We start from the raw sequence: 57671 nt of genomic DNA on the forward strand, positions 1-57671 counted from the left end.
CATCCACAGCCTGTCCGCCGCCTTCGGTAGCCAGGTTGTGGCCGGCCGCACCGGCATCCTGCTCAATAACCGCGCCGGGCGCGGCTTCACGCTGGAGGAGGGACATCCCAACGTCATCGCTCCGGGCAAACGGACGATGCACACGCTCAACTGCTGGCTGATCACCCAGGGCGACCGCCTGCGGTGGGTCGGCGGCACACCTGGCGGCGACCAGCAGCCGCAGTGGAACCTGCAGGTGATCGTCAATTTGATCGATTTCGGGATGGATCCGCAGCGAGCGGTCGAGCACCCGCGCTGGTACAGCTTCCCGGGAACTGACCCGATCAACTTGCCTAACGACTTCGTCCTGCGGATCGAAGACCGGTACGGCGAGGCAGTGCTGGCCGAGCTGGAGCGCCGGGGCCACCGAGTGCAGCGGCTCGGCGATTGGGGCTCGGGCGGGGCGGCCCAGGTCATCGCGGTCGACCCCGAAACTGGTGTGCTTACCGCTGGCTCTGACCCACGAGTGGAGGGCCTGGCGCTCGGGTTTTGAGGGTGTGCAGACCGTCCCCCGCTTCCGGGATTCCGAGTCTGTCATTCACCGTATCCGGCAGGGGGCCGGTCCTATTCCTCCTCGCCGGCTAGCCGGGAGACGGCCTGCATGGCTCCGAGGCTGCCGTGCCTCAAGCACATCGGGAGGGGACGGCGCTGGGACCCAGAGGCTCGGCACACCTCGTGATGACATAACGGCTGCGCCGCTGAGCTGGCCCCCGGCGGCGCCTGGTGCACCCGAGTACGGCTGCAAAAGAGTAGACCCCGCGAGACGGAATCTCCTCGGTCCGGGGATAGTGGTGGCCACTTACGGCTTCAAAAGAGAAAACCCCGCCGGGCACGAGGCCGGCGGGGCTGTACCGGTGGCGCATACGGGATTCGAACCCGTGATCTCCGCCTTGAGAGGGCGGTGTCCTAGGCCGCTAGACGAATGCGCCCCGTAAGGCCGCCCGAATTTATACCACACGGCGCTGTCACCCGTCCACCGGATGTGTATCCCCTCGCGCAACTGGACCAGAGAGCTCGAGCTCGAGCCTGGAGCGCACGGCGTCGCACAGGCGCTGCGGTTCATCGACAGCGACATGCACCGTATCGACGGGGGGTGACTGCCCGAAAGCGGTGCGGAAGGGTGCGGGGTGCCGCAAGGTGATCGTCACGTCGGTGCGCCCGCCGACGGGCAGGTACGCTGCCCGCTCTCCCTCGACGACGCGCAGTTCATCGCGGCCCTCCGGAACCTTCCGGGGAGCGTGCTCGATGCCGGCAATCTCCGGAAAGGGGATGAACGCCTCGTTGAGGAGGCCATAGCGGATCCAGAGCCCGTCATCAGTTACGCGATGTGGCAGCACTACCAGCGAGGCATAGAGACCGATGATCCAGATGATGCCGTAGATGGTCAATGCGAGCAGTACCCAGCGTAGCCAGGCCCAGGGGATCAGGAGCTCGAGGATCAGGATCTCGACGGGTGCTGTCAGGATCACGAGGATGACCAGAGCGCCTACGATCGACCGTTTGCGGTAGGAGAAGTCGCGCTCATCCGGCCGGTAACGGCGCAAGAGCCACCGGCCCAGGCAGATCCAGAGACGTAGCTCCAGTGCGACCAGCCGGGCGAGTCGCTGGGGCATCATCACCGTCAACGCGTCCTCGAACGCCTCGACCCCGCTCTGGCCTTGTGACCGCTGATGCCGGAACCGGCGCACGGCGCGGATCGCCTGGAGGCCGGCAACCAGAGTCAGCGCGCCTTCGACGATGACGACGACCGCGACAGCCTGTCCGAACGAGAGCCAGCCGGCTCGCACCAACACGATCTCGATCACGATGAGGATCGGGAGCGACCACTTGAGCGCGCGTTGAAGCACGAGCAAGGCTCTTCCGCTAACGTACATCCTCAGATAGGCAGGTCACTAGCCGAAAATCAGGGCAATCCTAATGCGTCTGCTCTCGTTCTTCAACAAGGCTTCGCCCCGCAATTTGACTCTCCCTCGACGCGTGGCGTATACTGCGGTGACCTGGCCGAGGGGAGAATTAGGCGAAGTGGTCGCGTCACGCGAGCCAGTAAATTGACGAAGTCGCGAACCCCGAGGTCGGAGTACGGTGCGGTTGTCAAGTGCATATATTTGGCTGCGCTCGCGTCCGGTGTCCCACGATGGGAGTACCGGGTGCATGGTCTCGCTTGCGGAGAGCTCGCCGGGAGGCGCGGCTAGTCATCGAGCGCTGCGCGCGGGGCGAACCAGAGGCGAGGCCAGAGCGCGCGAGAAGGACGACCGGTGAGTAACCTGGCAGAGCGCCTGTTGAATGACCTGCAGGAGGCAGTCCGCGCTGGAGACGTGAACCGGCGCGAGACACTCCGTTTCCTGCGAGCTGATATCAAGAACGTCGAGATCGAGCGGGGAAGGCCGCTCACCGACGACGAGATCGTCGAGGTGATCCGGCGGCAGATCCGCCTGCGCCGTGACGCCATCGAGCAGTTCGCGCACGGCGGCCGCCAGGACCTGGTCGAGCGCGAGCAGGCGCAGATCTCCGTGCTCGAGGAGTACCTGCCGCCGCAACTCTCGGCCGACGAGTTGCTCCAGTTCGCCCGCGAGGTCGCCCGCGAGGTCGGCGCGAGCAGTCCCCGAGATATGGGCCGGGTGATGCCGGTGCTGCGCGAGCGTGTCGGATCGCGGGCTGAGGGCCGGGCGATCGCCGAGGCAGCCCGGCAGGCGCTGGCCGAACTGGGTGGTGGGGCAGGATCGCTGATGAATGATTCGAGCGCCAGGTAGAGTGCAGCAGTCCTCATTCCCGTCAAGGCTTCGGGCCACGAGGGAACTCGATCGATGCCTCGCCGCAGTCGCATAACCCGAGTCCCGGTGATTGCCCGCTTGGGAGCGACTCTCCGCCTTCATCCCTGGGTCGACCCCTTGATCGGCATCGTGGGGTTCTTCGCGCTCGTTACCCTGGCGCTGGCCACCATGCTCTACGCGACCTGGGAATCGGACGCGCTCAACCTGCGCGCCGGCCAGATCGCCGACCGCACCATCAAGGCCCCTCGGACCGCGACGTTCGAGAGCAAGCTCCTCACGGAACGAGCGCGCAAGGAAGCCTACGACGACGCGCGCAACGTGGTTCTGGTCCATGATCCGCTGATCGCGACCGCACAGCTCGAGGCGTTGAACCGGTTGCTGGCGCAGGTCGAAACGATCCGCGCCGAGCGTGGCCAAGATCTCGCCGCAGCGACCCAGAAGGCACAGGCCGCACTGGAGGGGTTGAGCGCCGAGGATGCCCAGCTTCTCGTCAGTGTCAGCGATGAATCCTGGGGTAGGATCGAGACCGAGTCTCGCCGCCTGCTAATGGCCGTGATGAACGGCGAAGTCCGCCCGGAGAACGTGGCCGCTGCCAAGGAGTCGCTCTTCGGCCTGGCCAACCCCTCCTTGAACTCGACGGAGCGCCAGCTCGCGATCACTCTGGCGCGCCCGTTCATCCGCGCCAATGTCCAGGTGGACGAGGAGCGGACCAAGGCGGCCCGGGAGGCGGCCGCCGAGCAGGTCGAGCCAGTCCTGGTCACCGTCCAGGTCGGGCAGGTCATCGTGCGCGATGGCGACGTGGTGACTCCGGAAGTCGTCGAGAAGCTCGAGTACTTCGGCCTCTTGGCGCCCCAGCAGTCTTGGCAGCAATTTATCGGCCTGCTCGGCATCCTGGTGCTGATCACCGCCGGGCTGACGATCTCACTTCACCGCTTCCTCCGCCACACGCGGCAGATGCGCCAGCTTCTCCTCATCGCCGTCATGGTCGTCATCCCGGTCGTCCTAGGCCGGTTAGTGTTGCCGCATCCAGACCTGCGCTACATGTTTCCGATCGCCAGCGCGATCATGCTGCTCGCGATACTGCTCGATTTCCGGGTCGCTGCAATTACCGCCGCGTTCACCAGCCTGTACCTCGGTGCCGTCGCCGGACTGTCGTACGAGATCACCCTCTTCGCCTTTCTCAGCAGCCTCGCCGGTGCGATGGTCATCTGGCGGGCCGAACGGACGATGACCTTCCTCTGGAGCGGGCTGGCCGTGGCCGCAGCGACCGGCGGTACAGCTCTGCTCTTCGAGCTGGTCGACAACCGGTTCGATCTGGCTCGAGCGGCGACGCTCTTAGTCCACGCCGGGGTGAACGGGGCGCTCTCGGCGAGCCTCTGCTTCCTGTCCTTTAGCTTGCTCGGCCGGCTGCTCGGGATTACCACGCACTTGCAGCTCCTCGAGCTCGCCCATCCCAACCAGCCGCTGCTGGCCCGGCTCGCCCGCGAGGCGCCGGGTACGTACCATCACAGCCTGGTGGTGAGCAATCTGGCCGAGGCGGCAGCGGAGGTGGTGGGTGGCGACCCGCTCCTGACCCGTGTCGCGGTGCTCTACCACGACATCGGCAAGGTGATCCGCCCCAGCTTCTTCGTCGAGAACCAGGCTAACCGCGCGAACGTCCACGATACGCTCGACCCGCGCACGAGCGTGCAGCTCATCAAGGAGCACGTCACCGACGGCGTGCGGCTGGCGCGCAAGGCTCGCCTACCGAAGCCGATCATCGACGTGATCCAGCAGCATCATGGAACCTCTCTGATCCGGTACTTCTACTCCAAAGCGCTGGCGAGCGGCGAGCCGGTGGACGAGGCCGAGTTCCGCTACCCCGGCCCCAAGCCGCAGACCAAGGAGGCGGGTGTGATCCTCCTGGCCGACAGCGTGGAGGCGACGGTCAGATCGGCAGCCCAGTCCGGGAAGCTCTACGAGGATTCGGCCGATGGCGAGCATTCCCGTCCCGGCAGCAAGCTGGAGGAGATCGTGGATCGAGTCATCCGCGAGCGGCTCGAGGAGGGCCAGCTCGACGAGTGCGACCTGACCTTGCGCCAGATCGGCGAGATCCGGCGCGTATTCCTGAGCATCCTCGAGGGGATCTATCACCCGCGCATCGAGTACCCGGAGCTCGCGCGCCAGCCAGGACAGCGGCCGACCATCGAGGAGTCAGCGGCTCCCGCCATGGCCGAGGCTGATTAGCGAGCGGGGCGCATGGCCGAGCTGATTATCGAGATCCAGGCCAGCCCCGGCGTTCGGATGCCCCCGGCTGATCGCTTGCAGGCCCTGCTGGAATTCGCGGCTGAGCAGGAGGGTGCCGGCGGCGAGGTGAGCGTGTGGATCTGCCGGGACGGCGAGATCGCCGAGCTCCACGAGCGGTACCAGGGCATCCCCGGCCCCACCGACGTGCTGAGCTTTCCTGGTGAGCCACCATATCTAGGTGACATCGCGGTCTCGGCAGACACGGCCGCGGCGCAGGCGGCCGAGGTGGGACACAGCCCGGGCCGGGAGATCGCCTACCTCGCGCTGCACGGGCTGCTCCACCTGCTCGGCTACGATGACTTGGACGAGACCAGCCGGGCGCGCATGCTGGCGCGCCAGGACGAGCTGCTCGAGGCGTTCGAGCGGGAGTACCCCGGTGAGTGGGATGAGCCAGCCGGCCGTTAGCCTGATCCTGACCGTCAAGGACGAGGCCGCGTCGTTACCCGAGCTGCTGGCCTCGATCGCCGCGCAGTCCCGGCCGCCCGACGAGGTCATCGTCGTGGACGGCGGCTCGTGCGACGCGACCGTGACGATCCTGAGGCAATGGGCTGAGCGGCTGCCGCTGACGGTGATCGAGCTGCCGGGTGCCTCGATCGCCGAGGGGCGAAACGCGGCGCTGGAGCAGGCGCGTGGCGAGCTGGTCGCGGTGACGGACGCCGGAGTGATCCTCGAGCCGGACTGGCTTGAGCGGCTCATCGAGCCGTTCCTGGCGCCGGAGCGGGAGCAGCCCGACGTCGTCTCCGGCTTCTTCCGGGCAGCGCCGCGCACGCTCTTCGAGCTCGCGCTCGGCGTGACCACGCTGCCCGACGTCGAGGAGATCCGGGAGGAGCGATTCCTCCCCTCCAGCCGCTCGGTGGCGTTCCGGCGGAGCTGGTTCCTCGCCGGGATCCGCTACCCCGGCTGGCTCGACTACTGCGAGGACGTCGTCTTCGACCTGCGCTTGCGCCGGGCGGGCGCGCGGTTCCGTTTCCAGCCGGCAGCGATCGCCTGGTTCCGTCCCCGGCGGACGCTGGCGGAGTTCTGGCGCCAGTACTACCGCTACGCGCGCGGCGACGGCAAAGCCGGGCTCTTCACGACTCGCCATTTGATCCGCTACGCGACCTATCTCGGGCTGGTTCCCGCGGTGCTGCTCACGCGTGACCGCCGGCTGGCGCTTGCGGCTGGACTGGGTGCGCTGGCCTACCTGCGTCGCCCGTTGTGGCGGCTGTGGCGGCGCCGGGAAGTCGGCCCTCGGTGGCTCGTGGTGGCCGCGCTGCTGGTGCCGCTGATACGGCTGGTAGGCGATCTAGCCAAGATGGCCGGCTATCCGGCCGGCCTGGCCTGGCGAGCCCGGCGCTATGGTCTACGGCGTACCTGGCGCAGCATTCCAGAGCCGGTCAGTCTGGGGCGTGCTGGCGAGCCTGCTGCAGGAGTGCAAGCCGGAGGAACTCCGCTGCCCAGAGACTGACGCGCCGCCGGATCTCGTAGGCGGGCGACGTAACCTGATGCCGGCGTTGGAACGAGCCAGCGGGCGTGTCCAGGTAGAGGAGCGCTTCCCCGCGCGTGCGATCGGGCGTCTCTCCAGGCGTCATCTGGATCACCACGGCGTAGATGCAGTCGGCCTCCTCGAGGTCCGCTCGGGCCGCCGCGATCGCCTCCCGCGCGAGCGACTCCAGGCCATCTGCGCTCCGTGCCGGCCGACCGGGAGAGACCAGGCAGCCGGCCAGCACGTCCCCCGCCAGTGGTTCCTCGATCAGCAGGTGGGAGAGCCGGCCCCCGCCGTCGACCTCGACGATGCCGAGCTTCCACCTGAGCTGGCGCAGCGGCTCCAGCGCAGCGGCGCCGAGCGAGGTCGCCTCGTCGCCGTACACGTGGTCGCCCAATCGGGAGCGGATCTCCTCGACGACCCGCGCGATCGCATCCTCGGCCCGTCGGGCGTCAGCAGCCTGGGCCGTGATCCGCACGTGGACACCGTCGTCTTTCGCGTAGGTAGCGACGATCGGGTAGCCGGCTGCGACCAGGTCAGCGATAACTTGCTCGACGGCCGACTCGCCCAGCCCGATCGTCTTGAGCGTGGCCGAGCGGATAACCCCGCCGCCGAGATACGGCGCGAGGCGCGGCACAGCCTGCTCGCGCCACATGCGCTCCATCTCTCGCGGCACCCCGGGCATCGTGACGATGAAGTGGCCATCCTTGTGGACGAACCAGCCTGGGGCAGTGCCGATCGGGTTGGGGAGCGGCTCAGCCGAAGGGATGAGCCAGGCCTGCTTGCTGTTCTGTTCGGGCATAACCAGGCCGCGCGCGGCGAAGAACGCTCGGATCTGCTCCAACAAGTCGGGGTCGACTGTGACCGGCTCTCCGAGCAGGGCAGCGATGGCCTCACGGGTGAGATCGTCGGCTGTTGGCCCGATGCCTCCGGTGGTGATCATCAACTCGGCGTCCTCCCAGGCACGGCGCAGCGCGCGCACGATGTGCTCCAGGCGATCGCCGACCTGGGAGACGCCCACCAGCTCGACGCCGAGTCCGGTCAGCTCCTGGGCAAGAAAGGTCGCGTTAGTGTCGGTGAGGTGGCCATCGAGGAGCTCGGAACCGATCGAGAGCACTACCGCGCGCATCGCTACCCTCCAGCCGGGCGTGGCTCGGTCGCGGGGGCGATCTTAGCATGTCCGGCGGGCTGGTGGCGCGCGGTGCCTCGGGGAAAGCGCAGCGCGGGCACCGACTGGTGCCCGCGCTGGAGTACCCTCGGAGGGATTCGAACCCCCAACCCCTTGGTCCGAAGCCAAGTGCTCTGTCCATTGAGCTACGAGGGCCCGTTCCCCGGCCGGCGAATAGTGTAGCACACTCGACCGCATCCCGGCGACTCGGTGCATGCGCGCCAGGCGTGACGGCGAGCGCGAGAGGGCTCGCCAGCGGCCGGCGCCCGCTCGCTCCGTGGCTGAGCCAAAGCATGGTTAGCGAGCCTCGTTTCGGTGCGCGGGCACGGGGCGGGGATGGCCAGGCCGCGCTCGGGCAACCCTCTTATAACGCGGGCTACGCTGGGCTCGCGCGAGGAGCCTCTGCAAGCGCATCCGGCCCAGGATGGCTGGATCCGTTTCACCGCGTTTGGGAACGGGTGGGGCTGGCCATCCGGGCCAGCCCCGCTACGAGCCGTACGATTCCCATGCGACAGGTCGCCTCGTCTGCCCTGACGGCCACCGGGCGAGCGCGCGGTGCCGGTGTCTACAGGGGAGGAGCACGCGTGTCGGTGCGCCGGGGGCAACCTATCCGTCAGGCGAGTCATCCTCGTGGCACGGCAACCTCGTAGCCGGTGTTGATGGCCTCGAAGAAGTTGACCTGCTCCGGCAGATCGAGCTCGGTTGCCAGCCACTTCGCCGGGTTGGGCGTGCCGAATTCGGTTCCCAGACCCAACTCCTCAAGCCGCCGGTCGGCGACGTACTCGACGTAGGCCTGCACCAACTCCGCCGAGACGCCGAGCAGCGGGCGCGGCAGCAGCGCCTCGCTGTAGCGCCGCTCCAGCTCGACGGCCTGCAAGATGAGCCCGCGCAGCTCCCGGCCCAGCTCCGGGGTGAGTGTCTCCGGGTACTCGTCGAGGAAGCCGGTGATCAGGTGCAGGCCGAAGGACAGGTGCAGGCTCTCGTCCTTGATCACCCAGTCGATGATGCTGGCCAATCCCTTGAGCAGGTTACGACGCCGGAACGAGAGCGCGAGCAGGAAGCCGGAGTAGAAGAAGATGCCCTCGAGCACGATGTAGTAGCCGACCAGGTTCTCGAGCAGTGTCTCGCGTCCGGCCCGCGTGCTCAGGTCGGGCCGGCTCCGCAGGATCTCTTCGGTGAGCCGCTGCAGGAAGTCCTCCTTGGCGCGGATGGCCGGCTCATCGCGGTGCGCGCTGAAGATCCGCTTGCGATCTACCGGCAGCGTCTTGAGCACGTACTCGAAAGCGAGCGAGTGGTTCGCCTCCTCCCAGATCTGGCGGGCCAGGTAGAGCCGGGCTTCCGGGGCGGTGACGTAGGGGTAGATGGCCAGGATCAGGTTGTGCGTGACCAGCGACTCCATCGGATTGAAGAAGCCCAGCAGCAAGCTGATGGCATGCCGGTCCTCAGGGGTCAGCCGCTCCCAGTCGCGCGCGTCCTCGCCCAGCGGCACCTCCTCCGGGAACCAGGTGTTGTGTTTCCCTTGCTGGAGGTGAGCGTAGGCCCAGGGATGCGAGAGCGGAAAGAGCTCGACCGCAGCGAGCGGGTCTCCACCGAACAGCGTGCGCATGGATCGTCCCCCTTTCGAAGTCCGTTCTCCCTCGAACCGTATCGCCAGATTTCAGGCCGAGCCGCGGGGTGCTCGATCACTGGCAGACCTCGCAGGCGAGATCGGCCGCCGGGTCGCCTTCCAGGACGTGCTCCTCGAGGTTCCAGCGCGGGCGCTTGAGCGCCTTGTTGACGCGCACGGTGCTCTGCTCCGCGTACATGCGCGGCGCCATGAAGACGTAGTAGGTCGACTTCAGCCCTAGCTCCCAGGCGGTAAGGTAGACGGCCTCCATGCGCTCTAGGGCCCGCTCCTGGAAGTAGAGGTTGCGGCTGATGCCCATGTCGACCCACTTCTGGGCGCGGGCGGCCAGGCGCACGTAGGCCTCGGGCGGTACCTGGTAAGCGGTCGGGAAGCGGCGCTTGAGATCGTCCGGGATCTCGTCGATAAAGCGCAGGTCGCCGCGCTCCTCGACCAGCCGCTCGCGGACGGACTCCCAGAGGCCACGGGCTTTGATCTCGTCGACCAGCGTCCGGTTGACCTCCAAGAACTTGCCGGAGAGGTTCTGGCGCGTGAACAGCGCCGCGTAGTACGGATCGAGGCTAGGGCTGGTGCCGGCGATTAGGCTGATGCTGGCTGTGGGCGCGATCGCCATCACCGTCCCGTTGCGCATTCCCCGCGCGACCTCGGCCCGCAGCTCGTCCCACGGCAGCCGGGCGCTACGGTCGACCGTCACCGGCCGGCCGCGCGCCGCCTCCAGGTCGTCCAGCGTATCGATGGGCAGCGTGCCGGCCGACCAGGCGCTGCCGGCGAAGCGCGGGAAGGGGCCGCGCTCGCGGGCCAGCTCGGCCGAGGCAGCGATCGCGTGGAAGCTGATCAATTCGACTACCCGATCGGTCCACTCCTCGGATGCCTCGTCCCCGTAGGCCATCCCCAGCCGGGCGAAGGCGTCGGCGAAACCCATGACGCCGAGCCCGACTGGCCGGTTCTGGAGGTTGCTGCGCCGTGCCCGCTCCACGGGGTAGAAGTTGATGTCGATGACGTTGTCGAGCATGCGGATCGCTGTTCGGACGCTCTCAGCCAGCTTCTGCTCGTCGAGCGTCAGGCCCGCGCCCGGGCTAGAGACCAGGTGCGCGACCAGGTTGACCGAGGCGAGGTTGCAGACCGCGATCTCCTCGCTGGACGTTGGCAGGAACACCTCGGTGCACAGGTTGCTCGAGTGGACGACCCCGGCGTGGCGGAGCGGCGAGCGGAGGTTGCCGGCGTCCTTGAAGACCAGCCAGGGATGCGAGGTCTCCTGCATGGTGGCCAGGATTTCCCGGAACAGGTCGCGGGCGCGCAGCTTGCGCCAGGCGCGGCGCGGTAGCTCGCCCCGCTCGGCGCGCTCGGCCAGTCGCCAGTAAGCCGCTTCGAACTCGGGCCCGTACAGCTCGCTGAGCTCGGGCGCGACCGCTGGGTCGAAGAGATACCACTCGCCGCCGGCCTGGATCTGCTTCATGAAGAGATCGGGGATCCAGAGTGCCGTGTTGGCGCGGCGCGCCCGCTGGTACGGGTCGCCGTCGTTCTTCTTCAGATCGAGGAAGGCCGGCAGTTCCAGGTGCCACGGCTCGAGGTAGATGGCCAGCGTTCCCCGGCGGCGGCCACCCTGGTTCACCGCGTTGATCAGCGCGTCGTAGAGGTGGGCGAAGGGGATGACGCCGGAGGAGCGTCCGTTGACGCCACGCACTGGAGAGCCGGCAGCTCGCAGCTTCGTCAGGCTCGCGCCCAGGCCGCCGGCGTACTTGGCGAGCTGGCCGAACTCCTCGGCGGAGGCGAGGATCGAGTCCATCGAGTCCTCCACGTCGGCCAGGTAGCAGGAAGCGAGCTGCGGGTGCGGCGTGCCGGCATTGAAGAGTGTCGGGGTCGAGGGCACCACCCGCAGTGTGCTCATGACCTCGTAGAAGCGGGCGGCCCAGGCAGTCGGGTCATCCTCCTTGAGTGCCAGGCCCATGGCGACCCGCATCCAGAAGAATTGCGGAGTCTCGAGCAGCTGGCTGTCCTCGCTCGTCGGGTCATCGCCCGGCTCCAGTTGGCGCAGCAGGTACCGGTCGATCAGCGTGGCGAGGCCGGTGTAGGTCAGGAGCTGGTCGCGCTCGGGCATCAGCCGGGCTGCCAGGGCCTCCAGCTCGAAGTCGAGCAAACGCCGATCCAGGAGCCCCGTGGAGACCGCCTGCCTGACGTAGCCCTGGAAAGCGCGGCGATATGCAGCCTCGGCGGGCTCTGCATCGCCGAGCGCCTGGCGATAGAGGTGGCGCAGGCGCAGGCGAAGGGCCACCGGCTCCAGGTCCGGCTCGAGGTGCAGGTTCTGCAGTACGGTCTCGACGAGCACAGTCTCGATCTGCCGGAGCGAGACCTCGGAGCGCCCGTTGAGCAGCGGCGTTGCTTCGCAGAGGAGTTGATCGACTGCGATCGGATCGGCACCGGCGCGCTCTAAGAGCGCGCGAGCGACCTCTGCGGGAGAAACATCTGCGTGTGACCGTCGGTCAAGTCCAGTCATCCGTTCCAGAGAGGAAAGCATCACAACCCCTTCCTGTAGCTCGCGCACGGTCCGGCGCTTCTCTGTGCGCCCAGAGCCAGCACGCGGCAGAGGGCGCCAGACGTTACCGGTGACTGAGAACGGCCATCTCACCTCCCTCGTGCCGGGCTCGCGAGCACGATCTTCCCCGCAGCCAGGAGCGCCGGAGCTCCTGACCTTGGTGCTGAGCTCGCCTAGATTGACGGGCTGTCACTATATCTAGTGTGCTATGCGTCGACGCACTACTATATATAGTGGTCTCGCCATGGGTTGTCAAGAGGCGGGTGTTCTGGAATCGACCTGGCTTGCTGATGGCTGAGATCGGAGAGAAACCTGTGAAGCGGTCGAGGAGGATCGCGCTGCAGCGCTGGTGGCGCGGACCGATGCCCGGCGGCTGGGCTGCCGGCTGGCGACGCTGATCTCGGGGACGGCCGCACGGCCGCTTTAGGAGCGGCTGGACTCGCAGGCCGTCGCCACGCTCCGCCGTTGCGTAGCCGTCAGAGGCCACGGGCCCGGGCGACACGCCATCGTGACGCGATGCGGGACGTGGTAGACTGGGCCGGTGGGCGCGAGGATCGAACGCGCTGTAGTGGGGGAAGAGCGTGGTTACGGTCGACGATACGATCAAGGATCGGGCCGGGCTGGAGCGCAAGCTGGCTATCACCAGCTACAACGTCGACCCCAGCCGGGCTCACATCCGCATCATCGACCCGGACGTCTGCCTCCAGTGCGAGCGGCAACAGTGCATCAATTGTTGCCCGGCCGCCTGCTACGCGCCCCAGCCTGACGGGCGGGTGCTCTTCTCGTACGAGGGCTGCGTCGAGTGCGGCACCTGCCGGATCGTCTGCTACGAGTTCCACAACATCGAGTGGACGTACCCGCGCGGCGGCTTCGGCGTCCAGTACCGCTACGGCTAGCCTGGCTGCGTCCAGCGCCTAGTCTCCTGAAAGCGCGGAGCCGGGCCACGAGTTGGTTGCCCGGCTCGTTCGATCTCGTCTTTTCGCCTGCTCGCTAGCCGCGGGCCGCGGCGACGCCTGCCATCGCTCGCCGCACGACCTGCGCGAGCAGAGCGATCCCTTTGTCGATCTCCTCCGGCGTCACCGCACTATACGAGAGCCGCAGGTGCCGCTCGCCGCTACCGTCGGCATAGAAGGCCGGGCCGGGGATGAAGTCCACGCCGATCTCTCGGCACTCCGGCAGGATCGCCGGGGCGCTGACGCCTTCCGGCAGCGTCAGCCAGATGAAGAAGCCACCGTTCGGCTTCGTCCAGCTTACGCCATCCGGCATCTCCCGCTCCAAGGCCCGCAGCATGTGGTCGCACTTCTGCTGGTAGATGCGGCGCAGCTCGTCCAGGTGGGCGCTGTACTTTCCGGTGCGCAGATACCAATCGGCCAACGCGGCGCTGAAGCTGTTCCGCAGGCTGTCGACACGCGCCCGGGAGAGCGCGGCCACGACCAGCTCCGGGCCAACGATGTAACCGAGCCGCAGGCCCGCGGCGATCGTCTTGGAGAGTGTGCCGCAGTAGAGCACGTTTCCCGGCTTGGCCAGGCTGTAGATCGTCGGCGGGTACTCGCCGCGGAAGCGAAGCTCGTAGTAGGCATCGTCCTCGACGATCAACAGCCCACGCTCGTCGGCCAGCCGGGCCAATGCCTCGCGCCGCTCGACGCTCAGCTCGACGCCGGCTGGGTTCTGGAAGGTGGGCAACGTGTAGAGAAACTTGGGACGCCGCCCCTCACGCTCCAGCCGGTCGAGCACCGCCGCGACCCGGTCGGGATCGATGCCGTGCTCGTCGATCGGGATACCGATCATCTCGGCACCGGCCAGCCGAAAGATCATGGTCGCGCCCATCCAGGCCGGGGCATCGAGGAGCACCGTGTCGCCGGGGTCGATCAGCGCGTCGCAGATGGTGCCGAGGCCGCTGCTGGAGCCGGCAGTGATCAGAATCTGCTCTGGCCGCGCCTCGATTCCCTGGTCGCGAGCCAGCTTCTCGGCCAGCGCGCCGTTGAGCTCATCGCCGCGGATCGGGTTCTGGTAACCGAGAGCGTCGCGCCGCTCGTGCTCGGCGAGGAACTCCGCCGCCTGCGCCATCTCGTTGAGCGGAAGGCTCGGCTCGTCCGGATCGCCGTAGACGAAGGAGATGATCCCCTCGGGGGGCGTCCGGGAGGGGCGATCAGCGGACGCGGCCAGCCGCCCACGCCGAGACCACCGCTCGGCCCAACGCTCGTCCATGCCCTGCTCCTTTCCCCGCGCGTGGTATCCTGCCAGCAGGACAGCCCTCAAGCCCTGCCGCCTCAGTATAGCGGACGGCTCGGCGGTTTGGGACGGACGGGCGTAGCGGCCTAGAGTCAGTGCACGGGGGAGGAGCATGAGCGCGAGCGTCGTGGTCGAGCCGCACTTCGTGGAGCAGATGCAGCGGGCTATCGAGCGATACCGCGACCTTGAGCCGCAGAGCATTCCGGTCGACGATCCCGAGACGCCGGAGTTGGCGATGCCCAACCGGCTGGCCTACGCGCTGGGCTGGGTGCTGGCCAGCGCCGTGGTCGGCAGCCGCTTCCCGACCGCGGCGATCGACGTGCTGCCGGTCTATCACCCGGAGCACGGGTGGGATCGTTTCCTGGTGACGCGACGCGTGAGCTGCGCGCTCCATTCAGACGAGCCTGCCGATAGCCGGGGCGTGCTATGGCTCGGCGAGGAGGACGCGCCAGTATTCACCGTCGGGCAGAGCGTGCGGTTGCCGCTGGGCACGCTCTGCCGCACCGAGCCGGCCGAGGCGATCCGTCGCCTCCTCTACGCGGTGCCTGCTCCCCGGCTGCGGCAGGGCGACCACAGCCGTTGCGCCCACACCCGGGCTGAGGCTTACCCGACTGTCCACCGGGTGGTCACAGACCTGATCGTCGACTATCCCGGCCTGATCGCCGCGCGCGAGCTGTTCATCGACGACCAGCAAGTCGACGGAGCGTATCATCCGCTCTACCTCGCGACCGGCGCGAAGCTCGAGGGCTGGACGTACGAGTATTTCCAGCTCGTCTACGGCGACCAGATCGCGTTCCTGCGCGCTGACGGCAAGCTGCTGACCTACGAGCGAGAGCCGGGCACCTGGCGCACCGTCGGCGAGCTGCCGCTCGCCGACCCGGCGGCGCTGCGCGCGCGCCTGTGCGAGGTACTTCGGCTCGGAGGCGCCTCAGAAGCGACGCCGGAAGCGCAAGGCGAGGGCGAGCCGGAAGAGAGCGGCACTGCCTCGGGCACGTCTTAGCAGAGCGCCCGCAGGGCAGGGATACGTACCGCCAGGGCCAGGATCGCCAGCGAGGACAGCGCGGCGCCGAGGGCCACCGCGTGCGGTACACCGATCTGTTCGCCGAGGAAGCCCATCGGCAGCGCGCCGAGCGGCATGAAGCCCCAGGTCAGCATGTAGATGCCCATGACCCGGCCGCGGACCTCATCGGTCACGTTGAGGTGGAGGAGGGTGTTGTTGATCGACATGTAGGACGACCCCAGCACGCCACCCAGGACGAGCATGACCAGCGAGAGAGGCAACCAGGTCGAGTAGGCGAAGACAATGATGATCAGCCCATAGACGAAGGTCGTGACCAGGATGAAGCGTCCCTTGTGCTCGATCCTCCGGAAGCCGGCGATGAACAGCGATCCGGTCAGGGCACCGAGGCCGCCAGCGGTATAGAGCAGGCCCAGTCCGCTGGCCCCCACTCCGAGGATGTCGCGAGCGTAGACCGGCAAGAGCTGGATGTACGGAAAGACCAGGATCGTCGGAATGGTGGCAAGCAGCATCAGGCCGACCAGCACGCTGCTGCGACGTACATAGTCGATACCCTCCGCCAGGTTGCGCAGAAAGGGCAACCTCACCCGCGTGGTGTCCTGCCTCGACGGGAGCTGCAAGGTGTTCACCAGCGCGATCGCCAGGCAGCCGACCTGCGCGAAGAGCGCGCCGCCGGAGCCGATGGCGGCGATCAGCGGCCCAGCAAGCGAGGGCCCGACGATGCGGGTGACGTTCATCCCTGCCGAAAGCAGGGCGATCGCGTTCTGGAGCCCCTCGCGCGGCACGAAGGTGGGCACCAGCGTCTGGCGCGTCGCGTTATTGACCGCGAGCGCCGCGCCGTTGAGGAAAGCCCCTACGAGCAGATGCCACGGGCGGGCCAGGCCGAGCGTCGTCAGGATCGCCAGCGCGAGCCCGATCCCGAGCGCGCTCGCCTGGCAGGCCACCAGCAGGTTGCGGCGATCCAGCCGGTCGATCAGCGCGCCGGCCGGAATGGACACGATAAGGAACGGGAGGCCGCTGGCGAAGCCATTGAGGCCGACCCAGAAGGGGGAGTTGGTCAACTCCAGCATCAGCCAGCCGAGCGAGACCTGGAGCATCCACTGGGCGATCTGGGTCAGCACGCTGCTGACCCAGAGGAGGCGGTAATCCCGATAGAGGATGAGCGCGGCGAAGAGTCCGCCTTCCCCGAGCCGAGCGCTTGCCCGCGCTCTCGGATCAGGCGCGGCCAGCCGGTGTCTCGCCATCCAGACTGCCTCCAGGCGCCGCGCAGCGGTGCGCGGCATCCAGGAACCGTAGCAGACGGCTGTGGCTAGCGCAAGAGGCGGATCGCTGAGGGTTGAACTGTTTTCCCACGTTTCGGGCTGGCACGCTGGTCGCGCCCGGCGCTGAAGTAGGGGCGACCGGCCGGTCGCCCCTACAGCTCCTACTGGCACCCCTCTCCCGCAAGGCGGGAGAGGGGACGGGGGTGAGGGCAGATCAGCCGGCCTCACTACCGCACAGCGCTGAGACGGCGCAGCGTCGAGGTGACCAGGGCCAGGCCGCAGCGCAGGGCGATTCCAGCGTAGACGAGCAGGTTCAACGGCAACGGCGAGTGCCTAGCATAGTGCTTGCGGTAGAAGAGGTACATCGCCCGGTAGAACTCGACGATGATACGGGGTTTGCGACGGCCACCCGAGCCGCCCTTGATGTGCGTCGCTCGCGCCTCGGGGTAGTAGTACACCTGCCAGCCACACGCCTTGATCCGGTAGGCCCAGTCGAGGTCTTCTCCGTACATGAAGTAGTCCTCATCGAGCAGGCCTGCCTGGGCCACCGCCGCGAGCCGCACCAGCATGCATGCTCCGGTAACGGCATCGACCGCCAGCGTCTCGTCAGGATCGCAGTAGGTGAGGTTGTACTGGGCCAGACGGGTGTGCTTCGGGAACCAGCGTGCCAGTCCGCTCAGCTTCCAGAGCGCGCTCGACGGCGTAGGGAATGAGCGACGGCACGCGAGGTCGAGCCTCCCGTCCGGCAGCAATACCTTGGGGCCGGCGATCCCGGCCTCGGGATGCGAGTCCAGGAAGCGGGCGAGCAGCCGGACCGCGTCAGGATCGACGAAGCAGTCGCTGTTGAGCAACAGCACGTAATCCTTGTCAAGGCGGCTCTCCTTCGCCGCCTGGGTGAGGATCTCGCGCAGAGCCAGGTTATTTGCGCGAGCAAAGCCGAGATTGCGCCCGGCCTCGATCGCGCGGGCCTGGGGGTAACGCTCCCGCAGCAGCTCGAGGCTGCCGTCGGTCGAGCCGTTATCGACGACGTAGATCCCGAGCGGGCGGTCGATGGCGCTCGCCAGCAGGTGACGCAGGCAGCGGTCGAGCAGATCGGCGGTGTTGTAGTTGACCACGACCACCCAGACCCAACCGGTGCCGGCTGGCGTCTCGGCTACTGCGAGCTGGCGATCGCTTCTGACCTGCTCATCCTCCATAGCGCCAGAGGACGTAGTGACGGCCAACATTGCCCATCTCCACTTTCCAGCCTTGTGGGTTGTCCGGAGTATAGGTCAGGCAGCGGCGCTCGAAGCACTGGATGAGCACGTCTTTCTCCTGGCCACCGACCTTCACGCGGGCCCAGTAGGCCTCGGTAATCGGGAAACCGGTGGCGAAGAACGTGGGCTCGAACAGGCGGCCGGGAACGAAGTCGGCCCCATCCCAGACGATGCTCTCCTCCTGGAGGTATTGCCAGAAGACATCGGCGATCGTGTGGTTCGTCTCCGGCACGTAGTAAGCGGCGAAGACACCGCCGGGGCCATCCTCCACGATGGTGCCGTCGCGGTGCACTCGGGCACGAATCTCCCGGCCGACCTGCGCCGCTGGGGCGGCCAGCAGGGAGCGGAGCGTCGCGTATGTCGGCCCGGTGCGGTCATCCAGGTCACCCGCGACCGGGATATTCGCCGGCTCGTGGTCGACGAACTGGCTGTCGCCGACTTGAAGCTGGCCGGTGATCAGCTCGCGCACCAGAAGGCCGTTGGTCACGAACCAGCGGCTCGAGCGGTCACCCGACGGCTGGTTCACCTCCATCCGGCTCTTGTCCCAGTACTGGACGGCTCTCCGGCCGCCAGCGGCGTCGGCATACCGCTCTTCCAGCGTCAGGAAAGGCTCCGGGCCCCAGATCCAGGTTCGCGCCACGGCGCCGGCAGCAACTGGCCGGTCCTCGCGGTCCCACACCGCTCTCCAGGAGCGCATTACCACTGGACTAATCGCCGAGGGTTGCCAGGCAGCCCAACCGGCCCGCTGGAGGCTGCCCGTCTGGCCAGCCCGCAGGTCGCGGACGATGACTTCCGGCGGCTTCCCGTGCGGCGTATCGAGGAACGCTAGACGGCTCCCGTCAGGCGAGACGGCCAGGAGCATCCGGTAGTCATCAGGTACCAGCACGGTTCGCTCGCCGCTGCTGAGATCCAACCGCGTGACCATCGTCGGGTAGCTCCGGGCGACGTAGGCAAATCGACCCAGCGGGTCGACCCAGACGTAGCTTTCCGGCAACGCTTTCGAGGGGTAGCCGATCGGCAAGTCGGCGAACACGCGCTCCTGCAGATTGTTGAGGTCGAGTACGACGAGGTCATCCCCACCGTTGCGGAAATCCAGAAACAGCAGTCGCTGCCCGTCAGGAGTGATTTGGAACGGTCCGCTGCACGGGTTCGGGAAGCGGTTGGCGATCCGCCGCGCCGTACCGCTCTGCACGTTGTAGCTCCACACGGTCGCGTCGGCAGCCGAGGCATACAGCAGCCGCAGGCTGTCTCCAGCCCAGGTGAAGGCCCCGAAGGAGCGGGCCGCGATCCTGGTCTGCCCGCTCGCCAGGTCCACCCAACCGAGCTCGAGTACCGGGCAATCGGTGTAGTCCGGCACGCCAGTGGGGCGAGTGAAGCCGAGATAACGCCCATCCGGAGACCAGACCAGGCTCGTTGCGCCCACCTGGTATTGGCCGGCTGGCTCGCCGTCGCGGTTGACGACCTGGACGGTGCCCTCATTCACATACGCCAGCCAGCGCCCATCCCACGACCAGGCGGGATGGATGCCCGGCCCCAGTTCGCGGGTTACTGGCTCGGGGAGGAAGCGGGCGAGACCGACGACACTGCGCCCGTCGCGCAGGAAGGTGTAAGCTAGCCGATCGCCGTCTCCCGACCAGACCGCGCCGGTAACCGCAACGCCATTGGTAAGCTGTTGCCGCCAGTTGCCCTGATCGTCGCCGATCCAGAGCGTGCGATCGCGATCGATGTAGGCCAGCAGCCGTCCCGGCTCGACCGTGGCGGCGGAGGCGGTCGAAGCCGGCAGCGACGTGAGCGTGAGTGCCAGCACGAACAGCGGTATCCACCAGGACTGTCGTCGTGCGCTCACCCTCGATCCCTTCCCTAGCCCTTCTTGCTTCCCGAGCGCGATGGCCCGGAAGAGGATGATACCCCAGCGCTGAGCCGGCTCGAAACCTCGGGCGTGGCGGCGCGCTGCTTGACGCCGCCGCTCCAGCCTGATAGGCTACCAGCTATGCGGCGGCGCGGCTTGCCGCCCCAGGAGGATGCACGCGGCCATGCTCTATCGAATGCCCGGACGCGCCAGGTACAGGTGACGGCAGCCAGGTTGGCTGCTCGTTCGCTGCACCTGGGTGTGATGGAGACATTCGGTCTCGCTCCAGGTACCACGCTGGAGCTGCGATGAAAGGAGCATGGCACATGGCGGAGAAGACCCCGATCAAGAAAGTTGTCCTCGCCTACTCCGGCGGTCTGGACACCTCGGTTATCCTCAAGTGGATCAAGCAGACCTACGGCTGTGAGGTCATCGCTTTCACCGCCGATATCGGCCAAGGTGACGACTTCGCTGCCATCGAGGCCAAGGCGCTGGCCACCGGCGCCTCCAAAGTCTATGTCAAGGATCTGAAAGAGGAGTTTCTCACCAAGTACGCGTTCCCGACCTTGCGGGCGGGCGCAGTCTACGAGCGCAAATACCTGCTCGGCACGAGCTTCGCCCGGCCGCTGATCGCTGCGCACCAGGTCGAAGTCGCCAAGCTGGAGGGTGCCGACGCCGTCGCCCACGGCTGCACCGGCAAGGGGAATGACCAGGTGCGCTTCGAGCTGACCTACAAGGCGCTCGCGCCCGAGCTGAAGGTGATCGCTCCGTGGCGGCAGTGGGATCTGGGCGGGCGCGAGGATCTGCTCGAGTATGCCAATGCCCACGGGATCCCGGTAAGCCAGTCGAAGCAGAACATCTACAGCCGGGACCAGAATCTCTGGCATCTCAGCCACGAGGGCGGCGAACTCGAAGATCCCTGGCAGGAACCGAACGAGGCGATGTTCCAGCTCACGGTCAGCCCAGAGGCAGCGCCAGACACGCCGCAGGAGCTGGTCATCGGCTTCGAGGAGGGCTATCCGGTCAGTATCGATGGCCAGGCGATGGGACCGGTCACCCTGGTGACGACACTGAACGAGATCGGTGGACAGCACGGTATTGGCCGCATCGACCTGGTCGAGAACCGTCTGGTCGGGATGAAGAGCCGGGGTGTCTACGAGCAGCCAGGGGCTACCATCCTCGCAACGGCGCACAAGGAACTGGAGTCGCTCGTCCTCGACCGGGAAACGCTCCACTACAAGGATCTGGTGGCCCAGAAATATGCCGAGCTGGTCTACTACGGGCTGTGGTTCACACCGCTCCGCGAGGCGCTGGACGCGTTCGTGGACGTGACGCAGAAGCCAGTGACCGGAGAGGTCCGGCTGAAACTCTACAAGGGGAATTGCATCGTCACCGGACGGAAGTCCCCGTACTCGCTCTACCACGAGGCGTTTGCGACCTTCAGCAGCGACCCGATCTACGACCATGCGGATGCACAGGGGTTCATCAACCTCTTCGGGTTGCCGCTCAAGGTGGCCGCTCTGTTGAAGCAACAGGGCACGACCGCCCAGTAGAGTCTCTCAGGTAAAGGGACCGGCCGGAGCCGCTCAAAGCTCCGGCCGGTTCGCCGTCTCATGGTCAGGTGCCAGGTGTCGGACTCGGGCGTGGTCAGCCTGCGCGCAAGCTTCGAGACGACCCGGCAGCCTACAGAAAGATGATGCCGAGGATCATGCCGACGATGAGTGTCAGCACGCCCGCGCCGACCAGCGCAACGAAGGTGAGAAAGCCGAAACCGTAGCGGTACTCGTGGTCGAGTATCCCGGCGCGCTCAGCCCGTTCGACCCGCTCCGCAACCAGGGCCTGCACATTCTGTCCGTCTGCCACTGCTCTTCGCACTCCTTCCGCCAGGTGCCAGGTCGCCGTCAAATCGCCGGGAGTAAGATACCAGATCGGGACCCGGATTGCGATGCCCTTCACAAACCGGTTGCCACCCGGGGGCAGGGGGAGACCCGATAGAGCATGACTGATTGTTGTGGAGGACGACCGTCAGGTCGCCCCTACGGGGGTCAAAGGGGCGGCTAGCGAAGCCCTGGGAGGATCGCCATCGGAGACCTCGCCGCACAGCCCGCTCTGCGGCACAAAAAACGCGGAGCACCGGGGGACGTAGTGCTCCGCGCCAAGGGAAGGGAAGGGATTGGGTTCCGGGATGGCAGTGGAGGCTGCCCATCCCAGCGATCATAGTATACCCGTTTGACATAAGCGGTGCAAGGGCAAGTGGTACCAGCCGGTGGACGGCGGTTCGCGCTCGTCGTCCTCGTCTCTCCGATCGACCAAGGGAGAATAGCCGGCCGCAGCAGCATGCATGCTATACTGGCGCCGGAAGCGCCGTGTGTCGAGTACCAGGCGCGAGCAGTCTCGGGGGTGAGACGCGTGGAGTTCGAGACCGTCATCGGGCTGGAAGTGCATGCCCAACTTCTCACCCGGTCGAAGATGTTCTGTGGCTGCTCGGCCGAGTATGCGGGCGCCGAGCCGAACACGCACGTCTGCCCGGTCTGCCTGGGGCTACCCGGCTCGCTCCCAGTCATCAACCGGCAGGCTGTCGTCTCGACGGTGATGACTGGGCTGGCGCTCAACTGCCGGATACCTCCGTACAGCAAATTCGACCGCAAGAACTACATGTACCCCGACCTGATGAAGGGGTATCAGATCTCGCAGTACGACTTGCCGCTGTGCGTCGAGGGTTATCTCGAGTTCCAGCACGATGGCCAGCGGAAGCGCGTCGGCATCCGGCGGGTGCATCTGGAAGAGGACACGGCTCGGCTGGTGCACCGGACCTGGAACGGTACGGGCTACAGCCTGGTCGATGTCAATCGCTCGGGAGTGCCGCTGATCGAGATCGTGACCGAGCCAGATCTACGCTCGCCGGAGGAGGCCCGCGCTTTTCTGATGGCGCTACGCCAGGTGCTCCGCTACCTGGGCGTCTCCACCGCGAACATGGAGGAAGGCGCCTTCCGCTGCGACGCCAACATCTCGCAGCGCAGCCTGGACGGGTCCGTTGTCGGGCCTAAGGTCGAGATCAAGAACATGAACAGTTTCCGCTCGGTCGAGCGGGCGCTGGCATACGAGGTGGAGCGCCAGCGCTCGGCTCTGCGGCGTGGCGAGCCACTCGTGCAGGAGACCCGAGGCTGGCTCGAAGATCAGGAGATCACGGTCTCGCAGCGAACCAAGGAATACGCCGAGGACTACCGGTACTTCCCGGAGCCCGATCTACCGCCGATCTTCCTGACCGAGACTGATCTGGTCGAGATCAGGGCGCGGATGCCGGAGCTGCCGCTTACCCGCTTCGAACGCTTCGTGCGCGACTACGCTCTCGGGGCGGCAGAGGCCGGCCTGCTCACCGAGGAGCGGGCCGTGGCCGACTATTTCGAGGCATGCGTGCAGGGTGATCGTGAGATTGCCCGCCAGGCGGCGAATTGGATCACCGGCGAGCTCTTCGCGCTGATGCGAGAGCGCGTCGTCGACATCGACGGAGTGGGAGTGAGGCCGGGGCAACTGCGCCAGCTTATCGAGCTGGTTCGGCGCGGAACCATCAATGCCCTGACGGCGAAGGAAGTCCTGGTGGCAGTGAGCGAGACTGGCCAGGATCCTGACGCCATCGTGGCCGAGCGCGGGCTGGCGCAGGTGAGCGATGAAGCTCAGCTCCGTGCAGTGGTGCAACGAGTGATCGAGCAGAACCCGAAGGCGGTGGCCGATTACCGGCGCGGTAAAGGCGCGGCGATCGGTTTCCTGCTCGGTCAGGTCATGAAGGACCTGCGCGGCAGGGCCAACCCTGCCGTAGCCAGGAAGCTGCTCGAAGAGACTCTCGGTGCGCCGGTGGAGTGAATCCACCGGCGTTCGTTTCTGCTCTGCTTGACGAGCGAAACGGTGGGCAACGAGGCTCGCCCGGGTTAGGCACGATGCGGTGCCCTGACCTGCAGGGCGGAGCGTCTCTGCCGGACGGAACTTGATCGTGAGTGCAGAAGAGGCGTGGCCATGGTGATTACCAGTCCTGTCGTGCGGGAGAAACCACAGCAAAGTCTCTTCGACGTCGCGGTCGAGCAGTTCAATATCGCGGCCGACGTGATCGGCCTCGACGACGACCTGCGACGGATCCTCAGTACCTGCAAGCGCGAGCTGATCGTCCACTTCCCGGTAGAGATGGACGACGGCTCGGTCCAAGTCTTCACCGGCTTTCGCGTCCAGCACAATCTCGCCGCGGGGCCGTCCAAGGGCGGGATCCGCTATCACCCCGACGTCACGCTGGACGAGGTGAAGGCGCTGGCGATGTGGATGACTTGGAAGTGCGCCGTCATGGGGCTGCCGTACGGCGGCGCGAAGGGCGGCGTCCAGGTTGACCCGAAGCAGCTCTCCCAGAACGAGCTGCAGAACCTGACCCGGCGCTACGCGACCGAGATCTCGCTTGTGATCGGCCCGCACACCGATATCCCCGCGCCCGACGTCAATACCAACCCGCAGGTGATGGCGTGGATCCTCGACACCTACAGCATGCACCGCGGCGGGGTTGCGGTCCCAGCGGTCGTGACTGGTAAGCCGCTGCAGCTCGGCGGCTCGGCGGGCCGGCTGGAGGCGACCGGCCGCGGCGTCGTCTTCGCGATAGAGGAGGCATCGCGGGTGTACGGCCTTGATCTTGGGAAGGCGACGGTCGCAATTCAAGGATTCGGCAATGTTGGCTCGGTCGCGGCACGGCTGCTGCACGAGCACGGAGTGCGGGTGGTGGCGGTGACCGACGTCAATGGCGGCGTCTGGAACCCGAAGGGGCTCGATATCCGCGCCCTGCTCGAGCACGCACGGGCCACCGGGACGGTGGCCGGCTTCACCGAAGGGGAGGCCATCACTAACCGTGAACTCTTCGAGCTGCCGTGCGACATCCTTATCCCGGCAGCGATCGAGCGGCAGATCACGCAGGAGAACGCGCCGCGCATCAAGGCCAGGCTCATCGCCGAGGCGGCCAACGGCCCCACGACGCCCGAGGCCGACCGCATCCTGTTCGACCGCGGCATCATCGTGCTGCCCGACATCTACGCCAATGCCGGTGGGGTGACCGTGTCGTACTTCGAGTGGGTGCAGAGCCTGCAGCACTTCTACTGGTCGGAAGCGGAGGTCAACAGCCGGCTCAAGGAGATCATGACGCGGAGCTTCCACGCCATCCGTGGTGTGGCTGAGCAGTACCACGTGCATATGCGCACGGCGGCGCTAGCACTCGCCATCCAGCGCGTGGCCGAGATCACCCGGCTGCGAGGCATTTACCCGTAGGGCACAGCGGTGTCCGTTACCCTGGCGCCTCGCTGGAACGAGGCTCGTACTCGGTCGAGTGCCGGGAATCAACTACCACGCAGCTCCTCGCCCCTCGCCCGACGAGCCGGCGAGGCGTGGTCGAGCCTGAAACATGGTGACTCCAAGGCGGGGTGAGCGCGAGCCGAGGCGCGGTGGAAACGAATATTGCCATCCGGCTCTCGGCCTTGGCTGATGTGTGAGGGGCGACCGGCCGGTCGCCCCTACCACTTGCGAGGCTCGCGGGGGCGCTAAGAAAGCCTCAATGCCGTGGCCGGGCGCGTCTCCCGCGCGTGGCAGGAGAGAGGTGTCCTATGGGTGGCTGCCCACCGCGCGATCCCCGAGCCGGCTATGGCGGCGAGCGGGATCGAGCAGTGTTTGACGCTGACTCGCTCGTTATGCTAGATTTACACGTGCGCTCGGTACTCGTGCGCCGAGTTTGCCTGGGGCTGTAGCTCAGCTGGGAGAGCACAACGCTGGCAGCGTTGGGGTCAGGGGTTCGAGTCCCCTCAGCTCCACCGGATGACGAGAGGTGATGCCCCTTCCGGCCCGGACCGCGAAACGGTTCGGGCCGCTTCTATTCATGCCGCTGGCCCGTCATCACCCCTGAGCGTCGAGCAGCGCGGTGAGGGTCACGGCGGGCGCTGGCGTGTCTAGGTGCCGGCGCTGCCCATGCATCCCTCGAGGCTCTCATAAGGAAGCCTAGCCGTGAGCCTCGGCCGCTTCAATTCGGTCGAGGTACTATCTGGCGTAGCTGGCCGCCGGAACGGTCCTCAGGCTGTCTGCCGGTAGGCACGGCGAATCAGTTACCGTCGATACGGGGATTCGAACTGAACGGTTCGCGGTCTATCTCGGGGCTACTCGGACGGGGCCACGTCGAGCACCTGGGGCACGGCCTGCCGCTCTGGCACCTCAGCAGCGATTGCGCGCTCGAAGGCCGCCACGACGGCGGGGTCGAACTGGGTGCCCGCGCAGCGGCGGATCTCGGCCATCGCCTGCTCATGCGTCATAGCCGGCCGGTAGGCGCGGTTGCTCGTCATGGCGTCGTAGGTGTCGGCGACCGCGATGACGCGCGAGCCGAAGGGGATCTGCTCGCCAGCAAGACCGTCCGGGTAGCCCTTGCCGTCCCAGCGCTCGTGGTGATGCCGCACGATGCGGACGATCTGGCGGTAGGGCGTGAGCCGGCGGAGGATCTCGCTGCCCTCGACCGGGTGGCGCTTGATGATGGCGAACTCCTCGTCGGTGAGGCGTCCGGGCTTGGAGAGGACGTAGTCGGTGGTCGCGATCTTGCCCAGGTCGTGGATGCGCGCGGCGGAGAGGATGGCTTCGAACTCCTCGTATGGGAGGTCCGGGAACTGCTTCAGGATCATCTCGGCGAGATGAGCGACGCGCTGCGAGTGCTCGGAGGTGTAGGGATCGCGCCGGTCGAGCAGGTCGGCGAGCAGCTCGAAGGTGGCCTGCGTCTCATGGTGGAGCTGGCGGTAGTTCCGGAACGCGAAGTAGGGGCCGAGCAGCGGGATGATCATGAGCACCAGGGCGAGCGGATTCTCGCGCGCCAAGACAGGATATAGGGTGCCGAGCGCTGGGAGCGCCAGGAATTCGACTAGGAGTCCACGGGCGGCCGCTCTCCAGAGGTGCCACGGGCTCGTTCCCCCGGCTTGAGAGAGAATTACTGACAGGAAGATTGACTGTGCGAAACTGAAAGCCCCAGCGGCCAGGAGTGCCGCTGCGAAGTTTTGCAGTGTCGTGATCGGTGTCAACTTGAGATCAGCGAAGCTTACGTAGACCCACCCGGCGAGAAAAGTCGATAGCGCGCAGTTGATGGAATTGACAATGAGTTTGATCGGCTCGCGCCGATCGATGACATCCTCGACAAGAGAGCCAGCTACCGCAATTACCGTTCCCGGCAACGGCCCGAAGGTCAAAGCGGCCGCGAAGCACAACGCCGATGACACCGAGACGGTAATGCGCAAACGCGAGACAGGCAAGTCGATCGCAGATAAATCGGAGACAGCGATTCCTGCAATCAGGATAGCTGCGGCGACGACAAGCTGCCATGTTATGGGCGGTGCCCAGAGTGTGGGGCCGACTAACCCTATGATGCCCAGGCTGAGGACCGCGAAGAGGCCAACTATGGCGTACAGGCGATGTGGATGTTCCACGAGTTCCCCCTGGCATCGGGGTGCAGACACCCGGAGTCGTATGCCGCGCTCAGTTTACTACACGACACACCTCTCGCGGCGATCGTATGCGGCAAATCACACAAAAGTACTACCCTTGGAGCGCGACAGGCCGCTGATTTGAAGACAGCGGCCTGCGCACTTCGTTCGCTAGTCTGGAACGGAAACTGAGAATTCTGACAGCTTCTGGACAGTGACCGATCCTAGCGGCTCAGCCCCTGCCTACTGCCACTTCCAGCCCTTCCACTTCATAGAGGTGATCCCCCTTCCCAATACAAAACACCCTCTACGAACTGCGCGCCCGCGACTCGACGCGCCGACCGTGCTAGTACCAGAGATCCAGGACCGCCGGTACTCAGGTCATGTTTATACTAGTACTTACGAACCGATTTGTCAAGACTCTGGTACTACCCAAGCGCGCCTGGAGTTCCTAGTGCCGGAATCGCTCGCTGGTACCGGAGACCTAGCTCCTTCGTACCGCCATTGCGAGGCGTGGCGCCGCTCTGCTACGCTCAGGCGTCGAGCCGCACGCGCGGCCGTGGAGGTGTGATGGAGATCGCTCGCTTCCGGCGCATCCTCGTCACTGGTGGCGCTGGCTTTATCGGCAGCAACTTCGCTCGCTACCTGCTCGAGCAGGGAGCACCCGAGATCGTCGTGCTCGACAAGCTGACGTATGCCGGGAACCTCGCTAACCTGGCTGACCTGGCCGGGCGGCCGGGGTTTCGCTTCATCCAGGGCGATATCGCTGATCCGGCGGCCGTCGCCGCAGCCATGGAGAACTGCGACGCCGTGGTCAACTTCGCCGCCGAGACGCACGTCGACCGTTCGCTGCTGGAGCCGGCGGCGTTCATCCAGACGAATGTCCAGGGCACCTACGTGTTGCTGGAGACAGCCGTGCGCTGCGGCGTCGAGCGCTTCGTCCAGGTGAGCACCGACGAGGTCTACGGTGAGGTGTTGACCGGCAGATCGCGCGAATCTGATCCGCTCCGGCCGCGTAATCCCTACTCCGCCAGCAAGGCCAGCGGCGACCTCTTTGCCCTGGCCTACTACGCATCCTATGGCCTCCCAGTGATGGTGACCCGCGGAGCCAATACCTATGGACCCTACCAGCACCCTGAGAAGTTCATCCCGCTCTCGGTCACCAACCTGCTCGAGGGCCGTCCCATCCCGATCTATGGAGACGGTCGCCAGGAGCGTGACTGGCTCCACGTCCGCGATCACTGCCGCGCGATCGCCCTCGTGCTCACCAGAGGCGAGCCGGGACAGGTCTACAACGTCGGCGCCGGCAACCACCGGCCGAACCTCGAGGTTGCCCGCACCATCGTGCGCCTCTTGGGACTGTCGGATGACCTGATCCAGCACGTCGCCGACCGGCCGGGCCACGACCGGCGGTATGCGGTCGATGCCTCGAAGATCGAGGCGCTCGGTTGGACTCCCGAGATCCCGTTCGATGAGGGTCTGGCCGAGACCGTGCGCTGGTACGAGGCTCACCGGGAGTGGTGGACCCCGTTGAAGTCCGGCGAGTTCGCCGACTACTACCGGCGGAACTACGGCGCGCGCGGAGTTCTCGGGCGGGGTGAACAGTAGGGGGAGCTGTCCCGGTGGCGGTGACGATCGAGCTGGCGATCCAGAAGACCCATCGCTTCGGCAGTCGCGAGAGCGGAGACACGGCAGAGGTCATCGAGCGGCCCGGTGGAGGCATCTCGGTTGTGCTGGTCGATGGGCAGGGGCACGGGGCGGCGGCCAAGCTGCTGAGCGTTCAGGTTGCCGGGCGGGTGGTGTCCTTGCTCAACGAGGGGGTGCGCGACGGCGCGGCGGCGCGGGCCGCGCACGACTTTCTGTTCGCGATGCGGGGCGGAAGGGTGTCGGCCGCGCTCGACATTCTGTCGGTGGATCTGGCCAGCTCGACCCTCGTGATTACCCGCAACAGCGAGGTGCCGATGGTTCTGCGCCGGAACGGCGAGCCGCGGCTCGTCGTCGAGTCCGGCGGCCGCATCGGCATCTACCGGCACACCCGGCCATGGGTTTTGGAGGTGGGGATCGAGCCGGGTTTGGCTGTGGTGCTGGTGACCGACGGCGTGGTGGCGGCCGGCGAGCGCTGGAGCCGGCGCTTCGATCTCCTGACGGCGGTCGAGGGGGCGCTGGCGCGGGCGCCGGACGCTGAGAGCACAGCGGAGGCGGTGCTACACGCGGCGCTGGAAGCTGACCGTGGTTGCCCGCAAGACGACATGTCGGTCGTTGTGCTGCGACTGCGGCCTGGTGGGGCACCGCAGCCTGTGCGCCGGCTCCGGGTCGACTTCCCCTTGCCGGAGTAGGTCGGTGACGGACTCTACCTCGTGGCGTCGGGCTGAGTTCGGGTTGCTTGCGGCGCCACGAGGCAAGGGTAGGAAGCCCACGTCCCAGCAGCTCTTCCCGAGAGCCGGCGCTGTGCGTGCGCGAGCGGCTGCATGATGGCGGGCTTGCCAGAGGGGTGTGGTCAGCGGCGAAAGCGGCCAGCCTCCAGCGCTCTCCGCTCGCGCAGGCTCCAGCCGGTAAGCGGCCCCAATTCACGGATGCTCTGGGTGCCGTCGTGTAGCGCCGGGCTCACAGCGGCCGGAGATCGGTGCCCGGTCGTGCAGGAGAGAACGAGGCGCTCGGAGTGAACGCGCCGATCACGGTCGCGGGCGACACTGGCAACTGTCCGGCAGGGACGACGCTGTCTATGCATGGTCAGCTCCAGCTCCACCACCGCGAAGTTCAGGCCGGGACGAGCCCGGGATGCCGTGGACGCCTCGACACCCGCGCTCAGAATCCGGGCCGGTACTCGCCCCAGACCTGCCGGAGCCGCCCGCAGATCTGTCCCAGGGTCGCGCCCGCCAGCAAGGCATCCTTCATCACCGGCAGCATGTTCTCGGCACCGCGGGCAGCTCGCTCGATCGCATCCAGCGCCGCGGCCACCCTCGTTGGATCCTGTCTCGCGCGGTACTCGCGTACCCGCGCGACCTGTCGCTCCACCGCCGTCTCGTCAAGGCGGTGAACCGGTACCTCGACCTCATGCTCATCCTGGTACGTGTTCACGCCGACCACTGTCCGCTCGCCCGAGGTCACGCGCAGCTCCCAGGCGTAGGCGCTCTCAGCGATCCGCTCCTGGATCCAGCCTTGCTCGATCGCGGCGACTGCTCCGCCGAGTGCCTCGATCTCGTCGATGATCTCCCAGGCGCGCGCTTCGATCTGGTCGGTCAACTCCTCGACGAAGTAGGAGCCGCCGAGCGGGTCGGCGGTGTCTGCCACGCCGGTCTCCTCAGCCAGGATCTGCTGCGTGCGGAGCGCCAGCGTCGCTGACTCCTCGGTCGGCAGGCCCAGCGCTTCATCGTAGGCGTTGGTATGCAGGCTCTGGGTGCCCCCGAGCACCGCGCTCAGCGCCTGGTAAGCCACCCGCACGACGTTGTTGAGCGGCTGCTGGGCAGTCAGCGTGCAGCCGCAGGTCTGAGTGTGGAAGCGCAGCATCATCGAGCGCGGGTTCTGCGCGCCGAACCGCTCGCGCATGATTCTGGCCCACATGCGCCGGGCAGCGCGAAACTTCGCGATCTCCTCGAAGAAGTTGCTGTGCGCGCCGAAGAAGAAGCTCAGCCGTGGGGCGAACTCGTCGATCTGCAAGCCGGCCTCGATCGCCGCGCGCACGTAGGCGATGGCGTTGGCGAGCGTGAACGCGACCTCCTGCACGGCGGTCGCGCCGGCCTCCCGCATGTGGTAGCCGCTGATGCTGATAGTGTTCCAGTTCGGCAGGTGAACGCGACAGTATGCGAAGGTATCGGTCACCAGGCGCATGGAGGGGGCTGGAGGGAAGATGTACGTCCCCCGAGCCGCGTATTCCTTCAGGATGTCGTTCTGAATCGTACCCCGGAGTTCTCGCGGGTCAGCGCCCTGCTCTTCGGCCACGATCTGGTACATCAAGAGGAGCAGCGCTGCCGGTGCGTTGATGGTCATCGAGGTCGTCACCCTGGCGAGCTGGATGCCATCGAACAGGCGGCGCATGTCGTCGAGCGTGCTGATCGCAACACCGACCCGGCCGACCTCCGGCCGGGCCAGCGCGTGGTCGGAGTCGTACCCGAGCTGGGTGGGGAGGTCGAAGGCGACGCTGAGCCCCATCTGGCCGCGCTCGAGCAACAGCTTGAACCGGCGGTTCGTCTCCTCGGCCGAGGCGTAGCCGGCGTACTGGCGAATGGTCCACTTCTTGCCCCGGTACATGGTGGGGTGAATACCGCGGGTGTAGGGATACTGCCCAGGGTCAGGCTCGGCCGCGCGGCCGCTGTCCCGGTACACCGGCTCGATCTCGATCCCGGAGTCGGTCACGACGCGCTCGAGTTCGGTCTGGCTCATGCCCACGCTCCTCGGACGGCTCGATGTCGCCCTACTGCGCTTCTGAGGCCGGGGCGACCTCGACCAGTTCGGTCAAGACTCCATTGCAGGAACGGGGATGAATGAACGCCACCCGCCAGCCGTGCAGGCCAGTGCGGGGCTCGCGGTCGACAAGCTCGAAGCCGGCCGATTCGAGCCGCCGCAGCGCCGCAGCCAGATCAGTCACGGCGTAGGCGACGTGGTGGACGCCGTCTCCACGAGCGGCCAGGAAGCGGGCCACGCCGCTCTCCGGGTCTAGCGGGGTCAGGAGCTCCAGATAGTCGTCGCCGGCGGCGAAGGCGGCAAGGCGGACGCCTTGCTCGGGCATTTCGATCAGGTCGAGCAGGCGAAAGCCGAGGCGCCGGTAGGTCTCCGTTGCCGCGGCTAGATCGGCCACGACGATCCCGACGTGGTGGATACCGAGAATCGTGATCGGTGGTGCGAGGACGTCCACGCTATCTCCGCGCCCTGGCACCGGTGCCGCCGCGCCGCACCGGCACGTTGGCGACGAGCCGGTCGCCGCGCTCGGTGCGCAAGATGTTGATTTCCAGGCGATCGACGTCCACGTCCAGGTGGCGTGAGAGGATCCGGCAGATATCGTCCCTGATCGCCTCCATCACATCGGGCGTCAGTTTCACGTGGTCGTAAACCAGTACTTCTACCAGGCGCTGCTTGGCGACCTGCGCGCTCCCCTGCGGACGGTACGCGTTCCGGCGCCCGAACAAGCTATCGAGAATCCCCATTTACCCTGCTCCTCCCCCACGCACTGCCTGCCCCTGCCGGCTCCCTCCGAAACCGAGCGCACGGAGCAGACGCCGCAACGCGCCATCCGGCGCCTCCAGCACCATGAGCGGGACATCCTCGCCCAGCAGCCGGGCCGCGATATCGCGGAACGCCTGCCCGGCGCGCGAGAGAGGATCCAGCGCCACCGGCTCACCGCGGTTCGTCGCGGTGATGATGGTCTCGTCGTCCGGCACGAGGCCGATCAACGGGATGGAGAGGATCTCGGTAACGTCTTCGACCGACATCATGTCGCCGCGCCGGACGAGCTCCGGATCGATCCGGTTGACGATCAGCCGGGGTACCGGGAGTTCTGCCGCCTCGACCAGCCCGACGATCCGATCAGCGTCGCGCACCGACGACACCTCTGGATTGGTGACCACGATCACCTCGTCGGCGCCGGCGATGGCGTTACGGAACCCCTGCTCGATCCCGGCCGGCGAATCGATCAGGATGAAGTCGAACTGCCGGCGTAGCTCCTCGCAGAGCGCGCGCATCTGCTGGGGAGAGACCGCCTCCTTGTCGCGCGTCTGCGCGGCGGGGATCAGGTACAGGTTGTTCAGGCGCTTGTCCCGGATCATCGCCTGGCGCAGGCGGCACCGCCCCTCCACCACGTCCACGATGTCGTAGACGATGCGGTTCTCCAGGCCCAGGACGATGTCCAGGTTGCGCAGGCCGATGTCGGCGTCGAGCAGCACGACCGACCGCCCGCGGGCCGCTAAGGCTGCTCCGAGGTTGGCAGTGGTCGTGGTCTTGCCGACTCCGCCCTTGCCTGAGGTGATGGTGATGACTCGCCCGTTGACCTCCTGTTGTTGCTCCACCGTATCCCTCCCTTGGCCAGTGCTTCCCTCCACTAGCTTTTCCATCCCATCAGTGTCTCCGATCTGTCCGCCACGGCTCCACGACGATGGAGCCGTCGAGTACTCGTGCCAGGGCTGGCTGTTCCAAGAGCGCTCGCCCGGAGTCGGGCGCCCGGGCAACCAGCGAGCCGATGCGAAGCTGCGTCGGCATCAGCCGCAACGCCGCGATCATTGCATCATGATTCCCATGCATGCCGGCGTGAACCGTCCCGCGCAGCACGCCCCACACCAGGACGTCGCCGGCAGCGTAGACCTCGGCGCCGGGGTTGACGTCTCCGACGATCACGAGGTCGCCATCGCTCGAGATCGACATGCCGGAGCGGAGCGTCCGCCGGACATAGAGCGCGAGATGCTCCCCCTCGGCCGGAACGCCTCCGGGTGACGGTAGCGGCCGAACCGGCGAAGGTCCGTCCTCGCGATCCACCAGGCGGAGCGGATGAAACCCCCAGGAGCGCAGTAGCTCCCGATGCTCCGGCACGCTCGAGGTTACCGCCCGCAGCCGCACGCCGCGGTCGCTCAACAGATGCTGCAGCGCCACAATCTCTTCGAGATTCGGCTCCCGCCCGCCGTAGTCGACGATCAACTCGCCGTCGCGGAAGAAATCCCGCGCGCCGTCGATGCTGCTGCGCACCTGGCTCAGCAGCATCGGGAGCGGTACGCCCGCCGGGAGTTGGAGCACGAGCCCATCCTGCGTTCCTCGTACCCGAACCTGACCGACCTCGCGGCGCTTCTCGACCATGCCATCTACCCCTTGCCTTCTTCGACCGACCTGTGAGGTCGCCTGGGGCCGAGCCTGGTCGCCTATCCCGAGCGGCCGAAGTAGGTCGCCAGGATCGCGTCGGCGACTGGCACGGCGAAGGTCGATCCTTCGCCTCCGTCACGGATCAAGACCAGTACCAGCACCTCCGGCGCATCGAACGGAGCAAACGCCGCAAACCAGGCGTGCTTCTTCTCGTACCGCCCATCGACGGCCTGGCCATACTCCGCTGTCCCAGTCTTGCCGGCAATCGGGATAGCGTCCCCCGTGCGGATGAACTTTCCCTTCGCCGTCCCGTCCGTGACCACCCGGCGCATCGCTCGGCGCACCAGCTCGATGTGCTGCGGCTCGATGCCGAGCTGCCGGACGCGCTCAGGGGCGAACTCGCGTATCACGCTCCCAGATGAGTCGCGCAGCGCCCGCACTAGCCGCGGCCGGTAGTAGGATCCGCTATTCGCGATGGCGGCCAATGCGCAGGCGAGCTGCAGTGGCGTGCACGCCAGATGCCCCTGGCCGATTGAGACGTTTATAGTATCACCGACCGACCAGTACTCTCGCAACGTCTGGAACAGCCACAGTGGGTTCGGAACCACGCCGGCTGCCTCGCCGGCCAGCTCGATGCCGGTCGGCTGTCCAAAGCCGAATTCCTGGCGCAGATAGCGCTCGATGCGCTCGATGCCCAGCCCGGCGAAGTAGTGCGGCGTGGGGTCTCCTGGGAGATAGTAATGCAGCGGCTCGTCGTCGCCCTCCGGGACTTGACCGGGCGCCCCCACATTGTAGAAGAAGACGTTGCATGAGTGGGTGATCGCGTCCTCGACGGTCACCGGCCCGTGCCCGCTGGCCAGCCAGCAGACGTAGATGTTGCCTCCCTGCTCGTCGAAGACGGTCGGCACGCGGATCTGTCCGCGGCAGAGGAACGTCGTCCCGCTGTCGATGACTCCCTCTTGCAGGCCAGCGCAGGAAAGGATGGGCTTGATCGTCGATCCAGGAGGGAACGTGCCGCTGATCGCGAAGTTCACCAGCGGGGTGAATGGGTCGTTCAAGTAGGCCTCGTATTCAGCCTGGGTGATCCCCTCGGCGAAGCGCTGGTTATCGTAAGTCGGCAAACTCACTAGCGCCAGCAGCTCACCGTTGCGCGGATCAAGCACGATGGCGACGCCGGAGCCGACCGGCTCACGGCCTTCCTGGAGTGCTGCCCGGTTCGCCTGGTCGATCCCCTCGCGCAGCGCCTGCGTCACCGCGCGTTGCAGCTCGGCATCGATCGTCAGCTCGACTGTGTAGCCGGGTCGCGGCTCTCGCCGCCGGTGGCGCAGCTCCGCGATCTCGACGCCGCGCGCGTCGGTCTGGATCCAGCGTCCGCCGCGCTGGCCGCGCAGCATGTCTTCCATCGCCTGCTCGACCCCGCCACGCCCGACGTAGTCATCGGGCAAGTACGGGTTACGCGGGTCATACCCACCGGCCTCCTCGAACTCCTCCTCGGAGATCGGGCCGACGTAACCGAGGATGTGCGCGAATTCAGGGCCAGCGGGATACTGGCGCACCAGCGTGTCGTCGCTTACACGCACCCCTTGCAAGTACAGCTCGTTGGCCGCCAGCGCCAGTGCCAGATCATGAGGGACGTCCTGCTTCAACACTACTGGCTCGGCCGAACCGGCGTGCAGTTGTAGCAAGTAGTCGTAGCGGTTGAGCACGTGGACTCCTGGCAGCCGCTTGGCTAGCTCGCGTAGCCGGCTGGCCTCCTCCGGGCTGAGACGTTCCCGAATGAGAGCGAGCGGCCCCTCACCAGGGTCGAACACGGTGGCGACGAGGCTTGCGGGCTCCGCGCCCAGCGCCGCGGCCAGCTCGTCCAGGACCTCGCGCTCCGCCCCTCGCGGCAGTGCCGAGCGGCGGACCACCAGCACATCGTCCAGCCCGAGTGCCTCGATGAGCTGCGCGCGGATGGCTGCGCGGCGCGTCTCATCGTCGGGCAACTGCCCGGGGATCACCGCGACCGACCAGCTCCGCCGGTTCTGTGCCAGGACGGCTCCATGTCGGTCGACGATCAAACCGCGTGGGGCGCGGAGCGGCTCGAAGCGGATGATGTTTCCCTCGGCCTGGACCTGGTACTGCTGGGTGTCACGAACCTGCATTTGCCAGAGCTTGCCGATGACGGCACCGAACCCGCCGAGCATCAGCCCGCGGAGCAGAAAGGCGCGGCGCGTCAGGCGTCGCTCACCGCTCTCCTGAGGATCCTCGATCCGGCCCCGCCGTCGCTCGTGCGGCGGAGCGAGTTCCATTCGCTTACCGCGACGGCGCACGGCGCATCCCCGACCTCTCCAGCGCGACGATCGCACCGTAGACCAGCGGTACGACCGCGACGTTCAGCAGTGCAGTCAGCCCGGCCACGCGTAACACCACGTCGATCGGCGGTCTGGTACCGAGTGCCCACTGCAGGGCTACCGCGACGAGGTGGCTAGCGAGCGTGGCCAGTATGACCAGCCCCATTGGGCTGACCAGATCGCTCCGAAACAGCCGGCGGCGTGCCAGGCCACCGATAACTGCCACCAGCAGTAGCCCCAGTCCGTGCGAGCCGAGTGGCTCCAGCGTCAGGAAATCGAGAGCGAACCCGGCGAGGGCGGCCCAGATCATGCCGGCGGCGACGCCGCCCAGGCTGCTGGAGACCAGCACCAGCCCGAGTACCAGATCTGGGCCAACCTCGAGGGGATTTGCTTTTGGCAAGAGGGTAACCTGCACGGTGGCTGTTCCCACCAGCAGGAGGGCGAAGAGGAGGCGCTTCACTGCCGGTCACGGTCCCCCACCAACCACTGCACCTCGGTCGACTATCGTATCACATCACCGGCGAGTCCCTTTCGATCGGATGCCGAGAGCGCTCGTCTCCCCTTCTCTGCTCGTTTCTGGGCCATCCGGTGACCTCGCCGTGCATTGACGAGGACGATCGCTCCTCCGTATCCTTATGTCATCGGATTGTCGTGACAGCCAGCGCGAGGACGCGCATCGAGACGCGAGGGAGCGGCAAGCGGCCAGCACTGAAGCGGTACAGGGCGGTGCCCGCCTGAGGCGAGACGCTCTTCCGGCTCACCGAGCCCCGCGATCCAGGCGGGTGACTCTGACCAGCATCGTCGATTCGTGCGCGCACCCATCGTACGCCAACCGTCCGGGGGTCAGCAGTGGTCGCCGATAGACAGCCTCGCTACCGCCGCTACCGTATTGAGATTCGCCCGGCGCCGGATCTGGTGCGCCTCCCTCCTCGCTTCCGGGTCGAGGTCAAGAAGCATCGATTAATCAGTCTCGTCCTCAAGGAGCTCATCCACTACCGGGCGAACCTGCCAGTGGTGTTGAGCCGTCCGTGCGTCTACGGGGTGTTCTCCCGGCCGATCGGCGGTCTCGCTCCCAAGGAGGAGCTCTGCGTCGGGTGCCTGCGCTGCACCGTCCAGTATCCAGAGGTCGTCCAGATCTACCCGAATCCGGAGCGGGAGCGGCTCGGGGACTCCTACCTCGGGCCCGCATGTGTCGACACGCTGCTCTACGAGGCCCGCACCGGCCACGTTCCTGTACGCGGAGCCGGCTACCGAGGGCCCTTCGGCGGAGCCGGCTGGGATGGCATGTGGACGGACATGTCGGAGATCGTCAGGCCCACTCGGGATGGCATCCATGGCCGGGAGTTCATCTCGACGGCAGTGGACATCGGCGAGAAGCCGGCGCTGCTCGCGTTCGACGAGCAGGGTCAGCCGGTCGGGACTCTGCCGAAGGTCATCACCCTTCAGGTGCCGTTCCTGTTCGATCGTCCGCCGCCGAGTGCCCGGTCGCGCCGCCTCCTGGAGATCCTGACACGGGCCGCGCGAGAGATCGACACTCTGGCGATGGTGCCAATCGATCTGGCCATCCGGTTCGAGCTGGCTGGGCCATCCGTCGTCCCCGTCGTGGGGGAGGAGACCTGGCGCTGGCTCGGACAGTTGAACTGGCTGCCCCGCATGATCGCGCTCGAGGGCTGGGATCGGGAGCGCGTCGCCGAGCTGCGGCGCCGCCTTCCCGAGAGCATCCACTGCGCCCGCGTGCCGATGGAGAGCGATGTTCTGGAGCTGCTGCGGCAGGGTGCCAGGGTCGTGCACCTGACGGCGGACTACCACGGCCGTCGCAACGGTCGATTCGTTATGGACTTGATCCGGCAAGCACACCAGCGACTGGTGGATGCCGGCGTGCGCGAGGAGGTCACGCTGATCGGGAGCGGTGGGATCGTGATGGCCGAGCATGTGCCGAAGGCGATCATCTGCGGCCTCGATGCCGTCGCGCTCGACACGGCGCTCTGGGTGGCGCTGCAGGCCCGCTTCGCCGGTGAGTGCCGGGATCCGGAGACCGCGCTCGTCTCCTTCCCGCGGCTCGAGCCGGCTTGGGGCGTCCAGCGGCTCAAGAACCTGGCCGCCTCCTGGCGAGACCAGTTGCTCGAGGTGCTCGGCGCGATGGGACTGCGCGAGGTGCGGCGCCTGCGCGGTGAACTGGGTCGCTGCATGTGGCAGGCCGAGCTGGAGCGCGAGGCCTTCGCGGAGGTGGCTGGCTACTGTGCTGACGCGTAGGGCGTCCGAGCAGTCGATTATCCGTAAGCATGAGGAGGCCCTACACCAGGGCTATCAGCGCTGGCCCACGCTCGACTTCGGGCTGCCGCCGGCAATGGGCGACGATCGCTGGCCCGCCGAGTTGATCCTGGCCACTTGGTTCCAAGCTGAGACTGGTCGCCCACCGGCGAATGGCCTGGAGTACCGGGTCGGCCGGTCAGGGGGTGGGTTCGACGCGCTCGACTTCCGCTTCTTGCCGCCTGAGCAGCAGCTTGCGGCGAGCGAGCCGGTTGATACGGTCATCCCGCTGAATCGCCGACCGGGCGACCGGGCCATCGAGATTCCGATCCCCTGGTACGGTGGCGGGATGTCCTTCGGCTCGGTCAGCGAGCAGATCATGCTCGCTCGAGCCAAGGCGGCGAGGGAGTGGCGCACCTTTACCTCGACCGGCGAGGGCGGCTATCCGGAGTCGCTCGTTCCCTACCGCGACCACGTGATCACCCAGATCGCGACCGGGATGTTCGGCGTGCGCGAGGAGACGATCCAGTGGGCGCCGATCGTGGAGTTCAAGTACGCGCAGGGGGCGAAACCCGGCTTGGGGGGACATCTCCTGGGTGATAAGGCCACTGTCGCGGTCGCCAGGATGCGGGAGAGCGTGCCCTGGGTCAGCCTCTTCTCGCCTTTCCCGTTCCACAGCGTCTATTCAGTTGAAGATCACAAGAAGCACATCGATTGGGTGCGGACGATCAACCCCGACGCGCTGGTCTCGGTCAAAGTGTCGACGCCGACCGATATCGACATGGTGGCCGTCGGGAGCTACTACGCCGGGGCCCACATCATCCACATCGATGGGGGCTATGGCGGCACCGGGGCGGCGCCGGAGATCGCCAAGAAGAACATCGCCATGCCGATCGAACTCGCGCTGCCGCGAGTCCATCGCTTCCTCGCGCAGGAGGGGATCCGCGACGAAGTGGTCATCATGGCCAGTGGCGGTATCCGCACGGCCAACGACATCGCCAAGGCGATCGCGCTGGGCGCCGACGGCTGCGTGCTCGGCACGACCGAGCTGGTGGCGCTCGGCTGCACGCGCTGCGGGAACTGCGAGCGCGGGCGCGGCTGCCCCTTCGGCTTGACCACGACCGACCCAGAGCTGTCGCAGCTCGTCGACCCCGACTGGGGCGCCGAGCGGCTCAGCCGGCTCTACGCCTCCTTCCAGGCGCAGCTCCGTGACATCCTTCGGCGTCTCGGGCTACGCAGCGTGCGCGAGCTCCGAGGCCGCGCCGACCTGCTGGTCTATCGCAAGCCGGGAGATCCCGATGAGCAGGCAGACTCCATCGGATCAGGTTAGGCTGGCTGAGTGCCTGCTCGCCTCGCGCCGGCCGCTCGTCGCCGGGCAGAAGGTGCCACTGCGCAAGGCTGAAGCCGAGGGGGGCTGCGGCGTCATCGGCATCGCCTCGAGCCAGCCGCTGGCCGGGAAGCATCTCCTGCAGGCACTCATCCAGATGCGCAACCGCGGTAACGGCAAGGGTGGCGGGATCGCTGCCGCCGGGCTCGATCCAGCCTTCTTCGGGGTCTCGCCTCGTCTGCTGCAGAATGACTACCTGCTGGCCGTCGCTTACCTCGACCGCTCGGTTCGCCCCGAGGTGGAAGCTGGGTTCATCGAGCCGGTCTTCATCGTCGATCACGTCCACCGGCTCCGCGCGTTGCCGGATTTCCACACCTTACCCGGCTTGGAGGTTCCCCCGCCGGAGGTGGTCTGCTACTTCGCCCGTGTTCGCCCCGAGGTTCGCGCGGCCTTCATGCGCGCGCACGGCATCCCGGAGCGGCACGCCGAGGCGGCGGAGGACGAGATCGTCTACCAGAACACGTACCGGCTCAATCGCGCCTGGTATGCCGCGAGCGGCGAGAAGCGCGCATTCGTCCTCTCACACGGGAAGAACCTGCTGATCCTCAAGCTGGTCGGCCACGGCGACGACGTGGTGCGCTACTACCGGCTGGAGGAGCTGCACGCCCACGTCTGGATCGGGCACCACCGCTACCCGACCAAAGGGAAGGTCTGGCACCCGGGCGGCGCGCACCCGTTCCTCGGGATGCACGACGCGCTCGTCCACAACGGGGACTTCGCCAACTACGCGTCCATCTGCGCCTACCTCGCCCAGCGCAACATCTATCCCCTGTTCTTAACCGACACGGAAGTGGCCGTGCTGGTCTTCGACCTTCTCCACCGGACTTACGGGTATCCGCTGGAGTACCTGATCGAGGCGATGGCCCCCACGACCGAGCGCGACTTCACCCTGTTGCCACCAGAGAAGCAGCGCGTCTACGGGATGCTCCAGACCGTCCACATACACGGCTCGCCCGACGGCCCCTGGTTCTTCCTGATCGCCCAGTCGGTCCCAGCGAGCCGGGCCTGCCGGTTGATCGGGATCACCGACACCTCGATGCTGCGGCCGCAGGTCTTCGCCCTCCAGCAGGGAGAACGCTCGATCGGCTTTGCCGCCTCGGAGAAGCAGGCGATCGATGCCGCGCTGGAGAGCATCGCGCAGGACGACCCGCGTGTCTGGCCCAGGGCCGACCTGTACTGGAACGCCCGCGGCGGCAGCCACACGGATGGCGGCGCGTTCATCTTCACCGTGCAGTTCGACGGGAGCACCGGCGCAACGCCCACCTGCACCGACAAGTTCGGACGCCGCATCGCCCCGGACCCGCGCAAGCGGCCGCTCAGCGGTTGGCCGAGCGCGCCGGCCGTCGTCCAGAATGGCGCTCCGCCCGGCATCGACTTGGACGTGTCCCCCGAGGAGCTGTTCGCTCAACTGCGGGAGCGGCTGCCCGCCTGGGACTACGGCGAGGTCGCTGGGCTTCTGGCGTCGCTGGAGCGCCTCGCTGCCGGGAACGACGAGGACCGCGCGCGGGCCATCGCAGCCCTGACGCTGCTCGTCGACCGCCGCTACCCGACCGGAGCCATGAAGCGAAGCTGCGTCCTGGCGCTGGCCGATCGGAGACTGGCCGTCATAGTCGATCAGATCCGGCGCCGGCCGACGCCGGGGTATGCCTGGATGGGCTGGGAGAGCCCGCTGCCGTCGCCATTCGATGAGCGCACCATCCTGGTGATCGATGCCCGCGGCTTTCCCTCGGAGGGGGAACACTCGCTGGCACGCGCCCTCGTGGCTGCCTACGAGCGCAGCTTCCGCAGCATCATCGTGGCGAACGTCCGTGGCCAGCGCTTCCTCGGCTGCGGGCTAGGGCCGAACTCGCACGGCGTACGGGTCGACGTCTACGGTTCCTCCGGTGATTACCTCGCCTCCGGACTGGACGGTGCCGAGATCGTGGTGCATGGCAGCGCCCAAGACCAGCTCGCCCAGATCATGAAGGACGGCACATTGATCGTCTACGGCGATGTCGGCCAGACGTTCGGCTACGCCGCCAAGGGTGGTCGCGCCTTCATCCTCGGGAATGCTGCCGGGCGGCCGCTGATCAATGCGGTCGGCCGGCCGCGCGTCGTGATCAACGGCACCTGCCTGGACTATCTCGCCGAGTCGTTCATGGCCGGCGATCCGCTGGAGGGCGGTGGCTTCGCGATCCTCAACGGGGTGGCCTTCGACGAGGACGGCCGGCTGCACGAGCTCGACACGCCGTATCCCGGTGGCAACCTCTTCTCCCTGGCCTCTGGCGGAGCGATCTACGTGCGTGACCCGCGGGGCCTCCTCGACGAGAGCCAGCTCAACGGCGGCGAGTTCGCTGCGCTGACGGCGGAGGACTGGGCGTTGATCCGGCCTTACCTCGAGGAGAACGAGCGTCTCTTTGATATCCCGGTGGACTTCCTGCTCAGCGTGGACGGGCGCCGGCTGCGGCCAGAGCAGGTCTACCGCAAGATCCGGCCCGCCGGCCACGAGGCGCTCATGCCAGAAGAAGCCTGGATCAAGCGCATGGCGTGATGGAATTCCTGGGTGAGGCTGAGGTTTTATAGCCTCAGCCTCACCCACACGTCATGCTCCTCGAGTGGATCGCGTGTCGTCGTAAAGTGCATCGCCTGGCGCTTTCCGCGAGCCGCTGAGCCCGCGGACCGGATCGCTTCGATTTCCCATCCCGTATTCACCAACGATCGCTCTAGGAGGTGTAGCGGGTCGACACGGCGGTCGTGAATACGACCGAAGCGAATGATCATCCGCGCATTTGTGTCAGCCACACTGGCTACAAGACTCCAGACACCGCGCAAATCGCGGGCGAACGTCTCCGCGCTGCTGTGGGAGATTTGGCCGTTCTGGCTGTAGTCGGGCCATGCTGGACCCCCGAGGAACCAGAGCCGGAGCCACTGGTCTGGGCGATAGGTTCGCATACCGTAGTACGGTGGAGAAGTCACGATCCACTTGAAGCGGATACCGGAGAGCTGCGCGAAAGTGGCTGGATTACGGCTGTCGGCTTCGATAATCCATCCCCGCGCTGGCGGCAGAGCGGAGGCGTAATAACGCTGCGCCCGAGTCGCTACGATGTCGACCAGGTCGACCCTCTCGGGCTGAAGGTCACGAGCACGCCAGAAACGCACGGCGTAGGCTGGTTTTGGTGCGTATGTACGTGGGGCCTGGTTAGACAGATAGGTTGGCCGGCATTTCGCTCGTGGACCGTGGAGCGCGCCCAAGATCACGGCTCGTAAGGCTTGGCGCTCCGGGGTCGTGCAATTGCGCAACAGTTCCTCGCGTAACCGACATAGCTCGAAGAGCACATCTGGATGGAACGCGAGTTCCCAGAAGTTCCCTTCAGGAACCGAATCCGGTGGTGGTGCGCTCTCGAGAATTGCGAGCAGCTCGTCGACGATTGCCTGTGGAGAGACATCCAGCAGCTTGGCCTGGGCTATCGCTGCAGCGACGGGATGGCTATCGATCCCTACGGCCGGAAGCCCGCACAGACGAGCGGCGAAGACAGTCGTTCCGCGCCCACAAAAGGGATCCAGAACCCATTCACCTGGGGAAGCATAGGAGCGGAGGATGCTGAGAGGGAATTCCAGCGGGAACATGGTGAAATACGGACAGATTGCGTTGAGTCTGCTACATGTAGGCATTGCCGATCTGTCATTCGAAACAGCTACCCAAAGAGTCACGTTGTCTCTCCTCTTGGTCCGCACCTGATCCAGGTACGATTGCCGTCTCTGGTGGTGTGCCAGCCCCCCGCGCGTTCTGGGCCATAGAGTCGGTTAAGGACAGTAGGCACCAGCTTATAAGCGAGTTCGTCACGATCGAGAATATCTTTTGGAAGCGAATCTCGGATCACCGCCTGGAGTCGTCCCCACGGCATACCCCGTGACTCGAGTTCCTTCCTGATATCCTCATTGTCCCGCACCGCTTTCACCGCGAGAAGTTCGTATACATGCATCGGATCGAGCTCGGTAACCGGTTCGTCTATCGACTCCGTCGAGGTGGCTGCTACTTCCGAGCCGGGATTCTGGCTGGTAGAAGCGATAGTTTCGACGCGAGTAGTCTCGACACCTGTATGACCGGCGTACCCGTCTCCATTGCTCGAGATCACGCCTGCCTGGTGTGCAGCTCGCAAGATGCGTTCCTCGGCCTCCCGCCGAAGTTTCATCGCATAGGTATCGGCAGCAGCTTCGCAGTACTCGGGATCGCGCAACGGTGTCAGCTTTTCGAAGGAGAGTGCGCGTATCGGTACCGGATAACTTCGATGCCCTGAAACCGACGACCAGAAAACTCCCTGCCCTACGATGGGCTCGTTGAGCAGAGCGCTCAGTAAGTCCTCGCTGAAATGGGCATTGGCAGCGTTGAGTGCTGCCAGATCGGCACGTGACAGAAGGTGGAAAATGAACCAGTTATCGCCCTGGCTCAAAATCTCCTTCGGAATGCTGCCTGGCTGCTGGGTCACCATCAGCGCACCTAGGTCGTACTTTCTTCCCTCCTTGACCCACGTGATATAGGGTTCGGTGCCTGACTTTCGCTCATCGAGAACGGCCTGTGCTTCCTCCACCACGGCAATAACTGGAATCGTCTCTGGATTCGCTGCTGTAAAGTGCTCTTGGTTGTGGTCGAAGATATATCGAAGGATCAATCCAGACAGAATGAGTGCCTGGCCACCGCTCATCTGCGAGACGTCCACGACGCAAAGCTTTCCCGCCTTCAGCGCGTGCAGCAACAGCTCCATCAACTGGCTGTGCGGGTCGTGGATCATGTTCACGATGGTTGCCATGTTAGATCGTGCCGCAAGCGCTTCGGCTTCTTGGCTACTCTCGAGGCCCAGAAGTTCCTGTATTCTTCCTAACTCTGCCTGGTATCCGTGATCGTGGATCAAATTGACCAGTTCCCGCCAGTTGTGGTCGTTGAGCGCTGCAAGCTTGCGAACGTTCTGCTGCTCCTGGCGATCTGCTGGGAGCGCGATTCGAATTACGTCACGCGGCCTGAGTGTGCGAATGTCGAGTTTAGTGCTGCCCGCGACGAAGGACCCGTAGAACGCACTGGGCGCCCGGCGAGAAGTGAAGACTACAAGCTTGTCTTCAAGCCAGGGCACGTCGCACAGCCCTGGACGTCCCTTGTCATCGGGCCAAAAGTATTCGCCATCTGGATCGAAGATGATTGTGCCTACAGGAACTTGACGTCCACCTCGCTTGAGTACTGTCGGCGTATTTCTGTATAATTCGCTAAAGAGCAGTTTTATCAAGTTCGACTTTCCGAACCCGGCGCGCGCGAAAACAAATGAGCGTCGCGAAACGAGATTCTCGACCGGAAATCTGATCTGAACCTCCGGCGACTTGACCTGCATCCAGGCTTGCGGTTGGAGAAGTTCGCTGCCTTCGGCATAGATGTACTCACCGAGTGCGAGATGACCGATCACTGCTCCTGGATCGTTATGCCCTGCGATCTCCTGTAAGACGGGGGGAGAGGCGAAAGCGACCGGGCTGCCGAGATGCGGTAGGCGGCGATGTGATGGCACGAACAGGAGCTCTTCATCCCGGGCGCGCAGTACTCCGAGCACTCGAATGTTCACGCGGTACTTTAGGTAGTCCTGTCGCAAATCCTCCGGTACGGGGCGTCTCTCGCGAAGTGCTCGCAACGTAAACTCTTCTCCTGCGCCTTGGGCAAGTTTGCCCGCTGGCTCGAAGGCTGTGATTCGTCCGAGCACTGCCTCCTCGGGAGTCTCGAGTTGAACCAGAACAAACTGACCATGCATCGGCACGCTCTGGAACTCGCTCCGATACGGCAAGACGAGATCTGCATGGAACTCCATGCCGCCCTCGCGAAAGCCGATGAAGACACCGACAATTTGGTCGTCCGGGAAGAGCTTGAAGGTCGGCATCTCTACACCCCCCTCAGTAGCGCCTGGTCGCCGGGTCGACTGTCTGTAGACGGAAGATGTCCAGGACGGGCGCTTCACACTCGAGGGCTTGTCGAATCCCCTCGAAAACTTCATCCTGCAGGATGTCGAGATCAAAGTCCACGAGTGCCGCGTTCTCATGGGCGCGCTGGAGACAGCGCGGGTAATAGGGTATAGGAAAGCCCTCGATTGCGTCTGCTAAAAGGCAACCAAGGATCGTTTGTGCTTCACTGCGCTGTTGGCTGAAGATATCGACCGGCCAGATAGGATCTCGTGGTCCGGGACCAAACTTGACTAGAAACATATTTCCAGCCACGTACTTATTAATCTCTCCTGTGACATCGCGATCATCACCCCTGGCATATTCTGTCCAAACATATGCCTTCTCTTCAATCTCCCGAGGTACTTCGACGTAAGCTGGATAGGGGCAGGTTAGTACACCCTCGAGGGCCATCGCAAGGCGATAACGATCGAGAACCTTGCTGTGCTTGGCTAATCCCACCAGGTAAATTCGACGGTGATGCCGCCTAAATTGTTCTTGAATGCCTTCCCATAAACCTTGACGCACGCGAGCAAAGAGATCACGACTGAAAATCTTGCTTCGGAGCAGCCCATCGAACACGATAAGCGTATCGGTGGCGAAGTGGTATTCGCGTACCAACGTGAAGAGAATTGCCCATTCGACAAGCTCGCGGTAAACCTGGATCCAGACGCGTGAGACCGGATGACCATCCGAAGTCGAGCGTGGGATCATGGGGCTCAGCTCATAGAGCTCACTCTGACCGAGATAATGCATGAGTCGGCCGAGAGCCGTTACCGGAGCACCGTTCTCGTCGAATTGTCGCCGGGCAAGGGCTCTTACATCAGTTGTCGGTGTGACAACCTCCAGGCAGTACTCGTTATTGCTCGAGTCGACTACGCGCACAAGTTGCACCAGGAAGGGATCGAACCGGAGGTGTATATTGCCTCCGTCTGTAGCCACGAGGGAAACAGCGGTCGTTGACCGGGGTTGAATACGGCGCATCTGATTTACAAGCGGCCGAATTTCGTCGCGAAGGCTGTCGAGCAGTGCGCGATCACTCGCCATGCGCTCGATGATCTCCTGCCGGAGCCGTTGTCGACTTTCCGAGTCGATCATGGCGGACCCTTCTGGTTGAAACGAAAGCGGTGCTGGCCCAATAATACTCTAGCTTTCGCCGGGACGATAATTCCTGCCGACTCTTCTTTCATCGTGCTACAAGGGAACTGGGCGGCCTTGCCAGAACCGGTCAGCGACAATACGTTATGCTGGCTGAGGATTCGGGTTACCTTCCCGCACGGGAACTGACCGCTGCTATGGTGAATTTTTCCTCCAGCGCACCGCTCAGACACTAGGCCGATGCGTCGGGACGCGCCGAACAGTCGCTGATCCGCACCCGGAAAACCTGGAGATAACCGCCAACTGCCGGGGTACTAGCCGGACTCGCCAGTCATCAGGCTCTGCCTGCATAGATTCACGCAGCGCCTCGCCGAGAAGACATCACTCGTCGCCGTTACGACGTGACGTGAACGGCTGGCTCGAAGGCGAAGACGGCCTTGATCACCCCCGAGGAGCCCTTGCTGGTCACGGTCTCCAATGCCTGCCGGTAGTCGGCTAGCGCGAACCGGTGGGTCACCAGCGGCTTCAGATCGACCACCTTCTGTGCCATCAGGCGAACGGCTAGCCGCACTGCGTCGACCTGCTCACCACAGAACTCCTCGACCGCGTAGGCCACAGCCCCTCGGATCTCGACCTCGTGCAGCCATACCGGTGTCCAGTCCACCCCGCTCGGCGTGCTGGCCAGCCCGACCAGCACCACCCGGCCGCCGGCCCGCGCCAGCCGCAGCGCGTCGTCGATCGTGCGGCCGCTGCCCACGCAGTCGAACACGATGTCGGCGCCGCCCTGCACCAGTGGCCGGCCGATCACCGGCTTGAGCACCTCGGCACCGGTAAGCTGGGCTACCTGCCGGTAGAGTTCGGCCCCGCGGCGGGCGCGCAGCACCACATCGGCCCCGAACCGAGCCGCAGCCTCGGCCTGGAACGGATAGCGGGCGGTGACGATCACCCGCGCCTTCGACCCGGTCGCCCGGATCGCCGCCACGGTCAGCAGGCCGATCACCCCGGCGCCGATCACCAGCACCGTCTGTTCGTCGCCCGGCCGGTTGCGCAGGACGGCGTGCAGTGCCACCCCGAACGGCTCGGCCAGTACCGCCTCTTCGTCCGAGAGCGTGGCCGGCACCGGGATCACCTGCGAGCGGTGGGCGACGAAGCTCGGGCTCCAGCTCCCACCGGTGTCGCGGCAGAAGCCGATCATGGTGCCGGCGGAGACCGTCCCCTGGTGGAACCGCAGGCACAGGTTCGGCTCGCCGCGCGCGCAGTTCGGGCACAGGTCGCGGAAGCCGCGGGTGACGCAGCCGAGCAGCGGGTTGACGACCACGCGCTGGCCGACCTCGATCCCATCGACGGCGTTGCCCACCTCAGCGATGATGCCCACGTTCTCGTGCCCGAGGGTGAACGGGAACGAGGTGACCGCCGAAGCGGCCGTGCTGGCGTGGAGCAGGATGGTGCCCAGGTCGCTGCCACAGATGCCACCGTAGCGTGTAGCGATCCGCACCCATTCCGGCGTCGGCAGCCTCGGCTCGGGCACGTCGCGGAGCTGGAGGCAGGCGAGGTCGCTCCAGTAGATCGAGCGGGCGACTCTTCCGAGCGCTTTCGTCAGCGCATAGCGCGGAACGCTCTGGATGAACTGAAGCGCCTGCACTGCGTGTCCTCCCTCCGTTCAGCCAGTAACCCGCGGCGATGGGGAGTGCCCTCGGGCCGCGGAAGCGGTCGCTAGCGTCGCCCCGGGCCGTCGACGATCCGGCCGGGCATGGCCCCGGTGTGCTGGCCGCCAGCGATCACCTGCACTCCATTGACGAAGACGTGCTCGATCCCGACCGAGAGCTCATGCGGGTCGGTGAAGGTGGAGCGGTCAGCCACCGTCGTTGGATCGAAGACGACGACGTCGGCGAAGTAGCCGGGCCGGAGCAACCCGCGGTCTCGCAGTCCCAGGCGGTCGGCGACCGCCGAGCTCATCTTCCGCACGGCATCCTCGAGCGTGAGGACACGCTCTTCCCGCACGTACTTGCCGAGTACGCGGGTGTATGTGCCGTACGCTCGGGGGTGAACCGGCCCGCGCTCGGCGGCCCAGGCAGGATCGACTCCTCCAGCGTCCGTCGAGACCTTGATCCACGGTTGCCGGAGCTGCAGGCGCAGGTTGTCTTCGCTCATCACGAAGTAGATCGTGAAGATGTTTCGCCCCTCGGTCAGTAACAGGTCGAACACGGTGTCGAGCCAGTGCTGGCCACGTAGCTCGGCGATCTCGGAGAGCCGCTTTCCCACGTACGACTTCAGCTCCGGGTGTTCCATCCCGACCGGCATGACCCCTTCCGGGCCGGCCTCTGAAGCCAGCGCCTCCCAGTCGCCCGAGGGGTTCAGGACTTCCTGGCGGATCCGCTCGCGCATGGCTGGGTCGCGCAGGTTATCGAAGAACTTGCCGTCGGCCGCGACCCACGGTGGGAGAACCGAGGCCAGCCCCGTGCCGGCTGCGGTGTACGGGTACATGTCGGCGGTGACGTCCAGGCCACTGGCCCGAGCTGCGTCGATACGCTCGATGGCTTCAGGCATCTTTCCCCAGTTGCTCATGCCAGCGGCCTTCAGGTGGTAGATCTCGACGGGCAGCTCGGCCTCGCGCCCGATGCGGAAGGTCTCCTCTAGCGCCTCGAAGAGGCGATCAGCCTCGGAGCGCATATGGGTGATGTAGACACCCCCATAACGAGCGACCACGCGACAGACCTCGATGATCTCCTCGGTCGTCGCGAACGCGTCGGGCGGGTAGATCAGCGCATAGCTGACCCCGAAGGCCCCGTCTTCCATCGCCTCGGCCATTACCCGGCGCATCGTGTCCAGCTCCTCGGGCGTCGCCGGGCCCATCGCCATGCCCTTGGCGTACTGCCGGAGCGTCCCCCCGGCCAGGAAGGAGCCGATATTGGGCGAGACGCCACGCTCGACCATCGCCTCGAGCCAGTCTCGGAAGCGACGCCAGCCGCGTGCTCGCTCCTCCCACTCGGGCATCCGATCGGCGAAGAAGGCGCCCGCCATCGGCGAGTCGATCAGGCCGCCGAACGGTGCTGGCGTCCAGCCCTCGCCCATGATCTCAGTGGTGACACCCTGCGTGATCTTGGAGAGGCATCTGCCGTCGAGCATCAAGGGAATGATGGAGTGGCTCTGGATGTCGATGAAGCCGGGGCACACGACGCGCCCGCTGGCGTCAACGATCGTGCCGGCGTACTCCGTCGAGATCCGCCCCGGTGGGGACACGGCGACGATCCGGTCGCCCTCGATCGCCACATCGCCGTAAAACCAAGGATTTCCAGTCCCGTCGACGACCCGGCCGCCTCGGATCAGCACATCGATCGCCATGCCCCGCTCCCTTCCGGCTCGTGCCTCACGCCTAGCCACTCCACTCCCCGCATCATACCGAAATCCCGCCGGTGGCTTGATACGCGGAACGCGGCCAGCCGTCGATCCCAGCCGAATCGCGCTGCCGGCAGTCTGGGCTGGGCATACCGCTGCACTGGTGACACCGGCCGAGATCGCGCGCGACCGCGCCTTTGCCCGCGGTACGATAGACGCCCGGCGGCTCGACTCTCGGGTCGTCTCGTCGCGTGGCGGGGTACTGGAAGGAGCGTACCGTGCCCTACGTCGAGGTCGACGGCATCCGGTTGTTCTACGAGCGGACTGGGGAAGGGGTACCCCTGATCCTCCACGCTCACCATCACACCGCGTGGATGGTCTACCAGGTTCCCTATTTCTCGCAGTTCTACGAGGTCATCGTCTTCGACCGGCGGGGCACCGGGCGCTCCGACGACCCGCCCGGGCCCTGGACGGCGGCCGATCTGGCGGCCGATATCCGCCGGCTGATGGACGGGCTGGGGATCGACCGCGCGATCGTCGGTGGCAACTCGCTCGGCGGTGTGGTCACGGCGCAGTTCGGGCTGGACTACCCCGAGCGAGCGTTCGCATTGGTCATCGGACACACTGTGCCGTACCTTTGGCCGCTCGCGCGGGAGTGGCTGGAGGAGCAGATCGACCTCGCGCTGCGGGGCGAGCCCGCCGTCGTCTACCAACCTCGCTCCTTCGCCTGGGAGGAGCAAGGCCCGCCGACGATCCGGCCGGGGTTCCCTGAGACGGCCGAGGGGCGGTTCTGGGCGACGCTCGACCGGGCGCTGGGCCGAAGTCCAGAGGGGCGGGTGAAGTCGCTGCAGGTACTGGCTGGGTGGGATCTGCGTCATCGCTTCCCGGAATTGCGCCGGCTCTCGCTACCGACCCTCGTGATCGTCGGGGCGAACGAGCCACAGAAGACGATCGAGCTCGCGTACGAGTGGCACCTCCAGTACGCGAACAGCGAATTCGTGATTCTGCCGGAGACGCACCATGCGGCCGCCATCGAGAATCCGGTGGGCTGGAACCGTGCGGTGCACGGGTTCCTCCAGCGACACGGCTTCTAGACGCCATACCCGCCGGGCCGACGGGTAGGGTGAACCCTTGTAGAGGGTCTCGTGGTGCCGTGGTGGCGAGCAACACCGGCTCCAGGATCGTGAAACGGCGCTCCGGCCGGTGCGTGACCGCCTTCGTCAGGCGCCACGCGTCTTTCGCCACTCCTCGTACTCGAGGCGTGCCTCCTCGGTGAGCGGGTAGTACTTCCGGAGGTCACCCCCGGCAGCGAGCATCTGGCGGGAGAACTCCTCCCACTCCGCATGTGCGGTGGCCTCCTCGACCACTTTCGGGGCGAGCGCGACCGGAACCACGACCGCGCCGTCGTCATCGGCGATGATGATGTCCCCAGGCATCACCAGCCGGTCGCCGCAGGCGATCGGCACATTGACCGCGAACGGGACGATATCGGTCTGGGTGTGGAAGTTCGGGGTGACCCCGCGCAACCAGAGACCGAGGCCGAGTTCCTTGACCTTCGGATAGTCGCGGATGCAGCCGTCGATGACGACGCCGATGCCGCCCTTGGCCTTGAAATACGTGAGCATCATCTCGCCGAAGACGCCACTGCCCAGGTGGCCGCGCGCATCGACGACCACCACGTCGCCTGGCTGGGCACGGTAGAGGACGTGCCGATGGAGCTGGCGCTCTGGATCGGAGTACTCTTCCAAGCCGTACATGTCCTCACGCTTGGGCATGAACTGGAGCGTGAGCGCTGGCCCGACGACTTTTGCCCCTGGTGACCAGCAGGTAAGGCCGCGCAGGTGCGAATCGCGGATCCCGAGCCGGTTCAACACGCCTGTCGCTGTCGCGCTGCTAATCTGCTGAAGCGCTGCGATCAGAGCTGGATCTGGGCGTTCGATGTCACGGACGTCCATCGTACCTGTCTCCTCGTTTACTCGCGCCGCCAGCGGAGACACACGGGCTCAGTCGAAGAAGTCCCGATCTTCCTCCGAAAGATATGCGCGTGCCGCCTCGACGTTGAAATCGACACCGAGACCGGGACGATCCCAGACCTCGATAAAGCCGTCACGAACAATCGGAGAAGGCAACCCGGTGACGATATCGTACCACCATTCGGGACGAGCCACTGGATACTCGAACGCGATGAAATTGTCCGGTAGAGTAGCCGCTACCTGAACCAGCGCCGCAAGCCCGATGAGACCGTCGAAGATGCCGTGTGGCGCGAAGAGGATGCCGTGGAGGTCAGCGTACTCGGCAATCCACTTCAGTTCAGCGATTCCACCGACATCGGCGGGATCCGGCCCCAGGACGCGCACCGCCCGCTTTTCAACGAGATCGACGAAGTTCTGCCGGAGATAGATCTGTTCTCCGGTGTGGGTGGGTGTCGTCGTGCGCGTGGTGACCTCACGGTAGAGGTCTGCCAGCACGTAGGGGGTATAGTCGCCGGTGATCAAGTCCTCTAGCCACAGAATGCCTAGCGGTTCGACCGCTTGGGCGAAGCGGATCGCGTCCGGCACCGTCCATCCTGGCCCGCAGTCGAGAGCCAGCCCCACTTCATCGCCCAGGACTTCTTTCATCGCTTCCACGCAAGCGACCAGGTGCTTAAGCCCGCGCTCTGTCAACGGTCCTCGATTTGGGTACCGCGTGCCTGTGCGAAATTCGCCGTACATCGCATCCGGGAGATGGCCGAGCATCGGGCCGTGATAGCCGATTGCCTGCTTGATAATCGTGAAACCCTCAGGGGCGGCCTTCATCTTGGCCATGTTTTCAGCGAAATCTTGCGGCTCATAGCCGTTGAAGGGGAAGCGGACTCCGCCGTTGTAGACGCGTACGCGGTCTCGCACCTTGCCGCCGAGGAGCTTATAAACGGGCAGACCAGCGGCCTTGCCTGCGATATCCCACAAGGCCATCTCGATGGCGCTGACAGCGCTCCCCCAGGGCTTGAATGCCCCGAGCCGCCGAATCTTGAGCATGACGCGCTCGACATCGGTCGGATCCTCTCCGAGGATGAAATCCTTATAGAAGAGCACCTGGGGCTTCAGGTACGGCTTCGTGGTTTCGATCTGGCCGTAACCGGAAATACCCTCGTCCGTAACGATGCGAACGACGGGACTCTGTCCGATAACTGCACACTTGAGATCGATAATCTTCATGTATCCCTCCAGATCACAGTCCCCGCAGCGACTCGCTACGCCAGGCGAATCATCCGCTCGGTGAGCTCTCGGTGACCCAACATCAGGGGGCTAGGGCCTATGGGCTGGTTGCTCCGTCCGATCTCATGTCTTGAGTGCGCCTTCGGTAAGCGCACGGACGAAGTAGCGCTGGAGAACCATGAAGAGGACGACGACCGGGATGCTCATCACGAAAGACGATGCCATCAACCCGGGCCAGTCGGTCACGAACTCGCTGAAATAACTTTGGAGGCCGACGGGCAGGGTCATCAGCTCGTCGCTGTTCAAGAACGTAAGGGCATAGAGGTACTCGTTCCAGGCCTGAATGAAGACATAGATCGCCGCCGCTACGATCCCCGGCACCGAGAGCGGCATGACGACACGCACAAAGGCAAAGAATCGCGTCGCCCCATCGACGAGCGCAGCCTCTTCGAGCTCGGTCGGGATATTGTCGTAGTAACCCTTGAGAAGCCAGATGGCCAGGGGCAGGCCAAAGGTCATGTAGGTGATGATCAGGGACGCGTGCCGGTCGACCAGGCCGAAGGTGCGCATCAAGATGAACAGCGGGATAAGGAAGACTACAGCAGGAAACATGTTACGCACGAGGATCGTCATGAACAGCAGCCGACGTCCCGGGAATCGGAACCGCGAGAATGCATAGGCCGCCGGAACCGCCACGGCCGTGCCGAGTACTGTCGTCGCGGTTGAGACGATAAAGCTGTTCAGGAGATAGCGTAGGAACCACCGACCGCCTTCCCCGCGAGGATCGAGCAGCTTCGCGTAGTTCTCAAACGTCGGCACTTCCGGAATCCAGCGTGGTGGCTGCTGCATCGCAGCGACCTGCGACTTGAACGATGTGGAGATCATCCATGCCATGGGAAGTAGCACGAAGAGAAGCAGGAGACCGATAGTCAGCGCGGCCAGGACGAGATGGGGTTGTATCCACGGTCGAGGCCGTCCGCCAGGTCGAGTCGACACGGAAGCGCTCATCGTACCGTATCCTCCTTGGTGAGCGCGCGCACGTAGAGGTAAGCGAAAACGAGCACGATTGCAAACACGATCGTGGAATATGCCGAGGCCAGGCCGAACTGGAGCGATCGGAACGCTATCGTGTAGATGTCGATACTCCAGATCTGCGAAGCGCGCGCTGGGCCTCCGCCGGTCATGAGCCACGGGATGGTGAAGTGCTCGAGATTGCTGATGAGGAGCAGGATGAACGTGACGAAGAGCACGTTGCGCAGATACGGGACGGTCACGTGCCAGAAGCGCCTCACCGCAGTTGCACCATCGATTGCAGCCGCTTCGAGCAACTCCCGCGGCACGGTCTGCAACCCCGCCAGGGTCATCACCATCACGAAGGGGAACGTTTTCCACACGTTCACCACAATGAGTGCTGGAATGACAAGCGTCGGAGAGTCCAGAAAGAGAATCGGTCGGCTGATCAGTCCAAGCTGCATTAAGAAGCCGTTAACCAACCCGAAGTCCGCGTGGTAGAGCCACCGCCAGACATACGCCGCCGTGACCGTGCTGATGACCCATGGGATGAGTAGGAGCCCTCGCAAGATCCCCTGTCCCGGCAGACCTTGATTAAGGGCGAGCGCTGCCGGGATCCCCAGCGCGAAGGCGAGGATCGTCGACGGCAGCGCCCAGTAGACCGTGTTGAGAGTCACGTCGAAAAATTCGGCGCTGGTAAGGATGGTGCGGTAATTGCCCAGGCCAGTCCAAAAGCGACCAGGTAAGGAGGGAGGCGTCTCGTAGAAGCTCAGAACCAATGTGTAAACAATCGGGTAGCCGACAACGAAAACCAGTACCGCGAGCGCGGGCAGGATGTATGCATAGTCGGCGGCTACTTCACTGGCCCGAGAACGCCCTTTCGTCGCCCCGCGTCTGCCCGGAAGCGCTCGTACGGCTGGACCTCGTCCTGCGTGGTCCATCGGTACTCCCCCGCATGTCAAGACGGGCGCTGCTTCATCAAGGCTTGGATCTTCTCCGCCGCGTCGTTCGCTGCCTCCTTGACGTTCATCTTGCCCGTAAGCGCGTTGTGGATCATATCCGGGATGATGATGTTCATGATCTGGGTAGATTCGGGGACTACCGGGAACGGTACCCCGTACTTGAGCATCGCCGTCGTAACCTCGAGGAACCGTACTTGCTCGAGTCGCTGTTGCATCCAGGACGTGCGAAACGCTTGCAGGGTGCCAGGGTTCGAAGAAGCCCACACCGCTTTAATTGACCATTCAGGGCTGCATCGGAAGGCGATGAACGCGCGAGCTGCCGTGCGGTCAACTTTGCCTCCACGGACGAAGCGCTCGTTGAAGATGTGGATGTTCGAGCCGCCGAGCACGACTGCACGGCGAACTGGACCCTCAGGGAGCAACGCGTATCCGATGTTGTCGAGGAGTTGCATCGCCCGTTCTTTGTCGGCGCCAGTCGCCTTGTTCGCGCGATCGACCATGACCGCGAACTCGGAGGGATGCCCGATATACATTCCAAGCTGGCCGGCGAAAAAGAGATCCGTATTCTCCGCGTTCGTATTTGTCAAGGCGCTTGCGGGCACGGACTGGTCGCGAACGAAGAGATTATAGTAAACTTCGAGCGCGGCGATACTTCCCTCGTTATTAATGAGTGTCGACTGGTAGGTCGGAGATTCCTCTGCCTCGTCGAATGCCCCGCCCCCGTACGCCCACACGATAGGCATAAATCTGAACGGAGTGTTGCCATGGTTCTGGCGCGCGACCAGGCCGTAGCCATACTTGCCGGTCGCGTCCTTAATCTGCTTTGAATAGGTGACCAGATCTTCCCAGGTCTTGGGGGGTTGTTCAGGATCTAGCCCAGCCTCTCGGAAGAGTTGCTTGTTCCAGATGAGCGCCATGCTCTCGTTGTTGGTGGGCAGACCGTACAGCTTGCCCTGCCAGCGGCAGGACTTGAGCGCGCCGGGCCAGAAGTCACTCTCCTTGAAACCGAACTCTTCTGGCGATATTTCGGCGAGCTGACCCTTAGCAGCGAACTCGACACCCCACAGGATCGGCATGGTTGCAACCATCGGGGCTGCGTTTCCGGTGGCAGCCGTGCGGATCTTATCCAGCATGTCAGCGTAGGTCAGTCTCTGCACGTCCGTGGAGATGCCAGGATAGGTGGACTCCCAGGCATCCCAAAACTGCTTGTCGAAGTCTTTCGAAATCTGAGGATCGGTCTCAGCTGGGCCAATGTACCAGTAGCTGAGGTTACCCGTAGTCTCGAGCGGCACCACTGAGGATACGAATGCCTTTGTGTCGGTCTCGCCGATCGTTCCGGCGATCTCCCTGACGTAATCGGGTGACCATTGGGACAGGTCGATCTCCACCGCCTCAGTGGTCGTGGGAGTGCTGGCCTGGGCTTGTGAGGGCGCGGTTGACTGACCAGAAGGCTGAGGCGTGGGTGTCGGCTGAGCTGTTGGGGTCGGCGTTGCCGCTGGTTCGCCGCCACAGGCAGCGAGGAGCACGGAACCAGTCGCTGCTCCAGCCAACACCAGGAACTGCCGTCGGCTGATGCGTCCCATTAAGCACCTCCTCCGAATCCGAGTTGAGCCGCGATCTGCGTCGCGGCCTCCTTCACTGCCGGCGCCACGTCTTGAACCCGATCATCAGTCAATCTGGTCTCGGGCCCAGAGACGCTGATCGCAGCGATGGGGTACTGGGACGCGTTCAGGATGGGCGCTGCGATACAGCGGATCCCTTCCTCGTTCTCCACGTTGTCTAGTGCGTACCCGCGTGCGCGGATATCTTCGAGTTCGGCAAGCAGCCGCGCGGGGTCGAGAATCGTGTTTCGTGCTCGTTTGATCAGGGTGATTCGCGACAGCACGTCGTCACGCTGTATGGTCGGCAGGAAGGCCAACAGCGCCTTGCCTAGAGCTGTGCAGTAGACGGGATTTCGGGTGCCAACGACGGAATAGAGGCGTGCCGATTTCGGAGTCTCGTACTTGTCGAGATAAAGAACTTCGGTTCCGTCGAGCATTCCCAGGTAGACGGTCTCCCCAACTGCTTGCGCGAGTGTCGAGAGAATAGGGCGGGCAACTGTGGGAAGGCTCGTGTAATCGAGCAAACCACGTGCCAGGCGCAATACCTTCGAGCCTAGCCGGTAGCGCCCATCCGCTGTCGTCGTCAGGTACCCGCGCCCAGCCAGGGTTGTCACTAATCGGTGCGCTGTCGGGCGCGTAAGACCGCACTGTTCTGCTATCTGGCTTACCGAGAGTGGACGGTGCTCCGTCGCAAAGCAGTCAAGAATGTCCAGTGCTTTCAGTACAGTGGACGAGATTTGCCGTCTGCCGTTCTGACGAACCATGATGGGCAGTATCCTTTTGTGACCGTTGTCCATT

The 57671-nt window shown here is 65.4% G+C and carries 45 protein-coding genes and 3 tRNA genes (1 of these 48 only partly in view); 17 read left to right on the plus strand and 31 right to left on the minus strand.

From position 1 onward, the window contains the following. Positions 1-532, plus strand: partial view of a gamma-glutamyltransferase gene (gene ggt / locus NET02_RS07035; protein WP_284056678.1) — the end only. It extends 1103 nt beyond the left edge of the window; the window shows 532 of its 1635 coding nt (coding positions 1104-1635); the start codon falls outside the window, past its left edge; the stop codon is at positions 530-532. Positions 533-894: 362 nt separating this feature from the next. On the opposite strand, the gene NET02_RS07040 is transcribed toward ggt, so the two are convergent. Both NET02_RS07040 and NET02_RS07045 read right to left on the minus strand, forming a co-directional pair. After that, a tRNA-Glu gene (locus NET02_RS07040) sits at positions 895-968 on the minus strand. Positions 969-1004: 36 nt separating this feature from the next. Then, complete coding sequence (locus NET02_RS07045; protein ID WP_284056679.1) at positions 1005-1886, minus strand: hypothetical protein; 882 nt, start codon at positions 1884-1886, stop codon at positions 1005-1007. A gap of 408 nt (positions 1887-2294) precedes the next feature. On the opposite strand from NET02_RS07045, the gene NET02_RS07050 reads away from it, so the two are divergent. Genes NET02_RS07050 through NET02_RS07065 form a run of 4 tightly spaced genes read left to right on the plus strand, consistent with a single transcriptional unit; the run spans position 2295 to position 6543 of the window. After that, positions 2295-2789, plus strand: coding sequence for a GatB/YqeY domain-containing protein (locus tag NET02_RS07050; RefSeq protein ID WP_284056680.1), 495 nt, complete (start codon positions 2295-2297; stop codon positions 2787-2789). A 54-nt stretch (positions 2790-2843) separates the two neighbouring features. Then, positions 2844-5036: an HD family phosphohydrolase gene (locus NET02_RS07055; RefSeq protein WP_284056681.1), complete on the plus strand. Its 2193-nt coding sequence runs from the start codon at positions 2844-2846 to the stop codon at positions 5034-5036. A gap of 12 nt (positions 5037-5048) precedes the next feature. Continuing rightward, positions 5049-5501, plus strand: a complete 453-nt coding sequence (ybeY, locus tag NET02_RS07060) for an rRNA maturation RNase YbeY (RefSeq protein ID WP_284056682.1) — start codon at positions 5049-5051, stop codon at positions 5499-5501. Next, the gene (locus tag NET02_RS07065) at positions 5482-6543 is read left to right on the plus strand and encodes a glycosyltransferase (RefSeq protein ID WP_284056975.1); all 1062 of its coding nucleotides are present in this window, start codon (positions 5482-5484) and stop codon (positions 6541-6543) included. The genes ybeY and NET02_RS07065 overlap by 20 nt, the downstream gene beginning before the upstream one ends. Here the strand turns inward: NET02_RS07065 and NET02_RS07070 are convergent. The 4 genes from NET02_RS07070 to NET02_RS07085 form a co-directional block, all read right to left on the minus strand. Then, positions 6473-7690: a competence/damage-inducible protein A gene (locus NET02_RS07070; protein ID WP_284056683.1), complete on the minus strand. Its 1218-nt coding sequence runs from the start codon at positions 7688-7690 to the stop codon at positions 6473-6475. The genes NET02_RS07065 and NET02_RS07070 overlap by 71 nt on opposite strands. Positions 7691-7812: 122 nt before the next feature. After that, positions 7813-7885: transfer RNA gene (locus tag NET02_RS07075), tRNA-Arg, on the minus strand. Positions 7886-8351: 466 nt separating this feature from the next. Further along, the gene (locus tag NET02_RS07080) at positions 8352-9335 is read right to left on the minus strand and encodes a ribonucleotide-diphosphate reductase subunit beta (RefSeq protein ID WP_284056684.1); all 984 of its coding nucleotides are present in this window, start codon (positions 9333-9335) and stop codon (positions 8352-8354) included. Positions 9336-9411: 76 nt separating this feature from the next. Beyond that, entirely contained in the window at positions 9412-11868 is a 2457-nt protein-coding gene (locus NET02_RS07085; RefSeq protein WP_284056685.1) for a ribonucleoside-diphosphate reductase subunit alpha, read from the minus strand. 599 nt (positions 11869-12467) lie between these two features. Here NET02_RS07085 and NET02_RS07090 point away from each other — a divergent pair. Further along, positions 12468-12782, plus strand: coding sequence for a ferredoxin family protein (locus NET02_RS07090; protein WP_284056686.1), 315 nt, complete (start codon positions 12468-12470; stop codon positions 12780-12782). 94 nt (positions 12783-12876) lie between these two features. On the opposite strand, the gene NET02_RS07095 is transcribed toward NET02_RS07090, so the two are convergent. Next, positions 12877-14094 (minus strand): aminotransferase-like domain-containing protein, encoded by a 1218-nt coding sequence (locus NET02_RS07095; protein ID WP_284056687.1) that lies wholly within the window; start codon positions 14092-14094, stop codon positions 12877-12879. Between the two features lie 136 nt (positions 14095-14230). Between NET02_RS07095 and NET02_RS07100 the strand changes: the two genes are divergently transcribed. After that, on the plus strand, positions 14231-15118 hold the full coding sequence (locus NET02_RS07100) for a hypothetical protein (RefSeq protein WP_284056688.1): 888 nt from the start codon (positions 14231-14233) through the stop codon (positions 15116-15118). Here the strand turns inward: NET02_RS07100 and NET02_RS07105 are convergent. The 3 genes from NET02_RS07105 to NET02_RS07115 form a co-directional block, all read right to left on the minus strand. Continuing rightward, complete coding sequence (locus tag NET02_RS07105) at positions 15115-16380, minus strand: MFS transporter (protein WP_284056689.1); 1266 nt, start codon at positions 16378-16380, stop codon at positions 15115-15117. The two genes, NET02_RS07100 and NET02_RS07105, sit on opposite strands and share 4 nt — an antisense overlap. A 245-nt stretch (positions 16381-16625) precedes the next feature. Then, positions 16626-17624, minus strand: coding sequence for a glycosyltransferase family 2 protein (locus NET02_RS07110; RefSeq protein ID WP_284056690.1), 999 nt, complete (start codon positions 17622-17624; stop codon positions 16626-16628). Beyond that, positions 17584-19500: a TolB family protein gene (locus NET02_RS07115; protein WP_284056691.1), complete on the minus strand. Its 1917-nt coding sequence runs from the start codon at positions 19498-19500 to the stop codon at positions 17584-17586. Before NET02_RS07115 ends, NET02_RS07110 begins: the two co-directional genes overlap by 41 nt. Positions 19501-19829: 329 nt before the next feature. On the opposite strand from NET02_RS07115, the gene NET02_RS07120 reads away from it, so the two are divergent. Continuing rightward, the gene (locus tag NET02_RS07120; RefSeq protein WP_284056692.1) at positions 19830-21056 is read left to right on the plus strand and encodes an argininosuccinate synthase; all 1227 of its coding nucleotides are present in this window, start codon (positions 19830-19832) and stop codon (positions 21054-21056) included. Between the two features lie 130 nt (positions 21057-21186). On the opposite strand, the gene NET02_RS07125 is transcribed toward NET02_RS07120, so the two are convergent. Beyond that, positions 21187-21366 (minus strand): hypothetical protein, encoded by a 180-nt coding sequence (locus NET02_RS07125; protein WP_284056693.1) that lies wholly within the window; start codon positions 21364-21366, stop codon positions 21187-21189. Positions 21367-21912: 546 nt separating this feature from the next. On the opposite strand from NET02_RS07125, the gene gatB reads away from it, so the two are divergent. The 3 genes from gatB (at position 21913) to NET02_RS07140 (ending at position 25331) form a co-directional block, all read left to right on the plus strand. Next, positions 21913-23364 carry an Asp-tRNA(Asn)/Glu-tRNA(Gln) amidotransferase subunit GatB gene (gene gatB, locus NET02_RS07130; protein WP_284056694.1) on the plus strand — a complete coding sequence of 484 codons (1452 nt, stop codon included), beginning with the start codon at positions 21913-21915 and terminating at the stop codon, positions 23362-23364. A 150-nt stretch (positions 23365-23514) separates the two neighbouring features. Next, entirely contained in the window at positions 23515-24795 is a 1281-nt protein-coding gene (locus tag NET02_RS07135) for a Glu/Leu/Phe/Val family dehydrogenase (RefSeq protein WP_284056695.1), read from the plus strand. A gap of 463 nt (positions 24796-25258) precedes the next feature. Continuing rightward, positions 25259-25331: transfer RNA gene (locus NET02_RS07140), tRNA-Ala, on the plus strand. A gap of 339 nt (positions 25332-25670) precedes the next feature. On the opposite strand, the gene NET02_RS07145 is transcribed toward NET02_RS07140, so the two are convergent. Further along, complete coding sequence (locus NET02_RS07145; RefSeq protein ID WP_284056696.1) at positions 25671-26975, minus strand: HD-GYP domain-containing protein; 1305 nt, start codon at positions 26973-26975, stop codon at positions 25671-25673. 567 nt (positions 26976-27542) lie between these two features. On the opposite strand from NET02_RS07145, the gene rfbB reads away from it, so the two are divergent. Next, on the plus strand, positions 27543-28580 hold the full coding sequence (rfbB, locus tag NET02_RS07150; RefSeq protein ID WP_284056697.1) for a dTDP-glucose 4,6-dehydratase: 1038 nt from the start codon (positions 27543-27545) through the stop codon (positions 28578-28580). A 14-nt stretch (positions 28581-28594) separates the two neighbouring features. Next, positions 28595-29308: a PP2C family protein-serine/threonine phosphatase gene (locus tag NET02_RS07155; RefSeq protein WP_284056698.1), complete on the plus strand. Its 714-nt coding sequence runs from the start codon at positions 28595-28597 to the stop codon at positions 29306-29308. Positions 29309-29469: 161 nt separating this feature from the next. Here the strand turns inward: NET02_RS07155 and NET02_RS07160 are convergent, their stop codons facing one another. The 8 genes from NET02_RS07160 to mreD all read right to left on the minus strand — a co-directional run bounded on the left by NET02_RS07160 (position 29470) and on the right by mreD (position 36545). Beyond that, complete coding sequence (locus NET02_RS07160; RefSeq protein ID WP_284056699.1) at positions 29470-29700, minus strand: hypothetical protein; 231 nt, start codon at positions 29698-29700, stop codon at positions 29470-29472. Positions 29701-29777: 77 nt separating this feature from the next. Continuing rightward, positions 29778-31352: an acyl-CoA mutase large subunit family protein gene (locus tag NET02_RS07165; RefSeq protein ID WP_284056700.1), complete on the minus strand. Its 1575-nt coding sequence runs from the start codon at positions 31350-31352 to the stop codon at positions 29778-29780. Between the two features lie 31 nt (positions 31353-31383). Beyond that, complete coding sequence (gene mce / locus NET02_RS07170; protein ID WP_284056701.1) at positions 31384-31824, minus strand: methylmalonyl-CoA epimerase; 441 nt, start codon at positions 31822-31824, stop codon at positions 31384-31386. 1 nt (position 31825) lies between these two features. Further along, the gene (locus tag NET02_RS07175; RefSeq protein WP_284056702.1) at positions 31826-32113 is read right to left on the minus strand and encodes a cell division topological specificity factor MinE; all 288 of its coding nucleotides are present in this window, start codon (positions 32111-32113) and stop codon (positions 31826-31828) included. Then, positions 32114-32971 (minus strand): septum site-determining protein MinD, encoded by an 858-nt coding sequence (minD, locus tag NET02_RS07180; protein WP_284056703.1) that lies wholly within the window; start codon positions 32969-32971, stop codon positions 32114-32116. Positions 32972-33020: 49 nt separating this feature from the next. Then, positions 33021-33749, minus strand: coding sequence for a septum site-determining protein MinC (gene minC / locus NET02_RS07185; RefSeq protein WP_284056704.1), 729 nt, complete (start codon positions 33747-33749; stop codon positions 33021-33023). A gap of 62 nt (positions 33750-33811) precedes the next feature. Next, positions 33812-36064 (minus strand): penicillin-binding protein 2, encoded by a 2253-nt coding sequence (gene mrdA, locus NET02_RS07190; protein ID WP_284056705.1) that lies wholly within the window; start codon positions 36062-36064, stop codon positions 33812-33814. Then, positions 36048-36545 carry a rod shape-determining protein MreD gene (mreD, locus tag NET02_RS07195; protein ID WP_284056706.1) on the minus strand — a complete coding sequence of 166 codons (498 nt, stop codon included), beginning with the start codon at positions 36543-36545 and terminating at the stop codon, positions 36048-36050. The genes mrdA and mreD overlap by 17 nt, the downstream gene beginning before the upstream one ends. 389 nt (positions 36546-36934) lie before the next feature. On the opposite strand from mreD, the gene NET02_RS07200 reads away from it, so the two are divergent. From NET02_RS07200 to NET02_RS07210, 3 genes are read left to right on the plus strand one after another with little or no spacing between them, the layout of a single operon-like run. Further along, on the plus strand, positions 36935-38338 hold the full coding sequence (locus NET02_RS07200; protein ID WP_284056707.1) for a glutamate synthase-related protein: 1404 nt from the start codon (positions 36935-36937) through the stop codon (positions 38336-38338). Continuing rightward, positions 38325-39665, plus strand: a complete 1341-nt coding sequence (locus NET02_RS07205; RefSeq protein WP_284056708.1) for an FMN-binding glutamate synthase family protein — start codon at positions 38325-38327, stop codon at positions 39663-39665. The genes NET02_RS07200 and NET02_RS07205 overlap by 14 nt, the downstream gene beginning before the upstream one ends. After that, entirely contained in the window at positions 39634-42252 is a 2619-nt protein-coding gene (locus NET02_RS07210; RefSeq protein WP_284056709.1) for a GltB/FmdC/FwdC-like GXGXG domain-containing protein, read from the plus strand. The genes NET02_RS07205 and NET02_RS07210 overlap by 32 nt, the downstream gene beginning before the upstream one ends. A gap of 26 nt (positions 42253-42278) precedes the next feature. On the opposite strand, the gene NET02_RS16565 is transcribed toward NET02_RS07210, so the two are convergent. The 5 genes from NET02_RS16565 to NET02_RS07230 all read right to left on the minus strand — a co-directional run bounded on the left by NET02_RS16565 (position 42279) and on the right by NET02_RS07230 (position 50111). Continuing rightward, a complete protein-coding gene (locus NET02_RS16565; protein ID WP_347711020.1) occupies positions 42279-43373 on the minus strand; it encodes a DNA methyltransferase in 1095 nt (364 codons plus the stop codon). 35 nt (positions 43374-43408) lie between these two features. Then, positions 43409-45613, minus strand: a complete 2205-nt coding sequence (locus NET02_RS07215; protein WP_284056710.1) for an ATP-binding protein — start codon at positions 45611-45613, stop codon at positions 43409-43411. A 13-nt stretch (positions 45614-45626) separates the two neighbouring features. Then, entirely contained in the window at positions 45627-46769 is a 1143-nt protein-coding gene (locus NET02_RS07220; protein WP_284056711.1) for a hypothetical protein, read from the minus strand. A gap of 394 nt (positions 46770-47163) precedes the next feature. Beyond that, positions 47164-48411 carry a zinc-dependent alcohol dehydrogenase gene (locus NET02_RS07225; protein ID WP_284056712.1) on the minus strand — a complete coding sequence of 416 codons (1248 nt, stop codon included), beginning with the start codon at positions 48409-48411 and terminating at the stop codon, positions 47164-47166. A gap of 71 nt (positions 48412-48482) precedes the next feature. Then, complete coding sequence (locus NET02_RS07230; protein ID WP_284056713.1) at positions 48483-50111, minus strand: N-acyl-D-amino-acid deacylase family protein; 1629 nt, start codon at positions 50109-50111, stop codon at positions 48483-48485. 272 nt (positions 50112-50383) lie between these two features. Here NET02_RS07230 and NET02_RS07235 point away from each other — a divergent pair, with 272 nt between their 5' ends. Then, positions 50384-51199, plus strand: coding sequence for an alpha/beta fold hydrolase (locus NET02_RS07235; RefSeq protein WP_284056714.1), 816 nt, complete (start codon positions 50384-50386; stop codon positions 51197-51199). Between the two features lie 126 nt (positions 51200-51325). On the opposite strand, the gene NET02_RS07240 is transcribed toward NET02_RS07235, so the two are convergent. From NET02_RS07240 to NET02_RS07265, 6 genes are all read right to left on the minus strand, one after another. Then, positions 51326-52060: a ribonuclease activity regulator RraA gene (locus NET02_RS07240; protein WP_284056715.1), complete on the minus strand. Its 735-nt coding sequence runs from the start codon at positions 52058-52060 to the stop codon at positions 51326-51328. Positions 52061-52108: 48 nt separating this feature from the next. Further along, positions 52109-53299 (minus strand): mandelate racemase/muconate lactonizing enzyme family protein, encoded by a 1191-nt coding sequence (locus NET02_RS07245; RefSeq protein WP_284056716.1) that lies wholly within the window; start codon positions 53297-53299, stop codon positions 52109-52111. Between the two features lie 123 nt (positions 53300-53422). Beyond that, positions 53423-54307: a carbohydrate ABC transporter permease gene (locus NET02_RS07250; RefSeq protein ID WP_284056717.1), complete on the minus strand. Its 885-nt coding sequence runs from the start codon at positions 54305-54307 to the stop codon at positions 53423-53425. Continuing rightward, complete coding sequence (locus tag NET02_RS07255; RefSeq protein ID WP_284056718.1) at positions 54304-55251, minus strand: carbohydrate ABC transporter permease; 948 nt, start codon at positions 55249-55251, stop codon at positions 54304-54306. Before NET02_RS07255 ends, NET02_RS07250 begins: the two co-directional genes overlap by 4 nt. 17 nt (positions 55252-55268) lie before the next feature. Then, a complete protein-coding gene (locus tag NET02_RS07260) occupies positions 55269-56855 on the minus strand; it encodes an extracellular solute-binding protein (protein ID WP_284056719.1) in 1587 nt (528 codons plus the stop codon). Beyond that, positions 56855-57637 carry an IclR family transcriptional regulator gene (locus NET02_RS07265; protein ID WP_284056720.1) on the minus strand — a complete coding sequence of 261 codons (783 nt, stop codon included), beginning with the start codon at positions 57635-57637 and terminating at the stop codon, positions 56855-56857. Before NET02_RS07265 ends, NET02_RS07260 begins: the two co-directional genes overlap by 1 nt. Between the last annotated feature and the right edge of the window lie 34 nt (positions 57638-57671).

The sequence above is a fragment of the Thermalbibacter longus genome, assembly GCF_023806485.1.
Taxonomy (GTDB): domain Bacteria; phylum Chloroflexota; class Chloroflexia; order Thermomicrobiales; family Thermomicrobiaceae; genus Thermalbibacter; species Thermalbibacter longus.

Excerpts from the sequence above, each read along its gene's own strand:
- NET02_RS07055 (WP_284056681.1), top strand. The coding sequence starts at position 2,844 with ATGCCTCGCCGCAGTCGCATAACCCGAGTCCCGGTGATTGCCCGCTTG.
- ybeY (WP_284056682.1), top strand. The coding sequence starts at position 5,049 with ATGGCCGAGCTGATTATCGAGATCCAGGCCAGCCCCGGCGTTCGGATG.
- NET02_RS07065 (WP_284056975.1), top strand. The coding sequence starts at position 5,482 with ATGAGCCAGCCGGCCGTTAGCCTGATCCTGACCGTCAAGGACGAGGCC.
- NET02_RS07070 (WP_284056683.1), bottom strand. The coding sequence starts at position 7,690 with ATGCGCGCGGTAGTGCTCTCGATCGGTTCCGAGCTCCTCGATGGCCAC.
- NET02_RS07080 (WP_284056684.1), bottom strand. The coding sequence starts at position 9,335 with ATGCGCACGCTGTTCGGTGGAGACCCGCTCGCTGCGGTCGAGCTCTTT.
- NET02_RS07085 (WP_284056685.1), bottom strand. The coding sequence starts at position 11,868 with ATGCTTTCCTCTCTGGAACGGATGACTGGACTTGACCGACGGTCACAC.
- NET02_RS07095 (WP_284056687.1), bottom strand. The coding sequence starts at position 14,094 with ATGGACGAGCGTTGGGCCGAGCGGTGGTCTCGGCGTGGGCGGCTGGCC.
- NET02_RS07100 (WP_284056688.1), top strand. The coding sequence starts at position 14,231 with ATGAGCGCGAGCGTCGTGGTCGAGCCGCACTTCGTGGAGCAGATGCAG.
- NET02_RS07105 (WP_284056689.1), bottom strand. The coding sequence starts at position 16,380 with ATGGCGAGACACCGGCTGGCCGCGCCTGATCCGAGAGCGCGGGCAAGC.
- NET02_RS07110 (WP_284056690.1), bottom strand. The coding sequence starts at position 17,624 with ATGTTGGCCGTCACTACGTCCTCTGGCGCTATGGAGGATGAGCAGGTC.
- NET02_RS07120 (WP_284056692.1), top strand. The coding sequence starts at position 19,830 with ATGGCGGAGAAGACCCCGATCAAGAAAGTTGTCCTCGCCTACTCCGGC.
- NET02_RS07135 (WP_284056695.1), top strand. The coding sequence starts at position 23,515 with ATGGTGATTACCAGTCCTGTCGTGCGGGAGAAACCACAGCAAAGTCTC.
- rfbB (WP_284056697.1), top strand. The coding sequence starts at position 27,543 with ATGGAGATCGCTCGCTTCCGGCGCATCCTCGTCACTGGTGGCGCTGGC.
- NET02_RS07160 (WP_284056699.1), bottom strand. The coding sequence starts at position 29,700 with ATGCATAGACAGCGTCGTCCCTGCCGGACAGTTGCCAGTGTCGCCCGC.
- NET02_RS07165 (WP_284056700.1), bottom strand. The coding sequence starts at position 31,352 with ATGAGCCAGACCGAACTCGAGCGCGTCGTGACCGACTCCGGGATCGAG.
- NET02_RS07175 (WP_284056702.1), bottom strand. The coding sequence starts at position 32,113 with ATGGGGATTCTCGATAGCTTGTTCGGGCGCCGGAACGCGTACCGTCCG.
- minC (WP_284056704.1), bottom strand. The coding sequence starts at position 33,749 with ATGGTCGAGAAGCGCCGCGAGGTCGGTCAGGTTCGGGTACGAGGAACG.
- NET02_RS07210 (WP_284056709.1), top strand. The coding sequence starts at position 39,634 with ATGAGCAGGCAGACTCCATCGGATCAGGTTAGGCTGGCTGAGTGCCTG.
- NET02_RS16565 (WP_347711020.1), bottom strand. The coding sequence starts at position 43,373 with ATGCCTACATGTAGCAGACTCAACGCAATCTGTCCGTATTTCACCATG.
- NET02_RS07215 (WP_284056710.1), bottom strand. The coding sequence starts at position 45,613 with ATGCCGACCTTCAAGCTCTTCCCGGACGACCAAATTGTCGGTGTCTTC.
- NET02_RS07220 (WP_284056711.1), bottom strand. The coding sequence starts at position 46,769 with ATGATCGACTCGGAAAGTCGACAACGGCTCCGGCAGGAGATCATCGAG.
- NET02_RS07230 (WP_284056713.1), bottom strand. The coding sequence starts at position 50,111 with ATGGCGATCGATGTGCTGATCCGAGGCGGCCGGGTCGTCGACGGGACT.
- NET02_RS07240 (WP_284056715.1), bottom strand. The coding sequence starts at position 52,060 with ATGGACGTCCGTGACATCGAACGCCCAGATCCAGCTCTGATCGCAGCG.
- NET02_RS07245 (WP_284056716.1), bottom strand. The coding sequence starts at position 53,299 with ATGAAGATTATCGATCTCAAGTGTGCAGTTATCGGACAGAGTCCCGTC.
- NET02_RS07250 (WP_284056717.1), bottom strand. The coding sequence starts at position 54,307 with ATGAGCGCTTCCGTGTCGACTCGACCTGGCGGACGGCCTCGACCGTGG.
- NET02_RS07255 (WP_284056718.1), bottom strand. The coding sequence starts at position 55,251 with ATGGACCACGCAGGACGAGGTCCAGCCGTACGAGCGCTTCCGGGCAGA.
- NET02_RS07260 (WP_284056719.1), bottom strand. The coding sequence starts at position 56,855 with ATGGGACGCATCAGCCGACGGCAGTTCCTGGTGTTGGCTGGAGCAGCG.
- NET02_RS07265 (WP_284056720.1), bottom strand. The coding sequence starts at position 57,637 with ATGGTTCGTCAGAACGGCAGACGGCAAATCTCGTCCACTGTACTGAAA.